General features: G+C 50.3%; 54 protein-coding genes (2 of these 54 running past the window's edge). 13 read left to right on the top strand and 41 right to left on the bottom strand.

Annotated features, from left to right (window positions below):
• Positions 1-215, bottom strand: the 5' portion of a protein-coding gene (locus B5D58_RS02240; protein WP_041356764.1) for a hypothetical protein. The gene continues 130 nt to the left of window position 1, outside the view; only the first 215 of its 345 coding nucleotides appear in the window; it begins with the start codon at positions 213-215; the stop codon falls past the left edge of the window.
• 531 nt (positions 216-746) lie between these two features.
• On the opposite strand from B5D58_RS02240, the gene B5D58_RS02235 reads away from it, so the two are divergent.
• Positions 747-1,571, top strand: a complete 825-nt coding sequence (locus tag B5D58_RS02235; RefSeq protein WP_011111979.1) for a methane monooxygenase/ammonia monooxygenase subunit C — start codon at positions 747-749, stop codon at positions 1,569-1,571.
• 538 nt (positions 1,572-2,109) lie between these two features.
• Here B5D58_RS02235 and ispD read toward each other — a convergent pair.
• Genes ispD through ftsY form a run of 4 tightly spaced genes read right to left on the bottom strand, consistent with a single transcriptional unit; the run spans position 2,110 to position 5,460 of the window.
• Positions 2,110-2,817, bottom strand: a complete 708-nt coding sequence (gene ispD, locus B5D58_RS02230; RefSeq protein ID WP_011111980.1) for a 2-C-methyl-D-erythritol 4-phosphate cytidylyltransferase — start codon at positions 2,815-2,817, stop codon at positions 2,110-2,112.
• Positions 2,818-2,853: 36 nt separating this feature from the next.
• Positions 2,854-3,774, bottom strand: a complete 921-nt coding sequence (ftsX, locus tag B5D58_RS02225; protein ID WP_011111981.1) for a permease-like cell division protein FtsX — start codon at positions 3,772-3,774, stop codon at positions 2,854-2,856.
• On the bottom strand, positions 3,771-4,424 hold the full coding sequence (locus B5D58_RS02220; RefSeq protein ID WP_041356765.1) for a cell division ATP-binding protein FtsE: 654 nt from the start codon (positions 4,422-4,424) through the stop codon (positions 3,771-3,773). The genes ftsX and B5D58_RS02220 overlap by 4 nt, the downstream gene beginning before the upstream one ends.
• A gap of 37 nt (positions 4,425-4,461) precedes the next feature.
• On the bottom strand, positions 4,462-5,460 hold the full coding sequence (gene ftsY / locus B5D58_RS02215) for a signal recognition particle-docking protein FtsY (protein WP_041357179.1): 999 nt from the start codon (positions 5,458-5,460) through the stop codon (positions 4,462-4,464).
• A 105-nt stretch (positions 5,461-5,565) separates the two neighbouring features.
• Between ftsY and B5D58_RS02210 the strand changes: the two genes are divergently transcribed.
• On the top strand, positions 5,566-6,954 hold the full coding sequence (locus B5D58_RS02210) for a M16 family metallopeptidase (protein ID WP_011111984.1): 1,389 nt from the start codon (positions 5,566-5,568) through the stop codon (positions 6,952-6,954).
• 122 nt (positions 6,955-7,076) lie between these two features.
• Positions 7,077-8,165 carry an alanine racemase gene (gene alr, locus B5D58_RS02205; protein ID WP_011111985.1) on the top strand — a complete coding sequence of 363 codons (1,089 nt, stop codon included), beginning with the start codon at positions 7,077-7,079 and terminating at the stop codon, positions 8,163-8,165.
• 18 nt (positions 8,166-8,183) lie between these two features.
• Here the strand turns inward: alr and B5D58_RS02200 are convergent, their stop codons facing one another.
• The 3 genes from B5D58_RS02200 to B5D58_RS02190 form a co-directional block, all read right to left on the bottom strand.
• Positions 8,184-8,978: a peptidyl-prolyl cis-trans isomerase gene (locus B5D58_RS02200; RefSeq protein ID WP_011111986.1), complete on the bottom strand. Its 795-nt coding sequence runs from the start codon at positions 8,976-8,978 to the stop codon at positions 8,184-8,186.
• 155 nt (positions 8,979-9,133) lie between these two features.
• On the bottom strand, positions 9,134-9,436 hold the full coding sequence (locus B5D58_RS02195; RefSeq protein WP_011111987.1) for a YciI family protein: 303 nt from the start codon (positions 9,434-9,436) through the stop codon (positions 9,134-9,136).
• Positions 9,437-9,549: 113 nt separating this feature from the next.
• Complete coding sequence (locus B5D58_RS02190; protein WP_011111988.1) at positions 9,550-10,704, bottom strand: NAD(P)/FAD-dependent oxidoreductase; 1,155 nt, start codon at positions 10,702-10,704, stop codon at positions 9,550-9,552.
• Positions 10,705-11,009: 305 nt separating this feature from the next.
• Here B5D58_RS02190 and htpX point away from each other — a divergent pair, with 305 nt between their 5' ends.
• On the top strand, positions 11,010-11,888 hold the full coding sequence (gene htpX, locus B5D58_RS02185; protein ID WP_041356766.1) for a protease HtpX: 879 nt from the start codon (positions 11,010-11,012) through the stop codon (positions 11,886-11,888).
• A 72-nt stretch (positions 11,889-11,960) separates the two neighbouring features.
• Here htpX and B5D58_RS02180 read toward each other — a convergent pair whose 3' ends face one another.
• From B5D58_RS02180 to thiD, 4 genes are all read right to left on the bottom strand, one after another.
• A complete protein-coding gene (locus B5D58_RS02180; RefSeq protein ID WP_234988961.1) occupies positions 11,961-12,698 on the bottom strand; it encodes an MlaA family lipoprotein in 738 nt (245 codons plus the stop codon).
• A 161-nt stretch (positions 12,699-12,859) separates the two neighbouring features.
• Positions 12,860-14,167 carry a glutamate-1-semialdehyde 2,1-aminomutase gene (gene hemL, locus B5D58_RS02175; protein ID WP_011111991.1) on the bottom strand — a complete coding sequence of 436 codons (1,308 nt, stop codon included), beginning with the start codon at positions 14,165-14,167 and terminating at the stop codon, positions 12,860-12,862.
• A gap of 36 nt (positions 14,168-14,203) precedes the next feature.
• A complete protein-coding gene (thiE, locus tag B5D58_RS02170; protein WP_041356767.1) occupies positions 14,204-14,827 on the bottom strand; it encodes a thiamine phosphate synthase in 624 nt (207 codons plus the stop codon).
• Between the two features lie 4 nt (positions 14,828-14,831).
• Complete coding sequence (gene thiD, locus B5D58_RS02165; protein WP_011111993.1) at positions 14,832-15,677, bottom strand: bifunctional hydroxymethylpyrimidine kinase/phosphomethylpyrimidine kinase; 846 nt, start codon at positions 15,675-15,677, stop codon at positions 14,832-14,834.
• Between the two features lie 52 nt (positions 15,678-15,729).
• On the opposite strand from thiD, the gene B5D58_RS02160 reads away from it, so the two are divergent.
• The 3 genes from B5D58_RS02160 to erpA all read left to right on the top strand — a co-directional run bounded on the left by B5D58_RS02160 (position 15,730) and on the right by erpA (position 16,939).
• Positions 15,730-15,918 (top strand): rubredoxin, encoded by a 189-nt coding sequence (locus tag B5D58_RS02160; RefSeq protein WP_011111994.1) that lies wholly within the window; start codon positions 15,730-15,732, stop codon positions 15,916-15,918.
• Positions 15,918-16,307: a lactoylglutathione lyase gene (gene gloA / locus B5D58_RS02155; protein ID WP_011111995.1), complete on the top strand. Its 390-nt coding sequence runs from the start codon at positions 15,918-15,920 to the stop codon at positions 16,305-16,307. The genes B5D58_RS02160 and gloA overlap by 1 nt, the downstream gene beginning before the upstream one ends.
• 266 nt (positions 16,308-16,573) lie before the next feature.
• Positions 16,574-16,939: an iron-sulfur cluster insertion protein ErpA gene (erpA, locus tag B5D58_RS02150; RefSeq protein WP_011111996.1), complete on the top strand. Its 366-nt coding sequence runs from the start codon at positions 16,574-16,576 to the stop codon at positions 16,937-16,939.
• Between the two features lie 4 nt (positions 16,940-16,943).
• Here erpA and B5D58_RS02145 read toward each other — a convergent pair whose 3' ends face one another.
• Complete coding sequence (locus B5D58_RS02145) at positions 16,944-18,035, bottom strand: anhydro-N-acetylmuramic acid kinase (RefSeq protein WP_011111997.1); 1,092 nt, start codon at positions 18,033-18,035, stop codon at positions 16,944-16,946.
• Between the two features lie 32 nt (positions 18,036-18,067).
• Positions 18,068-19,306, bottom strand: coding sequence for a peptidoglycan DD-metalloendopeptidase family protein (locus B5D58_RS02140; protein ID WP_234988959.1), 1,239 nt, complete (start codon positions 19,304-19,306; stop codon positions 18,068-18,070).
• A 186-nt stretch (positions 19,307-19,492) separates the two neighbouring features.
• Between B5D58_RS02140 and tyrS the strand changes: the two genes are divergently transcribed.
• On the top strand, positions 19,493-20,722 hold the full coding sequence (gene tyrS, locus B5D58_RS02135; RefSeq protein ID WP_011111999.1) for a tyrosine--tRNA ligase: 1,230 nt from the start codon (positions 19,493-19,495) through the stop codon (positions 20,720-20,722).
• A gap of 115 nt (positions 20,723-20,837) precedes the next feature.
• Here tyrS and nrdR read toward each other — a convergent pair whose 3' ends face one another.
• Both nrdR and glyA read right to left on the bottom strand, forming a co-directional pair.
• The gene (gene nrdR, locus B5D58_RS02130) at positions 20,838-21,317 is read right to left on the bottom strand and encodes a transcriptional regulator NrdR (RefSeq protein WP_011112000.1); all 480 of its coding nucleotides are present in this window, start codon (positions 21,315-21,317) and stop codon (positions 20,838-20,840) included.
• A 27-nt stretch (positions 21,318-21,344) separates the two neighbouring features.
• Positions 21,345-22,595 (bottom strand): serine hydroxymethyltransferase, encoded by a 1,251-nt coding sequence (gene glyA / locus B5D58_RS02125; protein ID WP_011112001.1) that lies wholly within the window; start codon positions 22,593-22,595, stop codon positions 21,345-21,347.
• Positions 22,596-22,801: 206 nt separating this feature from the next.
• Here glyA and B5D58_RS02120 point away from each other — a divergent pair, with 206 nt between their 5' ends.
• Positions 22,802-23,542, top strand: a complete 741-nt coding sequence (locus B5D58_RS02120; RefSeq protein WP_011112002.1) for a 4-aminobenzoate synthase — start codon at positions 22,802-22,804, stop codon at positions 23,540-23,542.
• A gap of 48 nt (positions 23,543-23,590) precedes the next feature.
• Here B5D58_RS02120 and B5D58_RS02115 read toward each other — a convergent pair whose 3' ends face one another.
• Entirely contained in the window at positions 23,591-24,565 is a 975-nt protein-coding gene (locus B5D58_RS02115; RefSeq protein WP_011112003.1) for a LysR family transcriptional regulator, read from the bottom strand.
• 100 nt (positions 24,566-24,665) lie between these two features.
• On the opposite strand from B5D58_RS02115, the gene metE reads away from it, so the two are divergent.
• On the top strand, positions 24,666-26,942 hold the full coding sequence (metE, locus tag B5D58_RS02110) for a 5-methyltetrahydropteroyltriglutamate--homocysteine S-methyltransferase (protein ID WP_011112004.1): 2,277 nt from the start codon (positions 24,666-24,668) through the stop codon (positions 26,940-26,942).
• A 308-nt stretch (positions 26,943-27,250) separates the two neighbouring features.
• On the opposite strand, the gene B5D58_RS02105 is transcribed toward metE, so the two are convergent.
• The 18 genes from B5D58_RS02105 to B5D58_RS02020 form a co-directional block, all read right to left on the bottom strand.
• On the bottom strand, positions 27,251-28,465 hold the full coding sequence (locus tag B5D58_RS02105; RefSeq protein WP_011112005.1) for an argininosuccinate synthase: 1,215 nt from the start codon (positions 28,463-28,465) through the stop codon (positions 27,251-27,253).
• 38 nt (positions 28,466-28,503) lie between these two features.
• Positions 28,504-29,427: an ornithine carbamoyltransferase gene (gene argF / locus B5D58_RS02100; protein WP_011112006.1), complete on the bottom strand. Its 924-nt coding sequence runs from the start codon at positions 29,425-29,427 to the stop codon at positions 28,504-28,506.
• Between the two features lie 164 nt (positions 29,428-29,591).
• Entirely contained in the window at positions 29,592-30,773 is a 1,182-nt protein-coding gene (locus B5D58_RS02095) for an aspartate aminotransferase family protein (RefSeq protein ID WP_011112007.1), read from the bottom strand.
• A 177-nt stretch (positions 30,774-30,950) separates the two neighbouring features.
• Positions 30,951-31,376, bottom strand: coding sequence for a YdbL family probable chaperone protein (locus B5D58_RS02090; protein WP_011112008.1), 426 nt, complete (start codon positions 31,374-31,376; stop codon positions 30,951-30,953).
• A 45-nt stretch (positions 31,377-31,421) separates the two neighbouring features.
• Complete coding sequence (locus tag B5D58_RS02085; RefSeq protein WP_011112009.1) at positions 31,422-31,664, bottom strand: hypothetical protein; 243 nt, start codon at positions 31,662-31,664, stop codon at positions 31,422-31,424.
• The gene (locus B5D58_RS02080) at positions 31,664-33,784 is read right to left on the bottom strand and encodes a hypothetical protein (protein WP_234988957.1); all 2,121 of its coding nucleotides are present in this window, start codon (positions 33,782-33,784) and stop codon (positions 31,664-31,666) included. Before B5D58_RS02080 ends, B5D58_RS02085 begins: the two co-directional genes overlap by 1 nt.
• A complete protein-coding gene (gene cysM, locus B5D58_RS02075; RefSeq protein WP_011112011.1) occupies positions 33,736-34,623 on the bottom strand; it encodes a cysteine synthase CysM in 888 nt (295 codons plus the stop codon). The genes B5D58_RS02080 and cysM overlap by 49 nt, the downstream gene beginning before the upstream one ends.
• Before the next feature lie 228 nt (positions 34,624-34,851).
• Positions 34,852-37,641, bottom strand: coding sequence for an XrtA/PEP-CTERM system TPR-repeat protein PrsT (prsT, locus tag B5D58_RS02070; protein ID WP_011112012.1), 2,790 nt, complete (start codon positions 37,639-37,641; stop codon positions 34,852-34,854).
• 532 nt (positions 37,642-38,173) lie between these two features.
• On the bottom strand, positions 38,174-38,734 hold the full coding sequence (locus tag B5D58_RS02065; protein WP_011112013.1) for a NifU family protein: 561 nt from the start codon (positions 38,732-38,734) through the stop codon (positions 38,174-38,176).
• 5 nt (positions 38,735-38,739) lie between these two features.
• Positions 38,740-39,219 carry a Fe-S cluster assembly sulfur transfer protein SufU gene (gene sufU / locus B5D58_RS02060; RefSeq protein WP_011112014.1) on the bottom strand — a complete coding sequence of 160 codons (480 nt, stop codon included), beginning with the start codon at positions 39,217-39,219 and terminating at the stop codon, positions 38,740-38,742.
• On the bottom strand, positions 39,216-40,484 hold the full coding sequence (locus tag B5D58_RS02055) for a cysteine desulfurase (protein ID WP_011112015.1): 1,269 nt from the start codon (positions 40,482-40,484) through the stop codon (positions 39,216-39,218). The genes sufU and B5D58_RS02055 overlap by 4 nt, the downstream gene beginning before the upstream one ends.
• Before the next feature lie 3 nt (positions 40,485-40,487).
• Positions 40,488-41,795, bottom strand: coding sequence for a Fe-S cluster assembly protein SufD (gene sufD, locus B5D58_RS02050; RefSeq protein WP_011112016.1), 1,308 nt, complete (start codon positions 41,793-41,795; stop codon positions 40,488-40,490).
• Complete coding sequence (gene sufC / locus B5D58_RS02045; protein ID WP_011112017.1) at positions 41,792-42,583, bottom strand: Fe-S cluster assembly ATPase SufC; 792 nt, start codon at positions 42,581-42,583, stop codon at positions 41,792-41,794. The genes sufD and sufC overlap by 4 nt, the downstream gene beginning before the upstream one ends.
• Entirely contained in the window at positions 42,580-44,016 is a 1,437-nt protein-coding gene (gene sufB / locus B5D58_RS02040) for a Fe-S cluster assembly protein SufB (RefSeq protein WP_011112018.1), read from the bottom strand. The genes sufC and sufB overlap by 4 nt, the downstream gene beginning before the upstream one ends.
• Before the next feature lie 21 nt (positions 44,017-44,037).
• A complete protein-coding gene (locus tag B5D58_RS02035) occupies positions 44,038-44,367 on the bottom strand; it encodes a HesB/IscA family protein (protein WP_011112019.1) in 330 nt (109 codons plus the stop codon).
• A 24-nt stretch (positions 44,368-44,391) separates the two neighbouring features.
• Positions 44,392-44,871 (bottom strand): Rrf2 family transcriptional regulator, encoded by a 480-nt coding sequence (locus tag B5D58_RS02030; RefSeq protein WP_011112020.1) that lies wholly within the window; start codon positions 44,869-44,871, stop codon positions 44,392-44,394.
• Between the two features lie 290 nt (positions 44,872-45,161).
• Positions 45,162-47,660, bottom strand: coding sequence for an ABC transporter permease (locus B5D58_RS02025; RefSeq protein ID WP_234988955.1), 2,499 nt, complete (start codon positions 47,658-47,660; stop codon positions 45,162-45,164).
• A gap of 65 nt (positions 47,661-47,725) precedes the next feature.
• Positions 47,726-48,436, bottom strand: a complete 711-nt coding sequence (locus B5D58_RS02020) for an ABC transporter ATP-binding protein (protein ID WP_041356769.1) — start codon at positions 48,434-48,436, stop codon at positions 47,726-47,728.
• Between B5D58_RS02020 and B5D58_RS02015 the strand changes: the two genes are divergently transcribed.
• A complete protein-coding gene (locus B5D58_RS02015; protein ID WP_011112023.1) occupies positions 48,435-49,121 on the top strand; it encodes an arylesterase in 687 nt (228 codons plus the stop codon). The two genes, B5D58_RS02020 and B5D58_RS02015, sit on opposite strands and share 2 nt — an antisense overlap.
• Positions 49,122-49,167: 46 nt before the next feature.
• Here B5D58_RS02015 and B5D58_RS02010 read toward each other — a convergent pair whose 3' ends face one another.
• Complete coding sequence (locus B5D58_RS02010) at positions 49,168-50,154, bottom strand: RluA family pseudouridine synthase (protein ID WP_050731305.1); 987 nt, start codon at positions 50,152-50,154, stop codon at positions 49,168-49,170.
• A 486-nt stretch (positions 50,155-50,640) separates the two neighbouring features.
• On the opposite strand from B5D58_RS02010, the gene B5D58_RS02000 reads away from it, so the two are divergent.
• The gene (locus B5D58_RS02000) at positions 50,641-53,202 is read left to right on the top strand and encodes an Rne/Rng family ribonuclease (protein ID WP_011112025.1); all 2,562 of its coding nucleotides are present in this window, start codon (positions 50,641-50,643) and stop codon (positions 53,200-53,202) included.
• A 136-nt stretch (positions 53,203-53,338) separates the two neighbouring features.
• Here the strand turns inward: B5D58_RS02000 and xerD are convergent, their stop codons facing one another.
• On the bottom strand, positions 53,339-54,256 hold the full coding sequence (gene xerD, locus B5D58_RS01995; RefSeq protein ID WP_041357182.1) for a site-specific tyrosine recombinase XerD: 918 nt from the start codon (positions 54,254-54,256) through the stop codon (positions 53,339-53,341).
• Between the two features lie 144 nt (positions 54,257-54,400).
• Positions 54,401-55,231: a cytochrome C assembly family protein gene (locus B5D58_RS01990; protein WP_011112027.1), complete on the bottom strand. Its 831-nt coding sequence runs from the start codon at positions 55,229-55,231 to the stop codon at positions 54,401-54,403.
• Positions 55,232-55,368: 137 nt separating this feature from the next.
• Here B5D58_RS01990 and ffh point away from each other — a divergent pair, with 137 nt between their 5' ends.
• On the top strand, positions 55,369-56,715 hold the full coding sequence (ffh, locus tag B5D58_RS01985) for a signal recognition particle protein (protein ID WP_011112028.1): 1,347 nt from the start codon (positions 55,369-55,371) through the stop codon (positions 56,713-56,715).
• Positions 56,716-56,753: 38 nt separating this feature from the next.
• On the opposite strand, the gene B5D58_RS01980 is transcribed toward ffh, so the two are convergent.
• The 3 genes in view from B5D58_RS01980 to coaBC are tightly spaced (each overlapping or abutting the next) and all read right to left on the bottom strand, a layout consistent with a single transcriptional unit that may run on beyond the window.
• Positions 56,754-57,197, bottom strand: a complete 444-nt coding sequence (locus B5D58_RS01980; protein WP_011112029.1) for a DUF192 domain-containing protein — start codon at positions 57,195-57,197, stop codon at positions 56,754-56,756.
• Positions 57,191-57,640: a dUTP diphosphatase gene (gene dut / locus B5D58_RS01975; protein WP_011112030.1), complete on the bottom strand. Its 450-nt coding sequence runs from the start codon at positions 57,638-57,640 to the stop codon at positions 57,191-57,193. The genes B5D58_RS01980 and dut overlap by 7 nt, the downstream gene beginning before the upstream one ends.
• Positions 57,627-57,671: the 3' end of a bifunctional phosphopantothenoylcysteine decarboxylase/phosphopantothenate--cysteine ligase CoaBC gene (coaBC, locus tag B5D58_RS01970; protein ID WP_011112031.1), read on the bottom strand. 1,185 nt of this gene lie beyond the right edge of the window; the window shows 45 of its 1,230 coding nt (coding positions 1,186-1,230); its start codon lies beyond the right edge, outside the window — the gene reads right to left on this strand; the stop codon is at positions 57,627-57,629. The genes dut and coaBC overlap by 14 nt, the downstream gene beginning before the upstream one ends.

Here is a 57,671-nt window from a genome sequence, read left to right as displayed (position 1 = left end):
TAATAGGCAGGTGCCTGGTTGTAGATATGCACATGCCCGCCGGAATGACGATGGTGGTCATGACGATCATGGTGATGGTGGCGGTGATGATCATGGTGACGATGATGGCGATGACCTCTGTCTGCATGCGCTATAGAGGACATGGTGAGGCTGGCTGTTAATAAGCCGGTTAATATCAGGCCGGTCAGATTTCTTGTTTTTGTTTGAGTGGTCATGTCATTTCTCCTCGGTGTTGTGCTCATCAGGCCCATTCCTGATGGCGTCAATTTACGCCACTCTGTCTGAACGAAAACTGAATGAGGAAAACCTGATACAGCCGGCCGGATTTCATGATCGCAACACCTTTGCTGTGGAAGCGATGACCCATTATTTTGTTACACACTTTTGCCAGTACGTACCGACACTACTACAGAAGCAGTTCTGAGCCAGGAATACGCCCTTGCTTTTCAGTGTAATTGACTTGGGATAGGCCATCCACTTCGACATTGAACTTTATCGGATTTAAGGACTCACATAAGTGCCTGTAAAAAAACAGGTTTTTTATTCATCCAAACAGAGGAGATATCCGCCATGAAAGCGTCTGAATCCGGCAGTTGCATGAGACTGATTCGATTAACCGCAATTTTCTCAGCAACCCGGAATTGTCCTAAATCGGATTTCACTTTGAAGCCCGACTGGTAACTTACTTTTTTCTAATTCAGGAATTTCTCCGGAAATTCCGATTGCTGCAAGAAGGAGCGTCATTTATGGCTACAAGCATATTGAAGGATAAGACTGCACAGCAAGTCACTGATAAACCGGCTTACGACAAATCAGAATGGTTTGACGCCAAGTACTACAAATACGGCCTGCTGCCCATTCTGGGCATAGCGGTATTCTGGGTATGGTATCAGCGTACGTTTGCCTATTCCCATGGCATGGATTCGATGGAGCCGGATTTTGACCGGATCTGGATGGGTCTGTGGCGTGTTCAGATGGTCGTTATTGCCTTGGCAGCATTCTCCATCTGGGGATGGCTGTTGAAAACCCGGAATACGGCAGAACAGCTTGCCAGCCTGACTCCCAAACAGGAAATAAAGCGGTATTTTTATTTCATGATGTGGCTTGGAGTCTATATATTTGCCGTTTACTGGGGATCAAGCTTCTTTACCGAGCAAGACGCCTCATGGCACCAGGTGATTATCCGGGATACCAGTTTTACACCCAGCCATATTCCTCTGTTCTATGGCTCATTCCCGGTATACATCATCATGGGTATAGCGATGATCATTTACGCCAAAACCCGGTTACCGCTGTATAACAAGGGGTGGTCGTTCCCGCTGATCATGGTAGTGGCCGGCCCGCTGATGAGTCTGCCCAACGTTGGTCTGAATGAGTGGGGGCATGCCTTCTGGTTCATGGAAGAACTCTTCAGCGCGCCACTGCACTGGGGCTTCGTTATCCTGGCCTGGGCTGCCCTGTTCCAGGGTGGTCTTGCCATACAGCTCATAACACGTTATTCCAATCTGGTTGACGTGGAATGGAACAAGCAGGACAGAGCCATTCTGGACGATGTCGTAACAACTCCGTAACCGGGCATATTTCCAACCCTCTGGTAAATTCAGGGGGTTGGAACAGTCTGAATACCATCCCTCCCTGATTATCGAAACCTGATACTGTTATTGTGTTTTCCGATTCAGGTTGTCAGGATCCGGAAATGACAGATATCGATACCGTACGGTATTGGCCGGGTAATCAGAATTTTCTGCGAAGCAGGCTGCGAACAGCGTGGAGCAACTCAACTGCTGTTCGCAGTCACCATCACTAGCACACCGTAAGCAGCGTCAGGATACCCTGGTATGGGACTGGCTACGGGAAATTTCAGAGTTGTTTAGCTTGCTTTTTGTCTAATCCAATGAATCACAGTAGCTCAGCAAAATCAACGAACAGCAGACGGTTGCACTACAAATGTTCTGCTTAGGAACCTCTGAAAAACTACCTGCGTTGCCATTTCTGCGTTAAAAGTTGGCATCAAAATGCTCATTTATTATGTATAAACTCCGCTTTTTCGCCGATTTTTGCCTTGAACTGACTGCCTCGCTGACGTTTTTCAGAGGTTCCCTTATGAGATCAGTTCTGCGTTGCGGTACGCTCTTGCAGGATCAGTTCAGCCAGTTTCAAATCCTGCGGATACGTCACTTTGAAGTTATAAGCATCGCCCGTTACCAGTTTGGGAGAGAATCCCAGCGCTTCCACGGCACTGGCATCATCGGTAATTCCTGTCGGGGCTTTTTCCAGTGCTTCAAGTAATAACTTCGTACGAAACATCTGTGGTGTTTGTGCCTGCCACAGACGTTCTCTCGGCTCAGTGCACATCACCCGGCCAGTATCATCTGCACGCTTTAATGTATCTGCCAGCGGCACTGCCAGCAGGCCACCGATTTCATCCTGCGCAAGCTGATCGAGCAATCGTTCAACCAGCGCCCGGCTCAACCCTGGACGAGCTGCATCGTGTACCAGTATCCAATCCTGATCCTGTACATGATTCTCAGCACGCAATGCTTTCAGCCCGTTGGTGACGCTTTCGGCACGGGTTGCCCCGCCGCAGCCAAACACCCGGATCTTGCCGGCAAATTCACTCCAGTCATGCCGTGCCCATTCTGTATCGTCAGGTGCCAGTACAACACAGACCATGCCAATACGCTCTGCGCTACACAAGGTGCGCAACGCATGATAAATCATCGGTTTACTGGCCAGTGGCCGGTACTGCTTGGGAATATCTTCTCCCATACGCGAGCCGGAACCGGCAGCCGGGATCAGTGCTATGAATTCAGCCATGCAACCACCCTGTGAGCAGATATGAATCCATAACCATCAGGAAATGGCACTTTCGTGGTCGATTTGTGCAAAATGCCGGGCGACTGACCAGCGCGCCCCAATCCACCCCAATGTGCCGGAGAATAAGATCAGAATCAGGCTGTCCTGCCAGGAAAGAGGATCGAGTGTGAACGTGGTGGCATATAACCGGGCCAGTTCGGACAAAGCTTCATTCAATTTGATGATTGTAAAATAAAGCAGCAGCCAGGCCAGCGCAGCACCTGCCAGCCCCTGTATCGCGCCAAAATAAAGAAATGGACGACGGATATAACTATCCGTAGCACCAATCAGCTTGGACAGCTCGATTTCATCGCGCCGCGTCAGTATCTGCAAGCGGATGGTGTTGAACATGACGATGACGAGTGTCGTGCCAAATACTGATGTCAGCATGATGACGACCAGCCTGCCAACATCGAGCATGGCATCCAGTTTTCTGGCCCAGTCGGTATCCACCAGTACATGAGCGATCTTGGGCCAGGCTTGCATCATGGCCTGCATTTTTTCAATTTCACCGGCGGACAGGCTGCCAAGGTTGACCACGAATGCATCCGGCAGCGGATTCTGTTCGAGATTACGCATTACCTCAGCCATCCCGCTTTCCCGTTGCAATTCCTGCAGGGCGACTTCCCGGGAAATGAACTGGAAACCTTCAATTACAGTCATTTCCTCCAGTCGGGTATTGATCAGTTCCACATCAGCCGAACCCGCCGCAGTATCCAGGATGAGGGTCATCTGCTGCGAATCCGTTGCGTGCCCGGATAGTGCGCGCAAATTTTCCAGCAGGATGAAGATACCGGCCGGCAGACTCAGGACGATGCTGAAAACGATGATGCTCAGCAAGCTGGTCATCGGCGTTCCGGCAAGCTGCCTGAGTGCACGTATCAGCGCATAGCCATGTTGGGATAACCAGTTGCTCATGCGACCAGCTTTCCCTGTTTCAATTCGATGATACGATGCCGGGTCGAATCAAGCAGCATTCTGTCGTGTGTCGAAATGAGAACGGTGACACCCACCTGGTTGAATGATTCGAATACCGCCATGATGTCCCGTGCATAATTGCTATCGAGATTGGCGGTAGGCTCATCGGCGATCAGGAGAGATGGACGATGGACAACTGCACGGGCAATACACAACCGCTGTTTTTCACCACCCGACAAGGTAATCGGATCCGCTCTTTCCTTATCCAGCAGACCAACTTTATCCAGCGCGGCACGCACTCGTGATGCACTGGTTCTGGTATCGAAGCCAGTCACCTGCAGCGGCAGCATAACGTTGGCAAAGACGTTGCGATCGTACAGAATTTTCTGTTCCTGAAAGATCATTCCGATATTCCGGCGCAAGTAAGGAATGGCACTGCGCCTGAGTGTACCGATATTCTGCTGCCCAACGATGATACTTCCGGAAGTCGGGCGTTCTATGGCTGCAATCAACTTCAGCAATGTGCTTTTACCGGCACCGGAATGCCCGGCAAATAAAATCAGCTCTCCCTGATCGATCGACAGGGTAACGCCTTTGAGTGCCTCAAATCCTCCCGGATAACACTTACTGACATCGTTGAAGCTGATCATTGCCGCCATACCGGACACTCAAACAAGGCAAAAGACGTCAGTCGAACAGTGCTTCAGCAAATTCACGGGCATTGAAGGGCCTTAAATCATCCAGCCCCTCCCCCACCCCGATGAAGCGCAGTGCTGGTGGTGTATCGGTAAATTGTGCAGCGATGGCAGCAATCACTCCGCCCCTGGCAGTTCCATCCAGTTTGGTCATGACCAGCCCGGTAACGCCCAGCGCATCATTGAAAGCCTTTAACTGGCTGACGGCGTTCTGACCAGTATTTGCATCCAACACCAGTAATACCTCGTGTGGCGCATCCGGGATAGCTTTAGCGATGACCCGCTTGATTTTCCTGATTTCTTCCATCAGATGAAGCTGGGTCGTCAGGCGACCGGCGGTATCAGCCAGGACGATATCGATTTTTCTGGCAATGGCAGCATTGATTGCATCGAAAATCACGGCTGCCGGATCACTTTTTTTACCCGGGTCACTTTCCTGTGAAATGACCGTGATCTGGTTACGTTCACCCCATACCTTGAGCTGTTCCTGTGCTGCCGCGCGAAAAGTGTCGCCCGCCGCCAGCAATACGGAGTGTCCCTGTGACTGGAAATAATGGGCCAGCTTGCCGATGGTCGTAGTTTTACCAACACCATTCACACCCGCGATCATGATCACGAAAGGTGTATGCCCGGTTGTGACCAGTGGCCGTTCCAGCGGCTGCAGCAGTTCGGTCAGCACATCCTGCAAGACTGTTTTGAGCTGTTCCGAATCATCCAGTGCATCACGCCTGACACGAGTGCGCAATGACTCCAGCAACCGGTTTGTCGCCTCGATTCCGGTATCTGCCGTCAATAAAGCAGTTTCGAGCTCTTCGTACAAATCCTCATCGATTTTCCTGCCACCGAACAATCCGGATAACTGCTTTCCAAGCTGCTGTCGTGTACGTGTCAGCCCTTGCCTGATCTTATCGGTAAAACTGACCGGCCTGGTTTCAACCTGAGCCGGATTTTTTTCATCAGGATTCTTTTTGGATTTAAAAATACTAAACATTCTGGTAGGCTGTTTCTGTTTCAGGAAGGTAAATATCATACCATCAACCGGTTACCGGGGTGGTGCCGGTCACCCGACCCAAGTCTGTTCAATTTCCAGTACGACATGAAAATCAGTTTCCATTTCAGCTACTTCGCCACTTTACTTTGCATTACATTGGCATGGCCGCTGCCGGCTACAGCCAATTCACATGAATATCTGCTCGACAACGGTCTCAAACTGGTCGTCAAAGAAGATCACCGTTCCCCCGTCGTTATTCAACAGGTCTGGTATAAAGCCGGCAGTATGGACGAAGTCAATGGCACAACCGGTGTTGCACACGCGCTGGAACACATGATGTTCAAGGGAACGGACAGTGTGCTTGCTGGCGAATTTTCCAGAAAGATTGCTGCCATCGGTGGCAAGGAGAATGCATTCACCAGCCGTGACTACACTGCTTATTATCAGCAGCTGCACCAGCGCCACTTACCGATGGCGATGGAGCTCGAATCCGATCGCATGCACAACTTGCAATTGACGGAGGAAGCATTCGCCAAGGAAATACAAGTTGTCATGGAAGAAAGAAGATTGCGTACCGATGACCAGGCACATTCACTATTGTATGAAAAGATGATGGCAACGGCTTTTCAGACACACCCTTACCGGCGTCCGGTCATCGGCTGGATGAACGATCTGGAGAATATGCAGGTAAATGACGCCAGGGACTGGTACCAGCGCTGGTATGCTCCCAATAATGCGGTGCTGGTGGTGGTGGGTGACGTTGATCCGGAAAATGTGTTCGTACTGGCAAAGAAATATTACGGCAGATTCAGTGCCGCCAGGGTCCCTGCTCTGTCTGAACGCAAGCCGCAAATCGAACCACCTCAAACAGGAATCAAGCGCCTGGTGGTGAAAGCCTCTGCACAACTTCCCTATCTGATCATGGGATACAAAGTCCCCGTTCTGAAAGATCCGAAAAATGAATGGGAGCCCTATGCACTGACCATTCTGGCAGAGGTGCTGGATGGCAATGCCTCTGCAAGACTCAACAAAACGCTGGTACGCGAAACACGTGTCGCGATCTCGGCCGACGCCAGCTATAATGCCATTGAACGCGGCCCGGGTACTTTTTTCATCGATGGAGCGCCCAGCGAGGACAAGACGGTGGATGATCTGGAGCAGTCGATCCGTACTGAAATCGGCAAAATCATCCAGTCCGGAGTCACACAGGAAGAGCTTGCGCGTGTCAAGGCACAGGTAGTGGCAAACCATATTTATCAGCTCGATTCCACATTTGCTCAGGCAATGCAGATTGGCAGACTGGAAAGCGTCGGGCTGTCCCACCGCGATGCAGATATCATTCTGGAGGGGTTGCAGGCGGTTACCGCGGAACAGATCAGGAAAGTAGCCGAGAAATATCTGATCGATGATTCACTGACGATTGCCGTGCTGGATCCGCAACCTCTACCAGAAACCACACACCCCCGGAACAGTAACATCGAGCTGAAACATTGACTCGGTTTGTTTCCTGGAGACGATCTGAAAATTGATCGTGACGCCAGTTATTTATTGTTTGCTTCGTGGCCATCCCAGCCGCGAGCTGCTGACTCTTTTTCAGCTCGGTTGATCCCCTATAAATGTCCCGGCCGATCCGCGCCTTCATAAATTGTGCTGCTTTACGGCACAACCTCGCCGTCGTTCGCAGACACGTTCACCAGGCTCGTATCATGGCCGTCGTCAAGGCTGATGCCTATGGTCACGGTTTACTTCGTGTCGCCCGGGCACTTGATGCTGTCGACGGATTTGCGGTACTTGAACTGGAAGCGGCGATTCAGTTGAGAGAAGCCGGATTCAGCCAGCTCATTCTGCTCCTGGAAGGTTTCTTTTCGATAGAGGAAATTGAAGCGATCAATCACTACAGGCTGAGCACGGTAATTCACTGTCATGAACAGCTATCGATGCTGCTGGCCCATAAAAAAACAGGAAAACCGGATATCTTCCTCAAAATCAATACCGGGATGAACCGTCTTGGTTTCAGGCCTGAAGAAGGAAATTCTGTCTTGAACAGGCTCAGACAATGGCATACAGATATCAGTATCACGCTGATGACACATTTTGCCTGCGCCGATGATTTACTGGAAGCAGATCATGTTGATCAGCAACTGGGCAGTTTTGCACGACTCGAGGAAAAACGGGAAGGCTGTATACCCCGAACATTGGCCAATTCTGCTGCAATCCTGCGTTATCCCGGAACACATGCAGACTGGGTACGTCCCGGCATAATACTCTATGGCGCCTCCCCTTTACCGGACAAAACAGGTATCGAACTCGGATTACAACCAGTCATGACTCTGACCAGCCGGATCATCGCTGTACAGCATCTTGATTTTTCGGATCGACTGGGATATGGAGGACAGTTCGTTGCCGATCAGCCGATGCGTGTCGGAGTCGTTGCAGCAGGTTACGCGGACGGGTACCCGCGCCATGCTCCTACCGGAACTCCGGTACTGGTCAACGGCCGACGCACACGCTTGATCGGACGTGTTTCAATGGATATGTTGACTGTTGATCTAAGCGGGATCAATGAAGCTGGTGCAGGGAGCCTGGTAACCCTTTGGGGTGAAGGGTTACCGGTAGAAGAAGTTGCCAGATCAGCACAAACTATCAGTTACGAGCTCCTGGCTGCACTTTCTCCGAGAGTGCAAACCGTGAGCTCTATCCCCTGACTACTGATTGAATTCTGATTATTCAACTTTGGCGTTTTTACGCAGTGATTCGACCACCGCTGCAAACTTGCGCTGCAATACCCGCTGCTGCATATTTTGTTTTACTTCCTCGAAGGAAGGCGGAACAGCGGTCCGGACATCATCCAGACGAATGACGTGCCAGCCAAAAGGGCTCTGTACCGGTTGACTGGTGGTTTCGCCTTTTTTCAGTCTGATCAGCGCATCAGCAAATGGTTTGACGTACACAGCCGCTGAACTCCAGCCCAGTTCGCCACCATTACTCTTGCTGCCAGTGTCAATGGAACGTTCGCCCGCCAGTTTATCGAACGCACTGCCTTTTTTGAGAGCCGCAACCAGATCCTTGGCTTCCTGCTCGGTTTCCACAAGAATATGACGTGCTTTGTATTCCTTGTCGCCCATCTGTGCTTTTACTGATTCATACTCCTTGCGCAATTCGCTGTCGCTGACCGGATTGTTCCGCATGAAATCAGCCTGATATGCTCTGATCAGTATGCCCTGGCGCGCGAGATCGATCTGTGTTACCACCTCCGGGCTACGGTCAAGCCCTTTCTTGATTGCTTCCTGCGCCAGTATCTCTTCCGTGATGAGATTTTCACGTAATGCGTTCCTTACTTCAGCCGAATCGGGCTGGCCCTGCGCTGTTGCGGCCTTGACTACCAGGTCGAGACGTGATTGCGGAATCGCTACGCCGTTGACCTTGGCGACTGTCCCCCCGCTCTGGGCATTCAGAGGAGCAACACAGACCAGCCCCAGAACAGTCAGTGGCACACAGAGAAACTTGGATAAGCGCATAAAATTTCCTTTATTGAATAGTATTAAGTGGTTGACAAATTTTATCTGAGAAGCATACATCTTAACAAAATACAGATGAATCCTTTTCAGAAACAGATAAATTTTTCACAAACTTCCTGAAGGATGTATCCGTAATCCCTGTCACTGCCGCCTGTCTATTCAGGCAGAACCTTCCTGAATGGCTTGACGGTTACTTTTGCATACACGCCAGACAGCAGATACGGGTCTGCGTCTGCCCATTCCCGGGCAGCATCCAGTGATGCAAACTCAGCCACTATCAGACTTCCGGTAAACCCGGCCGGCCCCGGGTCAATGCTATCTATCGCCGGACATGGGCCAGCCAGTAACAGCCTTCCCTGCTCCTGCAATTCACGAATTCTGGCCAGATGTGCAGGGCGGCTGGCAACCCGCTGTGCCAAGCTATCGGGAACATCCTCACCATATATCAAATAAAGCATGTCTGTTTTCTCTCAATCCATATGAATTTTCTGCGATTTCCGGAAAAATCATCTAAGCTCGATTTCATTTCTCCAGAAAAGGTAAAACCGGGTTTACCGTAAGCAACCATTGTTCATGCCAATACAGGCGGCAAACGGGAAGCCAGTGTATTACGCTCAACCGTTGCTGTCCCGAGCAAGGCAAAGCCGTGCAGATTACCGGCTTCATCGTGATAAAGCGCTTTCATGCCATTCTCGATCGCTACGACTTCCCATTCGCCTTGTACAGCAGGGTCAGGAGGTGAGACGACGGTCGGACATGCAGGCGTCTTGACCATTACCGGCATCGCCGGGTAGTGCAGCAGCGTTGGATTGCCAGCAATCGTCGCTGCCAGAGCCCTGCCCGCATGCGCAATCGGCAAAATGAAAGGTAAAACCTTTCCTTCCACTTCTGCACAATCTCCCAAAGCATAAATATTCTGAATACTGGTCTGCAAATAACGATTCACGGCAATGCCGCGATTCACCTGAATTCCAGCAACCGCAGCCAGGCGGGTACGTGGTCTCAGACCCACAGCGGACAGGATCATGTCTGCCTGAACGACTTTGCCACCCTCGTAGAACAACTGATAGTACCCGTTTTCCTTACTGACTCTTTCGACCGTTGTACCGAGTAAAAAATTGACCCCTGCTGCAGTCAGTTTATCGCGAAAGAACCTGCCAGCCTCGGGAGGAAGCAATCGCCCTAACGGTTGTGGGCTCAGGTCGAATACACTTACCTGATAACCTTTTGCTGCAAGATCATTGGCAAACTCGCAACCTATCAGTCCGGCACCCAATATGGCGATATGGCGCTTACTTTCCAGGGCTTCACGAAATTTGCGGTAATCATCCAGATTATTGACGGATAATATTTCATCCACACCTTCTCCCGGTATCGGCAGGCGAATCGGGTCAGCTCCCAGCGCCAGAACGAGTCGATCGTAAGTCAGTTGTCCGCCTTCTTCGAAAGAAACACTGCCTGCAGCAACATCGATAGCGTTGACACTGGTATAAGGCCGCACCGTAATATCCAGTTGCCCGGACATTTGCATGGTACCGGCACTCAAAATCGAATCAGGCGTTTTACCCGTTGCCAATGCATTGGATAACATCGGTTTTGAATAAAAACTGCCGTGATCGGCAGACAGGAGAGTAATCGGTACCGCGGCATCCAGTTTCCGCAATTCACGTACCACCGTATAACCAGCCAATCCGCTTCCCACCACTACCACAGACGGCTGATTCATCTTGATACACCCCACCTGACTCCAGTCAATTTACTTCTCCCTTTTTCTTAAATGGTGAAGCCGGTAATTTTTTGTACATCTCTGCCTGTAATTTCAGATTTTGTACAGCAACCAGCGTATTTTCCAGGTTTTTATTGTACCTCAAGCAAAGAGGATTCCAGTGACATACCAGGGGGAGTTACGTGAAATCACACATCCCTTGATATTGTGAAATATGTCACCATATAGGCGCTTGGCTTGAACGATTATTTTTTATTACTCTCAAAGTCAGATAGGCGTACCAATCAACTTGAAGGAAGAGGATGATGAAACGGATTTTTCTTTTTATAGTAACGAACCTGGCCATACTGTTAATGCTGAGCATCACCCTGCGTCTGCTTGGCGTTGACCGCATACTGGATGCCGAAGGCAGTGAATTAAATTTTAATGCGCTGCTGGTTTTCTCGGCCGTACTGGGATTTGGCGGCTCGCTCATTTCTCTTGCCATGTCCAAGTGGAGTGCAAAACACATGACCGGCGCCATGGTCATTGATGTGCCTTCCAACTCAACCGAGGGCTGGCTGGTGGAAACGGTACGTCGTCAGGCAAAAGCGGCAGGAATAGGCATGCCTGAAGTAGCGATCTACGATTCACCCGATATCAACGCATTTGCTACCGGAATGAACCGGAACAATGCGCTGGTGGCAGTCAGTACGGGATTGTTGCAAAAAATGAACCGGGACGAGGCTGAGGCCGTGCTGGCTCACGAAGTCAGCCATGTTGCCAATGGTGACATGGTAACGCTTGCATTGATCCAGGGGGTCGTGAATACCTTCGTGATTTTTCTCTCCCGGATCATCGGCCATATCGTCGATCGCGCCGTTTTCAAATCGGAAGAAGGGCACGGGCCAGCTTATTTTGTGACCAGCCTGATCGCTCAAATGGTGCTGGGTATCCTTGCCACGATTATCGTGATGTGGTTCAGCCGTCAGCGTGAATTCCGCGCGGATGCCGGCAGTGCGCAGATTTCCGGAAGGAACAAGATGGTTGCTGCGCTGCGGCGGTTGCAGCAGGAGTATGAACCTTCTCATTTGCCAGACAAGATTGCTGCTTTTGGCATCTCCGGACAAAAAAGCCAGATCGGGCGTCTGTTCATGTCGCACCCGCCTCTGGAAGAGCGAATCCAGGCACTGCAATCTGCCTGATGAAACAAAACCGGGGCTGGTAATTTACCCAGCCCCGGCAGAAATACCGTCAATATAACTGCCCTAACCGAATCAATCATCGATTATTATCTCTTCTTCATCAAAATTCACGGGCTCCTCTTCGGAAGCAGCACCGTCATTTTTTATCAGACTCTCTCGTCTTTGCAAATAGGCATCACGGACAAACTCATATTTATCCAGAGAAGCTTCCTCCAGCGTTTTGTCCAGATCCAGTAATTGTTCACGCCGATCGATAAATTCGACAGTCGTAACGGGCAGACGTACGGTCAGCAGATCGAAGCTAGTGTAAATAGCTCTTGCCGGGTGGAAAATGGTACTGTCCACACCAATCCCTACCGTATCTCTTACCGTGCTGGGCCCCAGTATCGGTAACACGAGGTAGGGGCCGCTACCAATTCCATAGAAACCCAAAGTCTGGCCGAAATCTTCATTACGTTTACTGATATCGATATCACTCACCTGACTGATATCGCTGGCCAGATCGATAGCGCCCAACATTCCAAAAGTTGTATTGATCACGATACGTGTTGTGCTTGCCATTGCATCCATGAACTTCAATTGCAGCAACGAATTGGCAGCAACAACGACATCATCGAGATTGGAAAAAAAATTGCCAACGATCATTCTAACCGGAGACGGTATAAACCGCTGATATCCCCTGGCAACAGGCTCCAGCACGACTTCATCCAGTTTCTCATTGAACGAGAATACCGCACGGTTCATCGATTCCAGAGGATCATGCCGATTATCCACAGTGGCACAAGCCGACAGTACACTACCCAATGCCAAGAGTATCAATAGTTTCCGAAAACAAAGAGAGCAAGTAAACATAACCCGTTAATTATTCTTTATATGAATTGGACATATTGCCACAATCAGAGAAATCGCAGTAAACCAACTGGCAAAATATAAACGGCAATCAACTGCATGGATTGAACCTTTCGCTTATTCTACAGAGTTGCTTTCTCCGTTCTTCGCATACCCTGACCAAATATCCGATCAGCCACTGCCAATGTTTTATCGATTTCCTCATTACTGTGCGCAGCAGAAACGAAACCTGCCTCGAATGCGGAAGGAGCGAAATATACGCCCTCTTTCAGCATGGCATGAAAAAAGTGGTTGAATGCCTCACGATCGCTCTCCATCACTTCAGCAAAACTTTCCGGTGGAGATTTTCTGAAATAAAGACCAAACATTCCACCCACCGCCTGTGCACAGAACGCCACACTATGTTTTGCAGCCACCGCAGTCAACCCCTCGGTCAGTTTACGAGTCATGGTCGACAATTTGTCGAAGAAGCCAGGTACCTGGATCTGATGCAATGTTTCCAATCCGGCAGCAACGGCAACCGGATTACCGGAAAGTGTACCTGCCTGGTATACCGATCCCAGCGGCGCAAGACATTCCATCACATCGCGCCGACCACCAAAGGCCGCCATAGGTAGTCCCCCTCCGATCACCTTACCCAGAATGGTCAGATCCGGTTTGATACCATATAATCCTTGCGCACATTCCAAGCCCACACGGAAACCGGTCATCACCTCATCCAGAATCAGTAAACTGCCATGTTTCGTACATAATGTGCGCAATGTCTCTAGAAACTGAGAGGTCGCTTTAATCAGATTCATGTTGCCAGCCACCGGCTCGACAATCACGGCTGCAATTTCAGTACCCATCTTGCTGAAAGTTTCTTCTACCCCTGCCACATCGTTATAGTTCAATACCAGGGTATGGCCTGCCGTCTCAGCAGGAACTCCCGCTGAACTGGGGTGACCAAAAGTCAACGCACCGGAACCGGCTTTGACCAGCAGCGCATCATCATGCCCGTGATAGCAGCCTTCAAACTTAATGATCCGATTTCTGCCGGTATAGCCACGCGCCAGCCGAATGGCACTCATTCCCGCTTCAGTACCGGAACTCACCAGCCGTACCATTTCCAGAGAAGGCAGCAAACGGCACAGTAACTCGGCTATTTCCAGTTCCGCAGCCGTTGGCGCACCAAAAGAGGTACCATGTCCTGCTGCAATCTGGACTGCCCTGACGACATCCGGATGTGCATGCCCAAGAATGAGTGGCCCCCATGATCCGACATAATCGATATAGGATTTTCCTTCCACATCCCAGAAATAGGCGCCCTGCCCCCGTTGAAAAAAAACAGGTGTGCCTCCTACGGATTTAAAAGCCCGTACGGGTGAATTGACTCCTCCCGGAATATATTGCCTGGAACGTTCGAATAGTTGCTGGTTAGTGATCGTCATTGGAATGTTTATAAAGATTATTGAGAAACTTTTGATTCAATCAAATAATTCTGAGAAATACCGCGCGGCAGACTGGATATCTTGTGCACCGAACAAAGCCTGACTGACAGCCACAGCATCACATCCGCTAGCAATCAACATTCCGGCATTATCCAAATCGATACCGCCAATTGCCACGACAGGAATACCCAGTTTCTTTTTTGCAGCAGTCAGCAACTCAATCGGCGCCTGATACGTTCCCGTTTTGGTCATGGATGGATAAAAAGCGCCAAACGCAACATAATCTGCTCCTGCTTCTTCCGCTTCGATCGCGCGGTCGAGCTGATTGTAACAGGAGACCCCGATAATTTTATCCTGGCCCAAATGACATCTGGCTACCGCCGGAGAAATGTCATCCCCACCCACATGTAAGCCCTCTGCATCGATCTCCATGGCCAGATCCAGGTGATCGTTGACGATCAGGGGAACCTGAAACTGCCTGCAGAGCAGATGAATCTCCGCAGCTTGCACAAGTCGCAATCGGCTGTCGGCCGTTTTGTTCCGGTATTGGAGCCAGCTCACTCCACCAGCTAACGCCTGACGAACTGCATCACACAACCGACCGGTATCTGCCATATCGGGGGTAATTGCATAAAGACCACTTACTCCACCCTGTTTCATAGGTTCAGCTGCTGGTACCACCGCCAGTCTCTTCCTCCGGATTTTCGCTCTCTGTCCAGAAAAACCTGTCCGGAATATACTGCCCCATTCCAGGACGGAAACCTGCCTTGAGTGTATGCCAGGTAAAATCCTGCGCCTCATACACACTATCCATAATCGACATACCATGAGCGAGTGAGGCCGCTATTGCAGAAGACAAGGTACACCCCGAACCATGAAACGATCCGGGTAAACGCTGCCACGCATCGGAGCGGACCACGCCATTGGCATCGTAAAGTATGTTGACTACCTCTGGCGTGTTTTCGTGAGCGCCTTTGATGAGCACATAACCACATCCCCATTGCAGCAGCCGGTCTGCACTCTGTTTCAGATCCAGTATTTCCGGATCATCCTCGTCATCGAGCGCAATACGCCTGGCTTCCATACTATTGGGTGTAACAATGGTTGCCTGAGGAAACAGCATTTCACGCATGGCCGCAATGACTTCTTCATTGGCAAACGTGTCACCGCGGCCGGAAGCCAGGACGGGATCCAGCACCAACGGGATATCCGGATAATCCGATATGATTTCAGCAATGGCCGAGATGATTTCAACACTGCCCAGCATGCCGATCTTGAATGCCTGTACCGGCATATCCTGCAGAACGGTCCGTGCCTGATCAGTAACCCATTCGGCATCCATCACGAATATATCCTCAACACCGGTCGTATCCTGCACAGTCACGGCAGTAAGCACAGTAAGCGGATGGCAGCCCATTCCGGCAAGTGTCAGTATGTCCGCCTGGATACCAGCCCCCCCGCTCGGGTCGCTGGCAGCAAAGGATAATACGATTGGTGGTGGTAGAGACATGCACTAATACCGTAAAATGTCATTTTAACTTAAGCAAATCTACTTATCTATTATGACTACAGAGGACAACCAGGTTTACAATCGTTATATGTGCATGATTTGTGGTTTCATCTATGACGAAGCAGAAGGGTGGCCACAGGATGGTATTCCTGCCGGAACCCGCTGGGAAGACGTTCCCATGAACTGGACATGTCCTGAATGTGGTGCACGGAAAGAAGATTTTGAAATGGTCAAGGTGTAATGCGTATTCTTCATACCATGTTGCGGGTAGGCAATCTGGAACGTTCGATCCGGTTTTATACCGATGTTCTGGGAATGCAGATCCTGCGCCGCAAGGACTACCCGGAGGGAAAATTCACCCTCGCTTTTGTCGGTTATCAAAGTGAAACAGAAGGTACGGTACTGGAACTGACTCATAACTGGGAAACCGATCACTACGATCTCGGAACAGGTTTTGGACATATTGCCATTGAAGTCGACAATGCCTATGAAGCCTGTGAGAAAGTCCGGAATCTTGGTGGTCGCGTTACGCGCGAAGCAGGTCCGATGAAGCATGGGGCTACCGTTATCGCCTTCATAGAGGATCCGGATGGTTACAAAATAGAGTTCATTCAGAAGAAAACAGCATAGCCGTTTATATGCCTGAATATTCTGTATACAATACGGTTTGGCAGTTCCTCAAACCATATTTATGATGGTATGTTACTTTACTGCAGGTTACCGGTACCGGCAAAACCATCATGTCACGGATTCCTGAAAAGTGCTTGCGTTTACAGGCATGTCAGGCATTCATGAGATATTCAGAAAAATTTCTACTGCACATCTCGTGTTAATGGCATAAACAATCCTGACTGTTCAACTATTGGAATAACCAATCACATAGACAGGTGAACAAAATGGGTACAACGATCCATGAAGAAACAAGTGCAGCTCAACCTCCATTGAATTTTACCGATGGTGCTGCCAGCAAAGTAAAAGAACTGATTGAAGAAGAGGATAATCAGGCGCTCAAATTAAGGGTTTTCGTCAGTGGTGGCGGCTGCTCCGGGTTCCAATACGGCTTTACCTTCGATGAGATCGTCAACGAAGATGATTTCGTGATGGAAAAGCAGGGAGTGAAACTATTGGTCGATTCGATGAGCTTTCAGTACCTGGTAGGCGCAGAAATCGACTATCAGGAAAGTGCCCAAGGCGCACAGTTCGTTATCAAAAATCCATCCGCAGCCAGCACATGCGGATGCGGCTCTTCCTTCTCGGTCTGAAGTCTCAGGCCGGGTAAATCGCACCCAGCGTCCGGCTGCCAGTTGCGCCGGTTACAGCAGGAAGATTGCCAGGAGCGCGTTCAATCGATTGTCGCGCCAGCCAGGCGAATGCGCACGCCTCCACCCAGTCAGCCTCGATACCCAGTGCATCAGTTAGGTTGATTCTCCGACCCGGTAATTGCTGCTGCAACCGGGTAACCAGGGTGCCGTTATGCGCCCCTCCCCCGCATAAATAGAGCTCACGGACAGCAGGATAGTAAGTCTCGACTGAATCGGTGATCGTTCGCACAGTCAACTGCAGCAACGTGGACTGAACATCCTGTGTAGCTTCATCACCCCTCAAACAAGGTTGCAACCAGTCAAGACTGAACATTTCTCTGCCGGTACTTTTTGGTGGTGGCAAAGAAAAATAGGGAAAATTCAGCAGATTTTCCAGTAGTGGATTGATCACCCTTCCTGATTCCGCCCATGATCCATTGTGGTCATAAGTCATACCTGTATGCTTCAGACACCAGGCATCCATCAACATATTCCCTGGTCCACAGTCAAAGCCATTCACACCGCCACTGACGGGTAAACTGGTTATATTGGTGATCCCACCGATATTGATGATCAGGCGGTGAATATCCCGGTGTGCAAACATTTCATGATGAAATGCAGGAACCAGTGGTGCTCCCTGCCCTCCGGCAGCAATATCACGACTCCTGAAATCAGTCACGACAGTCATACCTGTCAATTCCGCCAGCAGGGCACCATTTACCAGTTGGATACTGTAGCCGTTTTCCGGTTGCGGGCAATGCCTGATCGTCTGGCCATGGCAGCCAACTGCTATGATCTCCCCGGGATCAATCCCGGATTTCTCAAGCAACCGTCCCACTGCTTGCGCATACCACCCTGACAACTGGTTACTCAGTATAGCTGCACGGTGCAGTTCATTTTCACCGGCCTGATTCAGGCCCAACAGCGCAGCTCGGAGAGACTGATCATAGGGAATATAACAAGTATGCAGCAGCGAAAACGACGGCCCGGAGAAATCTACCAGTACTGCATCGATACCATCCAGACTGGTACCCGACATGATGCCGACGTAATACATTTCATCCGATATGTGTACTGCCCGGAACTGAATCAGTTCAACGCAGCAAAGCTGGAATTACGCAGCAGATCAAGCTGGGAAAGCAACTCGCTGGTTTGTCTACGGAAAGTTGAATAATGTTTCTTACTAATGGGCTGAGCAGCCGGCATGACGATTCTGGAAGGATCACGCTGAACACCGTTTACCCGTAACTCATAGTGGAGATGCGGACCGGTTGCCATTCCGGTTGACCCAACAAAACCGATAACATCCCCCTGCCTGACACGCTTTCCTTTCTGCAATCTCTTGTCGAAACCCGAAAGATGACCATACGCAGAGCTGTACTGTGCATTATGTTTGAGTACCACCAAATTTCCGTAGCCATTCTGCCAGCCCTTGTATTCAACGATACCATCCGCCGTCGCCATCACAGGCACTCCTCTCGGAGCAGCATAGTCGACTCCCCTGTGGGCGCGCCATCGCTTCAATATGGGATGATAGCGCGCATTGGAGAATCCGGAGCTGATCCGGGAAAATTTCAGAGGTGCCATCAGGAAAGGTCGACGCAGGCTTTCTCCTTCAGGTGTGTAGTATTCACCCTTACCGTCTGATGGTTGAAAATAAACGGCTCTCCGGGATTTACCCTTATTGAAAAACTCTACTGCAAGCACTCGGCCCACCTGAATTTTTCCACCTTCATCCTGCCTGGATTCATAAACGACTGTAAAATAGTCACCTTTCTGGATATCCCGATGGAAGTCGATACTGCTGGAGAAAATATCGATCATCTGAGAAGCAATTGTACTCGGCAAATCGGCCTTATCAACGGCTGCAAACAATGAAGTGCTGATTACCCCTGAACCGATCTGGATATGAGTATCACTTTTACCGGATTGCTCACTCAGTTCAAACGCACCGTCCACTTTTTCAACCTGGAACTGCTCACCATTTCCATAGAAATAACGTAATGTCAGCAATTCTCCATCTGGACGAGTTTCCGCATGAACGACTTCGCCCGGCTTAAGCTGGCTCATTGCCTTGCTGCCACGAGTCGCATCCAGAAAATTGTTTTTATCTTCCTGGCTGATTTCAAGGCGAGCAAGAATCGCTACAATGGTATCCCCCCGGCGTATACTTTCCTGGTGCCAGAATGTCATCTCGGGGTCAGAAGATGCAAATTTTTCCGGAAGCTGTAAAGGACGAACGATTTTTTTACCAGGTATTTCATGCGGGGGAGCATCAGGAACGATCCCGAAGGCAGTAACCATTCCGAATAACGGCAAACTGGACAAAATGGTTATCCAGCGTACTTTTTTTTGTGCGAGAACAGCGAGCTTTTGCGCTAGAATGCTTCTTCTTTTGCGAGGTGACTGGTAGTAAATCAAATGCCATCACTCCTATTTCGTCTGTTGGAAACTTTTTAAGTCTAACATGGAAATGCATAAATATGATGACGACTGATTTTTTGTTGAGTAGCCGTGTCTGAATCAATTTCTCATCAACTGCAGCTAATCAGGCGCGGCTGTCAGGAGCTGCTGATCGAAGAGGAATTCGCACAGAAGCTCGCCCAGGGCAGGCCTCTCAGAGTTAAAGCCGGCTTTGACCCAACCGCACCGGATCTGCATCTGGGACATACCGTCCTGCTGAACAAGCTGCGCCAGCTTCAGGATCTCGGCCATCATATTCTGTTTCTGATTGGTGATTTTACCGGAATGATTGGTGATCCCAGCGGCAAAAGCGCCACACGTCCGCCCCTGACACGCGAGCAGATTACGCAAAATGCAGACACTTATGCATCTCAGGTATTCAAAATACTTAAACCTGAGCAGACAGAGGTGGTTTTCAATTCATCGTGGATGGATAAATTCAGCGCGGCGGATGTCATCAGGCTAGCGGCCACTTATACTGTCGCACGCATGCTGGAGCGGGACGATTTCAGCAAACGCTATCACGAGAACCGGCCAATCGCCATTCATGAGTTTCTTTATCCGCTCGTTCAGGGCTACGATTCAGTGGCATTGAAGGCTGATCTCGAACTGGGCGGCACCGATCAGAAATTCAATTTACTGGTAGGACGTGAATTACAGAAGCATTATGGTCAGCCACCCCAATGCATCCTGACCATGCCTCTTCTGGAAGGACTCGATGGTATCCAGAAAATGTCCAAGTCACTCAACAACTATGTCGGCATCAATGAATCACCTGCTGAGATATTCGGCAAACTGATGTCGGTAAGCGATACTCTGATGTGGCGTTATATCGAATTACTGTCTTTTGAATCACTGGAAACCGTACGCCAGTGGCAAAATGAAGTGGAATCAGGCTGTAATCCGCGTGAAATCAAAATGCGATTCGCTCGGGAAATCGTGGCACGTTTCCATAGTCAGACTGATGCCGTTCGAGCGGCAGAAGAATTCGAAGCCCGTTTCAGCAAAGGTGTCATCCCTGACGATATTCCGGAGAAGAAGCTGTATATTCAGGATGCCGGACTGGCTCTTCCACAACTGCTCAAGCTGGCCGGGTTGACTGCCAGTACCAGTGAAGCTCTGCGCATGATCGAGCAGGGCGGGGTAAAACTGAATGGAGATAAGGTAAGCGACAAAACCCGGATCATCCCATCCAATGTCACCGTCATTGCCCAGATTGGCAAGAGAAAGTTTGCGAAAGTTACCCTCGTAACCGAACAAAGCGGCAAACAGGCAAACTGACGGAATTGCCCGGCAATCTCTTTTTGTACGACCACAATCTCCTCGATTCAGGCTGATTGCTTGATTCAATGCGGTGAAAATGATACTGAAAAGCAAGTAGCCGTTTTAATTCTTGTCAGGAGGATGGGCCATCACCGTTCTGCGGAGACGACTGAACTTCCCTGATGACTTCCTGAAAATCTCCTACATCCTCAAAACTTCTGTATACCGAAGCAAAGCGTATGTAAGCCACTTTATCCAGGCTGTAAAGCTCCTGCATGACCCATTCACCGATCGTGCGTGATGAAATTTCCTGCACCCCGCTTCCCAGCAGTTTTTGCAGTATGCGCTCGATTGCAGCATCCACCTGCCCGGTTGGAACCGGGCGTTTGTGCAACGCCCGGGCAAAGCTGGTGTAGAGTTTTTCCCGGTTGAATTCCACACGATTACCATCTTGCTTGATGACCTGCGGGAAACGCAATTCAACCGTCTCATAGGTTGTAAAGCGCTTCTCGCATTCCACGCAACGCCGTCTGCGCCTGATCCGTGCACCTTCCTCACTGATTCGCGAATCAACTACACTGGTATCCTCAGCACCGCAGAACGGACATCTCACCGCCACACCTCCAAATTGAAACGAACATCAGTTTCCATACACCGGAAACTTCGTACACAATGCCTGCGCTTTCCGGGCGACCTGATCCAGCACTGCTGTGTTGGCCGGAGCATCCAGCACATCAGCCACCAGATTGGCAAGTTCCTCGGACTCAGGCTCCTTGAATCCGCGCGTAGTAATGGCCGGAGTACCGATCCGTATTCCACTGGTAACGAAAGGTTTTTGCGGATCATTCGGAATCGCATTCTTGTTGACGGTAATATGCGCCGCCTCCAGCGCGGATTCTGCCTCCCTTCCTGTCAGATTTTTGGCACGCAGATCGACCAGGAACATATGGCAATCCGTACGGCCAGATACGATACGCAGGCCGCGCTGTTGCAGCACCCTTGCCATGACACGTGCATTCTCGATGACCTGCTTCTGGTAATCCTTGAACGCCTGGCTGGAGGCTTCCTTGAAAGCCACTGCTTTGGCCGCGATGACATGCATCAGCGGGCCGCCTTGTGTCTGCGGAAATACTGCCGAATTGAGTGCCTTTTCATGTTCCGGCTTGGCCATGATTACTCCGCCACGCGGACCACGCAGTGTTTTATGTGTGGTACTGGTGACAAAATCAGCGATTCCCACAGGATTGGGATAGTAACCGGCAGCAATCAATCCGGCATAGTGCGCCATATCAACAAACAGATAGGCACCCACGTTGTCAGCAATCTGACGAAAAGCTTTCCAGTCTATGACTCGTGCATAGGAGGATGCTCCAGCCACGATCATGCGCGGTTTATGCTCATGTGCAAGCCGCTCCAGTTCTGCGTAATCGATCTCTTCGGTTTCCGGATTCAGACCGTAAGAGATTGAATTGAATATCTTGCCACTCATATTGACTGCTGATCCGTGAGTCAAATGTCCACCATGAGCCAGCGACATACCCAGGAGCGTATCTCCGGGCTTCAGAGCCGACAGATAGACCGCGGCATTTGCCTGAGAACCGGAGTGTGGCTGCACGTTGACATATTCCGCATTGAACAGATTCCGGAGACGGTCGATAGCAAGCTGCTCGACGATATCCACATACCTGCACCCCCCGTAATACCGCTTGCCCGGATACCCTTCAGCATACTTGTTTGTCAGTACGGTACCCTGTGCCTGTAAAACGGCCGGACTGGCATAATTTTCCGAGGCAATCAGCTCGATATGATCTTCCTGCCGCTGTACTTCACCTTTGATAGCCTGCCATAAATCCGGATCGACCTGCTCAATCGTCAAGCTCTGTGAAAACATAATATTTCTCTCTGATTTTTATTGAAAAACGGCCATTCTATCATCGCGCCATATTGCAAGCTGTAATTGTAACATGACTTTCCGCCCATGAAACAGATACGGTTCCCGGGCATGAAATCCTTGTATCAATTTGACTTCATTTACCGAATTGGCGATGATAAAAAAAGCATCATATTATTTCATTTCACTCTGAACAGGAGCTTTTCATGGCTACAAACACATTCAAGCAACAGGTCGATTCCATCATTCAAAGCAGACACCTGCTGCAGCATCCGTTCTACATTGCCTGGACCGAAGGCAAACTGACTCGTGAACAGTTACGCCACTATGCTGAGCAGTATTTCTACAATGTGCTGGCAGAGCCTACCTATCTCAGCGCAGTTCACTTCAATACCCCGCATTTCCATAATGTGGAAAATAGTGGTGATATCAGCATTCGTCAGGAAGTTCTGAAAAACCTGATCGATGAAGAACACGGAGAGAAAAATCATCCTGCTCTGTGGAAAGCATTTGCATTTGCGCTGGGAGCCGACGATGCCAGCCTGACACAAGCCGATGCGCTGCCGGAAACAGAAAACCTGGTGGCAACTTTCCGTGATATCTGCATCAACGAACCATTCTATGCAGGATTGGCCGCATTACATGCGTTCGAATCTCAGGTGCCTGATATTGCTGCCGTCAAAATCGATGGTCTGGCCAAGTTTTACGGTATGAAAGATCCGGACAGCTACGAATTCTTCTCGGTTCATCAGACAGCCGATATCTTCCATTCACAAGCCGAATGGGCAATCATCGAGAAATTTGCCGATACACCGGAAAAACAGGCTGAAGTACTGGCCGCTACACGCCGGGCTTGCGATGCACTGTGGAAATTCCTGGATGGTATCCACGAAAATTACTGTGCCAATCTCATTTGCGAGGAAAAAACCGCAGCCACCCTGCACTGATCCTGCAAGTCTGATAAGCAAACGACCCATACCGGGCAGTCGCCTTCCTTAAACCGGAGATGACTGCCCGATCGTCTTTCTGGCCTCTCGTTTTTTCTCTTTCCTTTTCCCGCTCAGTGGCCTGATTCCATCCAGCCTGGCAAAGCAGATCTGACCAATAGTCTCCAGAAAATCCTGCAGATAACGCAATGAGGCATCCTCTTCCCGCACCGAAAGGTACAGATCGCTCCACAATCCACGGGTGCCGATACGTTTGGCAATCACATACTCGTAATCCAGATAGTTTTTGATGCCCCAACCGGGCAACGCGGCAATTCCCCGCCGGCTCGCCACCAGTTGCAGAATGGCCACGGTCAGCTCGGTCGTTCGCCGCTGCCAGCTGACGCCAGCGGGAATCAACACCTGCCGGATCAGATCGATCCGTTCCTCGGGGACCGAATAGGTAATCAATACATCCTGTGCAAAATCAACCGCCTCCAGTACCCGTTTGTTACCGAGTACATGATCTGGCGCCAGCACTGCCAGAATCTCAAAGCGGAACAGCGGAAAATGAACGATCCCCTGTTGCGGCCTGTTTTCGGAGCCGATCACCACATCGGCAATATCCTGTCTGAGCAGCGCTACCGGATCACTGTGAAAACCGGAAACCAGATCGAGTTCCACTTCCGGCCAGTGCTGCCGGAAATCATCCATGATGGGCATCAGCCAGTCGAAACAGGTATGACATTCCAGCACGATCCGCAAACTTCCTGCCGCCTGCCGGGCTATTTTTGCCAGATCCCGCTCTGCTGACTGAACTTCTCCCAGTATTTTCTCCGCCAGTTTTACCAGACGTTTACCTGCCTCCGTCAACTGCACGGCATGACCGCTGCGTTGAATGAGGGGCAACTGATAATACTCCTGCAATGCCTTGATCTGATGAGATAGCGCGGACTGAGTCAAATGCACACGCTGCGCTGCCAGCGAAATGCTGCCGGTCTCGTGTAATGCATTCAACGTACGGAGATGCCGCAATTCGATCATATATGAAAATTATTCATATTTTATTACAAAAAGTTTCATTTGATTCATTATAGAGCATTCTACAGAATGGTGATTTTTCCGATCATGTAGAGAGAATTGAATGAGAACACTGACACATAACCTCGGATTTCCGAGAATCGGCGCACAACGCGAATTAAAAAAAGCACTCGAAACTTACTGGAAAGGACAAAACGATGTCGATCAACTGCTGGCCACAGCGCGTGCAATCCGTACCGGTAACTGGCTGTTACAGCAAAAGGCAGGAATCGATCTGATCCCGGTAGGCGATTTTTCACTGTACGACCACATACTCGACATGACCACGTTACTCGGAGCGATTCCTCACCGTTTCGGGAATACCGGTGACAAAATTTCGCCCGATCTGTACTTTGCCATGGCGCGTGGCACCGCCGACCAGCCGGCAATGGAAATGACCAAGTGGTTCAACACCAATTACCACTACATCGTTCCGGAATTTGATGACACCACCCAATTCCGCCTGGCATCCGACCGATTGTTCCAGGAAATCGAAGACGCTAAAGCACTGGGAATAACTGCAAAAGCTGTCCTGATCGGTCCGCTGACCTATCTGTACCTTGGCAAGGAAGTCACACCCGGTTTTCAGCGACTGGATCTGCTCCCCCGCCTGCTGCCGGTTTACCGGGAAATCCTGCAAAAAATCGCTTCGCTGGGTGTGGAATGGGTACAAATCGATGAGCCCATCCTTTCTCTCGATCTCGAACAACCCTGGCGGGATAGTTTTGCAGAAGCCTATCACACACTGCATGACGGCAGCTGTCGCCTGCTGCTCACCACTTACTTCGGTACGGTTGATCACCATCTTACCCTGCTCAAGAATCTGCCGGTGGATGGGCTGCATATCGACGTAAGCAGCGCCCCGGAACAGCTCGAATCATTTCTCACCGAAGATTTCTCCGGTAAAACACTGTCGCTGGGTTGCATCGATGGACGCAATATATGGCGCGCCGATCTGTCGCAAAAACTGGAAACACTGTCGCAGGCTGCATCCCGATTTGCGGGTGAACTCTGGATTGCTCCGAGCTGCTCCCTGCTGCATTGCCCGGTGGATCTGGCACTGGAAACGAAACTGGAGCCGGAAATCAAAAATTGGCTGGCATTTTCCGCTCAAAAGCTGGAAGAAATGACTACACTCGGGCGTGGATTGAATCAAGGTAGAGAATCAGTCGAAGCGATTCTGACTGCCTCGGATGAAGCCAGGCGATCGAGAACGGAATCCAGCCGCATCCATAATCCGATCGTTCACCAGAGAGTCGATAATCTGACCGAGCGTGACAGTCAGCGTAACCACCCCTTTGCAACCCGAAAACATCTGCAACAGCAGCGCTTCAATCTGCCCCTGCTGCCTACCACTACGATAGGCTCCTTTCCACAAACTGCCACTATCCGTCAGGCACGTGCTGCATTCAGAAAAAATGAGCTCAGTCATCTCGAATATCTGTCAGCCATGCGTGCCGAAATTCGGGAAATGATTCGCAAACAGGAAGAAATCGGGCTGGATGTGCTGGTTCATGGCGAACCTGAGCGCAATGACATGGTGGAATATTTCGGCGAACAATTATGGGGCTATGCCTTCACGGAAAATGGCTGGGTACAAAGCTACGGTTCCCGCTGTGTCAAGCCTCCCATTTTGTATGGTGATGTCTACCGTCCTGAAGCCATGACTGTCGAATGGATAAAATATGCTCAGAGCCAGACCGGTAAACCGGTCAAAGGTATGCTGACCGGGCCGGTCACCATGCTGATGTGGTCATTCGTACGCGATGATCAGCCGAGATCGACCACTGCACTGCAACTGGCGCTGGCAATTCGTGATGAAGTCGCAGATCTGGAAAATGCCGGCATCGGCATGATTCAGATCGATGAACCGGCATTTCGTGAAGGGCTCCCGCTCAGAAAACAGGACTGGAAATCTTATCTGGACTGGGCGGTAAAAGCATTCCGTGTCGCTAGTTCCGGCGTGAAAGACGAAACTCAGATTCACACTCATATGTGCTATTCCGAGTTTCACGATATCCTGCCGGCCATCGCCGAACTGGATGCCGATGTAATCACGATCGAAACTTCACGCTCCCGCATGGAACTGCTGGATGCCTTCGTGAAATTTTCCTACCCGAATGAAATCGGCCCCGGTGTGTATGACATTCATTCCCCCCGGGTACCTGATGCATCGGAAATGTTTGAACTGCTGAAAAAGGCTTCCCGGTATATCGATCCCACGCTGTTGTGGGTCAACCCGGATTGCGGCCTGAAAACACGCAACTGGCCGGAAACGCAGACAGCCTTGCAAAAAATGGTGGATTGCGCAAAAACCCTGCGCAGCGCGCTGCAAGCCTGACCACCAGCCTCTTCCCTGTGGTTACCGGGTACGATTCCAAGCCAACCTTTCCCTGGCTGCCTGCCCGTGTAACCGTCATCACCCCAAATACCAGCCTCACTCACTATTTGGATTTCGAGTGACATAACTTCGGATCAAAGAAAAATGGAGACAGTCAGAAAAACGATTAACTCAGCACCTTTTGCAAATCTGACAGCAAGGCAAAGTTGTTGGTGTTACCTCCGCCAGCAGAGATATCGACCATATAGCCTCATGGCCAACACCCCACACTGACGGCGATGGTGAAACGGGCAGGTTTTTCTGCGAATTCAGCACCTGCGGAGAGCTTTTGCAATCCGCATTCTCAGCGCATTGAGCTTGATGAAACCTGCTGCATCAGCCTGATGATAAGCCCCACCATCTTCTTCAAATGTCGCAATGTCGGGGTCAAATAACGAGTCGGTCCGGGAATCACGCCCGACAACCATCACATTACCCTTATACAATTTGACTCTGACCCGGCCATTCACATTCACCTGGGATTCATCGATGAGCACCTGCAACAGTTTTCTTTCCGGACTCCACCAGTAACCGTTATAAATCAGCGCTGCATAACGCGGCATCAGATCATCTTTCAAATGCGCAACTTCGCGGTCAAGCGTAATGGATTCGATTGCACGATGGGCACGCAACATGATCGTGCCACCAGGCGTTTCATAACAGCCGCGTGATTTCATCCCGACATAACGGTTTTCCACCAGATCGAGACGGCCGATACCATGTTTTCCACCCAACTGGTTAAGCCTGGTCAGAATGGCTGCGGGAGACAACCTTTCACCGTTCAATGCAACAATATCACCGCGTTCATATTCCAGATCCAGATATTCAGGCTCACTCGGAGCAGTTTCAGGCGAGACTGTCCAGCGCCACATACTCTCCTCCGGCTCCGCAGCCGGATCTTCCAGCGCACGCCCCTCATAAGAAATATGGAGCAGATTGGCGTCCATGCTGTAGGGCGATCCTGCCTTCTGCTTCATTTCGATCGGGATACCCTGCTTCTCGGCATAAGTCAGCAGTTTTTCACGCGAAGTCAGATCCCACTCGCGCCAGGGAGCAATTACCCGAATATCCGGCTGCAACGCATAGTAACCAAGCTCAAAACGTACCTGGTCATTTCCCTTCCCGGTAGCACCGTGAGAAACCGCATCCGCGCCGGTCTGCTGCGCAATTTCAACCTGACGTTTGGCAATCAGCGGCCGGGCAATACTGGTCCCGAGCAGATATTCCCCTTCATAAATCGTATTGGCACGGAACATGGGAAAAACATAGTCACGCACGAACTCTTCGCGCAGATCCTCGATGAAGATTTCCCTGATGCCAAACTGTACGGCTTTGGCACGTGCCGGCTCAATCTCCTCGCCCTGGCCGATATCCGCCGTAAAAGTAACCACCTCACACTGATAGGTATCCTGCAGCCATTTCAAAATGACTGAGGTATCCAGCCCCCCTGAAAATGCCAGTACTGCTTTCTTGACTTTATCCATGTCTCTTCACAATTAAAAAATTCCCGAATAACCGAAAACTACCTGACACCAATCCTGCCCAGCAGTAAATATTCCATCAGTGCTTTTTGTGTATGCAGCCGATTCTCGGCTTCATCCCATACTACTGACTGAGGGCCATCAATGACCTCCGCATCCACTTCTTCACCGCGGTGTGCCGGCAGACAATGCATGAACAGGGCTTCTTCTTTGGCACAGGCCATCATCTCAGCATCCACCCGGAAATCTGCAAAATCATTTTTGCGTGTATCCGCCTCATCCTCGAAACCCATGCTGGTCCACACATCAGTCGTGACCAGATCGGCGTCTTTTACTGCATCATGCGGAGAGACAAACTGTTCGTAGTGATCCGTGCCATACAGACCCGCCCGTTCCGGCTCCACTTCATAACCCGGTGGCGTGGAAACATGCACGTTGAAGTCAAACACCTCAGCAGCCTGCAGCCAGGTATTGCATACATTATTGGAATCACCGATCCAGGCTACGGTCTTACCTGCAATACTTCCACGATGTTCCATGAAAGTGAAAATATCTGCCAGAATCTGGCAGGGATGGTATTCATCTGTCAAACCATTGATCACCGGTACCCGTGAATTTTCAGCAAAGCGTTCAATGACCCCATGCTCGTGAGTACGTAAGGTGATGATATCGACCATTCTTGAGATAACCCTGGCAGCGTCCTCCACCGGCTCACCACGACCCAGCTGAGTATCGCGTGTCGAAAGGTAAATAGCACTACCACCCAATTGGTGCATCCCTGCCTCGAATGAAAGACGTGTACGGGTCGAATGTTTCTCGAAAATCATGGCGAGCGTACGATCGGTCAGTGGCCAGTAGCGACGGTATTGCTTGAATTCATTTTTGATCCAGCGTGTCCGGTCGAACAGGTATTCATATTCCTGGCGGTCAAAATCCTTGAATTGTAAAAAATGCCTGATCTGCATAAGTGATTTTTACTAATGAAAAATTTTCGAGAACACTCGTGTCCTGCCTCGATCATCAGATCAACGGGACTGAAATCCGGTCGCATCTGGAAAAATACAGCAAGCAGGGAATCTGCCGGGGGATAGATCTCTCTGGCAGTCGTCGTATAACGGCTGCCTGATGGCTATTTCACCCGGCTCTCAAGAAACCAGGTAATGAGTGCAGAAACCTCGGTCACCACCTGTTCTGCTTCTGCTTTCTGCATATTTAATGCCGGCAGCAACCGCACCACTTTCTCGGAGGTGACATTGACCAATACACGACGTTTCAGTGCTTCAGGCACAAGCTCGCTGCAGGGTACCGGCAACTCGATCCCGATCATCATCCCCTGCCCGCGAATTTTCAGCACATCCTGCCAAGCCTGTAAACGACGCCCGAATTCCTCCCACATGAAATTACCGATGGTTACCGCATTATCCATCAGCCCTTCCTGTTCGATGATATCGAGGGTAGTCAATGCTGCCCTGCATGCCAGCGGATTGCCACCAAAGGTGGAGGCATGGTTACCGGGTTTGAATACTTCCGCTGCTTTCCCACCCGCCAGACACGCACCAATCGGCACGCCAGAACCCAAACCTTTTGCCAGTGTCATGGCATCCGGCATGACCTCACTGTGCTGAAAAGCAAACCACTTGCCCGTACGCCCCAGACCGCACTGTACTTCATCGAGCATCAACAGCCAGCCATTCTGATCACAAATCCTGCGCAGCCCCTGCAGATAATTGGCCTGTGGAAAATTGACTCCCCCTTCACCCTGATAGGTTTCCAGCAGGATAGCCACGATTTCTCTGTTGTTGGCTGCTACTTTGTTGACTGCTTCCAGATCATCGTAAGGCACCCGCACGAACCCGGTCAGCAACGGTTCAAAACCTGCCTGGGTTTTGCGGTTACCCGTGGCAGTCAGTGTTGCCATCGTCCGGCCATGAAATGAACGTTCCATCACAATGATCGTCGGCAGGTTGATTCCCTGGTTATGGCCATAAAGTCGCGCCAGCTTGATGGCAGCCTCGTTTGCTTCCGCTCCGGAATTACAGAAGAAGGCTTTCTCCAGGCCCGACAGGCTGGTCAATCTGTCAGCCAGTCGTTCCTGATGCTGGATATGGTAGACATTGGAAGTATGGATCAACGTCGATACCTGCTCGCACAGTGCCTTTACCAGCACTGGATGGCAATGCCCGACTCCGCAAACCGCGATACCCGATAACGCATCGAGGTAACGGTTACCCTGATCATCCCACAGCCAGACTCCCTCGCCCTTGACAAAGGTAACAGGAAGCCGTGCATAAGTATTCATTACATGAGACACGAAAGTACACCTGATATTTTTCTGATCCTGAAACAATATGGCGGCTTGCGCCGCCACTCCAGTGGGTTAATCCCCCCCACATCCAAATTTAATAATGTTCACTTATTTATCATTCTATTTCAAGCAGTTTTTCTGATAGTGCCTGGAATGACAGCTCATCAGCACTGCCATTCCAGGCTATTTTCTCTGCCAGGAACCATTTTCCTGCTGATACCACCAGCCTGATCTGGCCGATGCAATCCATCGCTGGGCGAATGTCGAACGGATATTGCCTTCCCACTCGGGATGATTATTGGCCAATGCAATTTCACGATAGAGTGCGTTACGATCCTGATTCTCGGCAGCCACAAGGGAATTGACTGATTGCCGTCCGGATAATGGTACGGCATTAGCGTCACGCAGAACGATCAGACCATCACGAGTCAGACCTACCGCACCGCTGTCATAAAATGGCACCAGTTGACCATGACGCTGTCGCATGTTTTGCTTCAACCGGGTAACCGCCGGGGTATTGGCTTCAAAATCCACTGCAGTCGCAGTACCGGCATACAAAAGGCAGCCCAGTGATACCAGCATCATGAATCGGACTAACTGTTTATACATGGATATTTCCTCTCAAGAACAGGGTTCCCACGGCCATGCAAAATCTTATGGTTTGGTTTTGCCGGTTTCACTGTCAGTTTTATCGCTGACATCATTACCCGGTTTATTCCCTGACCGATCATTTTTGCCGCTGTTCCCATCGGTCTGCCATACTTCTTCGATGATTTTATCAGCCACTTTTTCGGCCGCTGCCGCCGGAAAGTAGATGTTGATGGTTACACAGCCAGTCAGTACAAAACCGGCAGCTACCAGCAGAATCGGGGTGTAATAACTTTTTGTCATCGTCATCAGTGAATAATCGGGTTGCCGCTCTCAATGGCATGTCTCAGGCGCTCGAGCAGCTCAGGCCAGTCCACTTTCCGATTATAGCCGGTAATGGTAATTGCCGGTATGCCACTGCCCTTGATCAGCATATAGCCTCCATCATGAGTTGCCGGTCCTATTCCTCCCATATTGCAGACACTGCCGCGTAACTTGCAGCTCCAGCCGATTTCCGCATAGCCAAATTGCTCGAACAAACCAAGAAAACTTTTCTGAATAGCTGTCACCGCCAATCCACCTCCCAGTGCAATAAGATTTTTGATTGCCGCCTGACTGATCCTGCGTTTGTAATCTCCCGCGCTGCTGGCCAGTTTTGCGTCAAACTTCACCGGCTCCCAGTTAATCAACTCAAGGTCATCGATTTCCACATCGACTCGCCCCTGCATATTTCCAAACGAGTAGGCACGCGTCAACAGATCAAGGTCGATATGATACATGGCCATATCCATGGTCAAGTGCGGTGTCAGGCTGAGGGGGCCGGACAATGCCAGATTTCTGGCTACCGCAACCCCGTCGAATATTCCAAAAACGAGTTCGCCGTCCATCGTCATAATTGAATTGGCGTAGCTCATTCTCGGTATGGTGCCGGACAATGTCCCGAACATCGGTTGAATATGCAGGGATTCGGTCAGTTTCTCCATGGAGATCGGGGCAAGTAATCCATCGAATTGCCATTGCCAGCCGGACGCCTGCATGGACGCCACGAAATTTTCTATCAGCATTTTTCCGTCCAGTACCGGTATTTCTGCACGAGGGATACTGAACCGCATCCCGTCAGTCCCGATCGGGATATATGTCTCCCCTAGAGGGATTCCCACCATCTGGGCGTTGCTGAACCGGATCGACCCATCCCGTTTTTCGTTGCTATTCCATGGTATATGGGCATTCAGCCTTTCAACCGCAAACCGTCCGTGCGCGTCGGTCAACGATACATCCTGCAAACCGACGATTAATTCCTGGTTATCGTTACCCTGATAGCGCCAGTCAATGTTCATCTGCCCGGCAGCCTCTGTCTCAGCCAGCGCAGTATCCACAGCCAGCGGCCGGATGATGCTGCCAAACAAAGCAGATAATTCCAGATCTCTGGCCGATAACCACGCCTGCTGCAATGACTGGTCCGCAATACCGGCCACTGCAGAAAAATCAGCCTTACCTGTACCCGCCAGATTGAATTCACCCTGCGTTATATTGATACGCTCATCTTTTACCGTTCCTCTGGCAGTTAACTGATGCCCTTCTCCGGAGAAATAAAACGGTTGCCAGAAAATTTCACCCTCTGGCCAAGTGATTTTGCCCCGCCACTGCCAGTCATTCCGTTTTTGTTGTGCATCTGCGTCAAGCTGCAGATCGATCCCTTCGCCCGCGTGTAAACCACTCGCATCGCTGAAGGATAATTTACTGATACCCAGCCGTGCTGACAGTGCTGAAACTGAAGCGTTGTTCCCGCTCAGACGGATGTTTCCATTGAGTATTGCCTGATGCACCTGTATCCGGTCATCTCCCTGAGGCAGCAGATCAGCCAGAAATTTTCCCTCCCCGTTTACTACTTGCAGGACACCTTGCCACTTGCTTGCCTGCCAGTTGACCTCCAATCGCCATTTCTCCTTTGATTTATTTGAGGCTGGCCGGATTTCAAGCACAAACTGTTTATGTTGCAAGGAAAGCCGGAAAATCATTGTCATAAATCGCTCACCGATCTGCAACGTTCCCGTATTGCAATTCATCGATTCGCGATCGATATGAACCGGATTACATCTCAAGCGTAAGCCATGCCATGTTTGCTTTCCGATCGCCACTTCACCCAAATTGATTTCGAGGGTGGGTGACGGAGCACCGATCAGTTTGATACCGGCAGAACGAATACTGAAAACAGGGTGCCGGATGTTTTCCAGCGTAAAATCAAAGCGGGGAGTGGCGGCAATGGCCGGGAAACATAAGACAAGAATCAGAAAAAACAACCAGAACCGTGTAAACAGTCGGTACACACAATCCAGAAAATCGCCACGATGAAACCAGAGTCGATCCGGTTTCATGCCTTTCAGGAAGGAAAAACCCCGGTCGATAAGTAGCGATCCCCGCGATCGCATACGATAAAAACAATCACTGCGTTCTGCACCTGCGCGGAAACCTTCAGAGCGGCTGCCAGAGCCCCTCCAGAAGAAATACCGGTAAACAATCCTTCCTCACGCGCCAGACGGCGAGCCATTTCCTCGGCTTCCTGCTGGGATACCAGCAAAATACGGTCAACCAGCTCCGGCTGATATATTTTGGGCAGATAAGCTTCCGGCCATTTACGGATTCCGGGAATCTGTGCATTCTCCTGTGGTTGCACACCGATAATTTCCACCTTCTGCTCCTGTTCGCGGAAATAGCGGGCACAGCCCATGATCGTGCCGGTCGTTCCCATACTGCTTACGAAATGTGTGACCGTTCCCGCCGTATCCTGCCAGATCTCGGGGGCTGTAGTTTCATAATGCGCCAGCGGATTATCGGGATTGGAAAATTGATCGAGAATGATGCCCTTGCCGGCATTGCACAGTTGCTCAGCAGTATCTCTGGCCAGCTCCATGCTTCCCTCTTTGGGAGTCAGAACAATCTCGGCACCATATGCAGACATTACCTGACGGCGCTCCAGGCTCAGATTCTCCGGCATGACCAGAATCATGCGATAACCCAGAATCGCCGCTGCCATGGCCAGTGCAATACCGGTATTGCCACTGGTTGCTTCGATCAGCGTATCTCCCGGCCGGATGTCGCCGCGTTGCTGTGCACGCATGATCATGGAATAGGCTGGCCGATCCTTGACTGAACCAGCCGGGTTATTGCCTTCCAGCTTTGCCAGAATGGTATTACTGGTTTCACTCGGAATACGCTTGAGCCGAACCAGGGGAGTATGGCCGATGAAATTTTCGATGGTGTTATGCATGCCAGGATATGCGCTGTCACAAACAAAATCAGATTATCTCATACATACAAAAACCCCCTTGTGAATTCCTGCCACACAAGGGGGTTGCTTAGGGCTCGATCGAGATTCGGCCTGAAGAGCCGACAATGAAAAAACTATCCGGATATGTCATCCATGTTGCCCGGATTCACCGGTTTACTGCATCCTCAGTATCGATCACTTCGAAAATAATTTACCGGTGCTGTTTTGTCACAGGCTTTCAAGCAGCTTTTTCGCATCATCTCTCTGAGGGAACGGTTTATCGCCACCCAGTAGTTTCTCAAGCTCCTGACGTGCTTCAGCCTTGTTGCCGGATTTGAATAATCCGACCGCGTAGTGATAACGGATTTCTGCAGCTTCCGGAACGGCCGTGACTGCTTTCTGCAGGAGTGAAGTTCCTCGTTCAGCATCTCCCTTCTCGATCAAAATCCAGCCGAGTGTGTCCAGGATAGCTGGACTGTCGGGCGCCTGTTTGTATGCCTTCTCCGCATATTCAAGAGCAACAGGATCCTTCTTCTGCTGATATACCCACGCCAGGTTGTTCAATGTGGCAGCATGATCGGGATGCTGCTTCAAGATAGTCTGATACTCTTTGATAGCAGGATCATATTTCTTGCTGGCCAGATAAACACCTGCGAGATAGGTACGTGTAACCGCATCGGTCGGATTTTCTTTCAGCCATTGATTGAGTCGCTGATCAGCCTGCTTTTCTTTTCCACTCTGACTCAGGGCCGTATGCAGTTTGATCAGCAACTGGCTGTTCTTTTGCCTGCTTAGTGCCTTTTCATAGGCTGTAGCAGCGGCAGCGGCATTTTTCTGCCTCATCTGCAAATCACCCTCCAGCTCGAATCCAACCGGCAGTTTCTCGTGCTGCTTCTGTAAATCATGCGAAATATTGAACGCATCTTCCACACGATCGGCTGCGACTGCCAGCTGGGCCTGCATCAGTTTGGCTTCCCAGAGATCCGGTTTGATGGTCAGCGCCTTTTTTAGTGAACCAGCAGCGGCCTTGTTGTTCTGCATGGAGCTGTAGATTTGCGCCAATTGTAACTGGGCAGGAGCAGAATCCGGTAATCTGGCAGCCAGTTTCTGGAAATTTTCCAGTGCAGCATCTTTATCACCAGTGGCCAAGTAAGAACGTGCGAGCAGTTCCACGATACTCAGATTATCGGGATGAATACCTTGCAGCTTCTTAGCCAGCGCAAGTGATTTCCCGGGATCATTCACTGCCAGATAATGCGCTCCCAACTGTAAAGCAGGTTGCAGTTCATCCGGATTTTCCCGACTGGCTTTTTCCAGCCATCCGGTGGCCTCTTCTTTATTTCCGCGTGCAAGTGCAATGCCCGCCAGTGCATTCATTGCCTGTACATTTTTTTTATCCCGCTTCAGAACGTCTTCAAAACGCTGCTGAGCTGCTTCAGGATGGTTTTCCTGCATATCGATTCTGGCCAGATTGGAAATGGCCGGGAAATAATCAGACTGGATGGAAAGTGCCTGATTGAAGCTTGAACGTGCTTTGGCTAAATCTTTTTTACCCAGATAAATGCCACCTTTCAGGTTATGCAGCAACGGATTATCCGGTTGTTCCGCAAGCTGTGATTCAACTGCTTTCAATGCTTTGTCAAACTCGCGCAGCTGCAAATGAGTCAGAACAAGCATAACGCCCGCCCGGCCGGATTGATCATCCAGCTGGGCAGCCTGTTCCAGATCAGCAATTGCACTTTTGCTATCCCCCTGCCCCATCTTGCTCATGGCCAGCGCGGTATATAATGATGCATTGTCTGGCGCCAGTTCGCCAGCTTTCTCAAAATATTCGGAAGCTTTCGTAAAATCTTTCGATCGCATGTAGGCTTCTCCAGCAAGCGCAAATAATTGCGGATCCTGCTGCACTGACTTCAATGCCGGAGTAAGGGTGGTAATTGCCTGTTTGACCTGATTATTTTTCAGCTGAATCGATGCCATCAGCTTAATGGCATAAAGATTGTTAGGAATTGCTTTCAGATATTGTTCCACATATTGCCCCGCCTGAGGAAACGAACCCAGAGCAAATTGGGTAGCACCTGCAAGCAGTACACTCGGTAAATGACCCGGGGCCGAACTCAATATCCGTTGCAAAGTCTCAAGGGCCACCGCATGTTTACCCTGACTGAAGTCAAGTAACGCCTGAGTGTAAGCGGCAAGCAGACTGCCTGGAGCAATTTTGCGAACAGCATCCAGATCTGCCTGAGCAGCTTCGAATTTCTTGGTACTGATCGATATGGTTGCCCGGTTGATATACGCAGCTTCTGATTCAGGGTTCAATTTTATGGCTTTATCATAATCGGCCAGTGCTTCGTCGATTTTGTTCTGCGCCCGCAGCAAATCGCCTCTGAACAATACCGCATCACTGTTTTCCGGGTTGAGCTTCACCGCTTCTTCAGAAAAATTCATAGCCGATTCAATATCGTTACGAGCAAGTGAATATCTGGCCAGCCCTGTCAACGCATCTGAAAATCCCGGTTTGTCTTGCAACGCCTGTTCAAACAATACCTTGGCTTCTTCAAATTTGCCGAGCGCCAGCGAAGCATTACCACGCAGAGCAAGCAGTTCGGCAAAATTTCCTTTGTCGGATAATTTTCCGGTTTCATCCAGCACCTGCTGAAATTTTCCCATTCCCAGCCAGGCTCGACTCAGGCCGGGCAACACTTTGACCGGATCCATACCGAGATCGAGCGCTTTATTCAATTCCTTTTCTGCCGACTGAATATCTCCTTCCCTGTTATAGAGCGTTCCAAGCAAGTAGCGGATTTCAGGATCATTCGGGCTTTGCTGCAGCGCATTCTTCAACTGGATAATGGCCGCCTTGTCATTACCCTGCTGCTGATACTGCTTTGCCTCGGCCACCAGCGCTTGTGCATCCATGGGTTTACCGCAGGCTGAAAGTATCAGGATAACGGCTATCACAGGAGCAAGAATTGCCGTCGATTTCATTTGGGTGATCGTTTTACCTGAACCGCTCATATCTACCTCTTTTGGTAATTAAGTACATAAATTTGCAAGATGCCCCTCGAAACAAACCTGAAGTTACGGTTTTTATCCGAATATCATTCAATCGAGTAGTTATAGCACAACCAGCAGGTTGGCAAATTTATGAAATCAACAGGGATTATATGTTTTAACACCGAAACAACCTGATATCTAAACGGAATACCGGATAAAACCATTTCCGTCGCGATCAGCATACATTAAAAAGCTATTTACCCATATATAAAAGGATAAATACCACACCTGAAGAACAGCAGACAGACGATGAAGGCAGTAGCGTTGAAAGGGGATTACGTGCAGCGATCACAAAAGCATGATACAGCTCTGAACGGAGTTTATCTCTCTGATCAGGAAAGGCAGTGAGCCAATCAGAATCCAGGCTCCACGAAGAATATGCGTAGCACCAGTTATGCCATGTTCATGGCATAAACTGTATTGGCAACTGATCTCCACTTCTCGTAAAAACCAGTCATTTTGAAGAATTTTTGTACAGATCGTAAGTATGGTGTCAGGCAGATACTACCCGGATATCCGGCTCAATCGTCCTCAGAAGCTGTTCAATTCCTCTCAACGTTCCGGAAATCGAGCTGGGACAGGTACCACATGCCCCCTGATAGTGAATACGCAGAATATTACCTTCCAGTGCCAGTACATGAAGATCACCACCATCATGCTGCAAAAAGGGACGAACTTCTTCATCCAGCAGGATATTGATTCGCTCCAGCCGCTGCTGATCCTCTTCACTGAGATCAGCCAGTGTTCTACTGGCTGCAGCAACGACGGCAGCCGACTGATCCGTTGCAGCCGGCGCTGCACGAATCGGATCTGCCACCTCACGTGCCAGATCCTGCCAGTCTGCTCCTCCATCCTGTGTAATCGTGATCCAGCGATCTACATAAAAGACATTGGTAACGTGATCAATATCGAACAAAGCAGCAGCAAGCGGATCATCAACTGCCTGCTCGGCATGATCATAAGATTTAGCAACTCCCCAAGTCAGTGGCTCCTTCAGGACAAATTTCAATGCATTGGGATTGGGGGTTCCTTCGATTTCGGCAATCTTCGGCATAGCTGTCAGTGATTGTTTGCTACCAGTTTGCTTGCATGATCATCTGCTTCTGTCGTGGCACTATCCGTTGAATTCATGGCAGCATGCAAGGTATGCCACGGCAGAATCGCGCACTTGACCCGAGTCGGTAAATCACGCACCCCCGCAAGTACCTTCAGCCTGCCGAGGTGATCGAAGCTCTTGTCCTCTCCACTTACCAGCATTTCTCTGAATTCCTGAATCAGAGCCTCAGCTTCCTGATGTGATTTCCCTTTGACAGCATTCGTCATCATCGAAGAAGATGCCTTACAGATCGCACAGGATTCACCCTGGAATGCGATTTCCTCGATATGCCCGTCGAGCATATTGATATCCAGCTCTATGCGATCACCACACAAAGGATTATGTCCCGTCGCATGATGAGTAGGCGAACGAAGTGCACCATAGTTACGCGGCTTACGATTATGATCAAGAATGACTTCCTGATAGATCGATTTCAGACTCATTGTGCGAAAACCTTTTGTACGGATCGAATACCCGCCACCAGGACCTCGATCTCTTCTTTAGTGTTATAAAACGAAAATGAAGCACGTGATGTCGCCGCTACATTGAAACGCTGCATGATCGGCTGCGCACAATGGTGGCCCGTGCGTACGGCGATTCCATCCTGATTCAGTAACGTGCCGACATCATGCGGATGAATACCATCCACGACAAACGATATTACTGCCACTTTATCCGGACAATCACCCACGATTCTCACACCTGGAATCATCCTGATCTGTTCTGATGCATAAACCAGCAACTCATGTTCATAAGCGGCAATGGCATCCAGGCCGATCTGTTCCAGATAATCAATGGCAGCACCAAAGCCTATTACTGCAGCAATGGGAGGAGTACCCGCCTCAAACTTGTACGGAATATCGTTGTAGGTCGTTTTTTCAAAGGAGACTGAGGCAATCATATCCCCCCCCCCTTTGAATGGCTGCATGGATTCAAGCAGATGTGCTTTACCGTATAGAATACCGACCCCGGTAGGGCCACACATTTTATGTGCTGAAAATGCATAAAAATCACAGTCGAGATCCTGCACATCGATTTTCATGTGGGGTGCTGCCTGGGCACCATCGATCAGAACAGGCACACCGTGCTGATGCGCCGTGGCAATCATGCGTTTGATCGGGTTGATACTGCCCAGTGCATTGGAAACATGTGACAAACCCACAAACCGGGTTCTGGAATTGAAAAGTTTTTCATATTCATCCACCAGAAGCTCGCCCGCATCGTTGATCGGAACTACCCGGATACGCGCACCTTTTTCTTCAGCCAGCATTTGCCATGGCACGATATTGGAATGGTGCTCAAGCGCTGTCAGGATGATTTCATCTCCATTCTGAATAAATTTACGTCCATATCCATGCATAACCAGATTGATACTGTCAGTCGTACCACTGGTGAAAATCACCTCTCTCTCTTCACGGGCACCGATGAAATGCTGCAGCTTGCGCCGAGCGGCCTCATACTCCTGGGTGGCGAGATCGGATAAATGATGTACCGCGCGATGAATATTGGCATGCTGGGTTTTCTGGTAATGCACCAGGCGATCGATTACGGCTTGCGGCATCTGACTGGAAGCAGCGTTGTCGAGATAAACCAGTGGTTTGTCACCCACCTTGATATCAAGAATCGGGAAATCTGCACGCAACCGCTCCATTCCGGATGCTATCGTCTGTCGTACAGAAGGTGTCAATAATGCATCGACCATTTTCATGATTTAACCAATTCGTGTTCTTGCGAGAATATATTCTTCAAGCCGCTGTTTGAGCGAGGGCACGATGACACGATTGATGACTTCCCCACCAAATGCATAAGTCAGCAAATTGCGTGCCGCCACTTCAGTAAGCCCTCTGCTCCGCAAATAAAAAAGCGACTCGTTGTCCAATTGCCCCACCGTAGCCCCATGGGCACATTTAACGTCATCGGCAAAAATCTCGAGCTGGGGTTTGGTATCCATACGAGCTTTGTCCGACAACAACAGGTTACGGTTCAACTGTCTGGCATCCGTCTGTTGCGCATGCGGGCGCACCATGATTTTTCCACTGAAAACACCGTGAGCACTTTCATCCACGATACATTTGTGGAGCTGCCTGCTTCGGCAATGCGGATTGGCATGATCAATAAAAGTATGTGTATCCGCGAGCTGACGACCGGCTATCAGTGCCAGTCCATCCACCTCGCACTCAGCATTCCCGCCTGCCAGTATGATCTTCTGGTCAAAACGCGAAATGCGTGCACCCAGTGCAAGACTGACTGAATCATAATGAGCCGACTGTGCAACAAGCACAGAACCATTGGCGATATGGAAAGCCTGCGAACTCTCACGTTGCACACGGATATGATTCACACAAGCTGAATCTCTGATATACATTTCCGTTACTGCGTTTGTCAGAGATGCTCCCTCATACAACGTCACATATTCTTCGACAACGGTCACGTTAGCCCCCGGTTCCGCAATCAAGAGGCAACGTGGATAGACAGCCACATCCTTCCGAGAGGTGACATACAGAATATGAACTGGTACTTTCACGGAAACACCGGCCGGTATGACGATACAAACACCGTCATGCATCAACGCAGTATTCAGTGCTACGAATACGTTTTCCTGGAAATCAGCAAGCTGGCCAAAATATCGTTCGGCAATGGAAGCACGTGTACCGATCAACTCGGACAAACTGCAAACAGTGATAGAACCGTCATCTGCCAGACTGGACAAGCCAGACATGTACTGACCATCAACAAACACCAGTCTGCAAGCGGTCTCATCGAGAAAAGTACCTGCCTGTTTATCCAGCCCCGGTAAAGGCGCGGCAGAAGCCCTCGGAAACGGCATGCTCCTGAGTGAGGAAATATCCGTGAAACGCCACTCCTCATCACGGATCGTGGGTAGTCTGAGTGATTCGATACGATCCAGCGCATCCTCCCGGAGCTGATCCAGATACGATACGGAATGAACAGGAGAGGCTTCCTTTTTCCAGGATTCGATCAGCTTCTCAAGGTAATCATCCCGGATGGCCGTACTCATGGCTGTGCTCCGGTTGCCTGATCATTTGCATGAATCCAGTCATAGCCGTGTGTTTCCAATGCCAACGCCAGCTCTTTGCCGCTTGTCCTGATGATGCGCCCTGCCTCCATCACGTGAACGTAGTCAGGGACGATATAATCCAGCAATCGTTGATAGTGCGTCACCAGAATCATGGCATTATCCTTGCTGGATAACTGATTGACCCCGTTTGCTACTATCCTGAGTGCATCGATATCCAGTCCTGAGTCCGTTTCATCCAGCAGAGCGAGGCGAGGCTCAAGCAACGCCATCTGCAATATCTCGTTACGTTTCTTCTCCCCTCCTGAAAATCCTTCATTGACGCTGCGATCGAGAAAATCCGGATTCATCTTGAGCAATTTCATTTTTTCCCGCACGAAATCATCGAATTCGAGAGGATCCAACTCTTCCTTGCCACGGTGTCCCTGGACGGTGTTATACGCCAGCCTCAGGAACTGGTCATTGGCAACACCCGGTATTTCCACCGGATATTGGAACGCGAGAAATAGACCGGCTTGCGCACGTTCCTCTGGTGCCAGTACTGACAAATCCTGGCCATCGAAAAGTACCGTACCTTGGGTTACTTCATAACTCGGATGACCAGCCAGCACCTTGGCGAAGGTACTCTTGCCTGAACCATTCAACCCCATGATGGCATGAATCTCACCACTCCTGACAGTGAGATTCACCCCCTTGAGAATCTCGGCTCCACCCACCGTCGCGTGCAAATCACGCACTTCGAGCAGAACCTTGCTATTTGCATTTATCATCCGACACTTCCTTCCAGCTTGAAGCTGAGCAATTTGGTGGCTTCCACCGCGAATTCCAAAGGCAGCTGCTGAAAAACCTCCTTGCAAAAACCATTGATAATCATCGACACTGCCTCTTCTGCACCAATACCGCGCTGGGCAAAATAGAACAACTGATCTTCCCCAATTTTAGATGTTGAAGCCTCATGCTCAACTTGTGCACTATCATTTTGCACCTGGATATACGGGAAAGTGTGCGCTCCGCATTGGCTGCCAATCAACATCGAATCACACTGTGAATAATTGCGGGCATTCCGGGCAGTCGGAGCAATCCTTACCAGGCCACGATAACTGCTGTTGGACTGGCCTGCTGAAATCCCCTTGCTCACGATGGTACTGCGTGTATTCGCACCAATGTGAATCATCTTGGTGCCGGTATCAGCTTGTTGATGATGATTGGTCACCGCAACGGAATAAAACTCACCCACCGAATTCTCTCCACGCAAAATGCACGAAGGGTATTTCCAGGTAATGGCTGAACCTGTTTCCACCTGTGTCCAGGAAATACGGGAATTTCTACCCTTGGCTAATCCACGCTTGGTAACGAAATTGTAAATACCCCCCACCCCGTTCTCATCTCCGGCATACCAGTTCTGTACAGTTGAATACTTGATATCCGCATCATCCAGCGCAACCAGTTCGACTACAGCCGCATGAAGCTGGTTGGTGTCAAACCGGGGAGCGGTACATCCCTCCAGATAGGAAACAGACGCACCTTCCTCCGCAATGATCAATGTACGCTCAAACTGCCCGGATTCTTCTGTGTTGATACGGAAATAAGTAGATAGATCCATTGGGCATTTGACGCCCTTAGGGATAAAGCAAAAAGAACCATCAGTAAATACGGCAGAATTCAGTGCCGCATAGTAATTATCCCCTGGTGGCACGACCGTACCCAGGTACTGCCTGATCAACTCGGGATATTTCTGCACAGCCTCTGAAATCGAGCAAAAAATGATACCGACTTCAGCCAGTTTCTCCTTATAGGTAGTTGCAACCGATACACTATCAAAAATGACATCGACGGCAACTCCCGCCAAAGCTGCCCGCTCATGCATGGGGACACCCAGCTTTTCAAAGGTGCGCAACAATTCGGGATCGACTTCATCCATACTGGCAAGCTTTTTCTTCGGTTTGGGTGCCGAGTAATAACTGATGTCCTGAAAGTCGATTTTGGGATATTTGACGTTCTGCCAGGCAGGCTCGACCATATCGAGCCACTTCCGGTAAGCCTCCAGCCTGAATGCAAGTAACCATTCAGGTTCATTCTTTTTAGAAGAAATCAGCCGGATAATATCTTCATTGAGCCCTTTAGGCGCAATATCAGCTTCTATATCTGTGACGAAACCGTGCTTATATGGCTGATTCACCAAATGTTGTAATACAGCACTCATTTTTTATAATTCCTGGATTTACTAGGTTTTAAGGCTGAAACTCTCTCCGCAGCCACAAGTATTATCTATGTTCGGATTACGAAATTTAAACGAGCTGTTCAGACCCTCCTGGATGAAATCGATCTCGGAACCATCAATGAAAGACAGCTGGTCACGTTGAACAACGACTTGGGCATCATGTGACTCAAACAGCTGATCGTCTTCCTGCACTTCGTCAGCATAGTCAAAACTGTACGCAAACCCCGAACAGCCTGATTTTTTGACACCCAGTCGCAATGCAACCCCTTTCCCCCGCCTCTCCAGTTGTTGCCGGATCTGCCTGGCTGCACGCTCAGTTAATGTAATTGCCATGAAAAATCTCTCACAGACAAATAATCAGAACGCAGCTTCCCGCATGTCATACAACTTGACGACTGCCTGCTCACGTTGCAATTCTCGTTGCAGCTCACGCTGACTCTGCTCCTCCACCAGCCGCTTCAAGGTAACGTGACCAAGATAATCAAATATGATCTCGTTCAGTTTCGCCCATAAGTCATGCGTCATACATTTGCTGTCACCAAGACAGTTTTCTTTGCCACCACATTGCGTGCTGTCAATGGGTTCATCCACAGCCAGAATGATGTCGGCCACCGATACTTCGTCAAGCCCCTTGGCCAGACAATAGCCTCCACCCGGACCGCGCACACTATCAACCAGTTTGCGCTGGCGCAATTTGGCGAACAGTTGTTCCAGGTAAGACAGTGAAATCCTTTGCCGCTCACTGATATCGGCCAGCGCAACCGGCCCGTTACCATGCCGTATCGCGATATCCAGAAGAGCCGTTACCGCAAACCGTCCCTTTGTCGTCAATCTCATTGCTACCCCCTAGCGTATTGTTTAAAGCGATTTAGAAACGTTTACCATGAATATTTGCCCGGCCATAACTGTATAATACCCGACAATATTAGTCAACTATAGCGTATAAGGATCGAGTACAAAAACAGTGCAAATCAATCGTGGGCAGTATCTACCCGGATGAAAAGATTTAAGCGCGAAACAAGCCGGGACAGGGTATGAGAAGCAGCGAAATGATTGAAATCAGCTCAACGAAAACTAGAGCCTGTTTATTGCCATTGCATCATTCAAAGAGCGGGTATTGAATTATTTTATTTTCTGAGTACCTGTAAAGGTGGCTGAGACAGTGTCGTACGTGTCCCGATCAGGCCAATTACTGTCACACCGATCACGCTTACCAGCACACCCACCGCACCAATCCACAGGCTGGGCGAATAAGTGATATGCAGCACATATTTACCGATCAGGTAACCGAGAGCACTTGCCCCTGCTGCCGCAAAAAAACCTGCCAATGTCCCGAGCACTGCAAACTCCACTGCCCATGCACGCGCAAGCTGCTGCTTTCTGGCCCCGAGTGTCCGAAAAATTGCAGCTTCGTAAATTCTTTCATCTTGAGTCGAAGCAATCGCGGCGTACATTACGGCAAATCCCGCCAGCAGTGTAAACAGGAATACAAATTCGATCGCATGCGTTACTTGCTCGATCATATTTTGTACACGTTCAATCACACTCGCCACATCGATTACCAGAAAATTCGGAAACATACGGATCAGCTCCTGCAGGATAGGTGTCTTGTCGGGTGGCAGGTAAAAACTGGTGATATAACTTACAGGATAATTATCGAGCAACCCGGGACGAACCACGGCAAAAAAATTTACGTGGAATGTATCCCAATCCACCTTGCGCAAACTCGTAATCGTCGCTGAGAAATCTCCTCCTCCTGTATAAAAAGTCAGACGATCACCCATTTTGAGACCCAGTGTTTCGGCAAACTCCACCTCCATCGACAGCTCATGTTCGGATGATATGATCTCCTCGCGCCACCAGCGTCCTGCCACGATTTCATTATCCGATTGCAGGGTATCCGTCCAGGACAGGTTGAATTCACGATTAACCAACTGCTTGGCTCGCGGATCAGGGTAATCATTAAGATTTACCGGCCGATCGTTGATTTTCATCAGCCGGCCACGCACCATCGGAAAAATTTCCGGTCGTGGAATAGCATGCTCATCGAAAAACCCCATCAACTTCTTCTGTTGATCCGATTGAACATTTACCAGAAACCGGTTAGGTGCATTCTCCGGCAGGCGGGCATGCCAATCCTCGAGCAAATCATTACGAACCAAAGTCAGCGTCAGCAGCGCCATCAATCCCAATCCCAATGCAGTAGCCTGCACCAAACTGGGAATAGTTCGTCTTCGTATATTGGCCAGTCCATAACTCCACGGACCCGAACCTTGCGGACGAGTCAGCAGAAACAACCGGATCAGCAACAAGCCGAACAGGCCAAACAGGATGACTGCCAGCAGAAAACCAAACATGATCATGATACCCAGCTTGAATGATTCAGCCTTCCAGATAAACAGCACAGACAGTATGGCAAATCCGAATCCGTAACCCGCCAGACTGTGCAAATTTGCCAGTTCAAGATCACGCCGGATGACACGCAACGCAGGCACCTGCCGCAGATTCAGCAAGGGGGGAAGAGCAAAACCCAGCAACAACACCATACCGGTCAATATCCCTTGTATAAAGGGCAATACGCTTGGCAACGGCAACGCAATCCCGAGCAGTTCTGATAGCCAGTATGACAAAAACTCCTGTGTCAGCACGGCCAGCACACACCCCAGTAGACTTGCAGCCGAGCCCAGCATTACAAAATAGTATGAATACAGGCGCAGCAGGTCGGATTCAGTTGCACCCAGGCAGCGCATGACAGCACAACCATCCAGATGGCGCTGGATGAAGCGCCGTATGGCCAGTGCCACTGCTGCTGCTGCCACGACAACACTGGCCAGAGCAGCCAGACTCAGAAATTTACCAGCTCGATCGAGTGCTGACCGGATCTCCGGTCGTGCATCCTGAATACCCTCGACACGCTCGCCCGGAGACAGCCGCTCACTGATCCAGCGTCTGAACCCGGCTACACGCCCTTCATCTCCTGCCACCAGAAGTTGATAGCTGATTCGACTGCCTGGCTGGATCAACCGGGTAGCAGCCAAATCCTCCTCATTCATCAGCAATCTGGGATTCATACTGACGAACCCGACGGAATGATCCGGCTCACTCTCCACCATCGACATGACTGTCAATTCTGCAGCACCCACCTCGATCTTGTCGCCCAGCGTCACTTCTAATGCCACCATTACCTTTTCATCCACCCAGACGGTTTCACGTTCAGGTATTCCTTGAGCAACCCGGATATGTTGGGCAGCAACCCCTTCCGCTGGCGGGTCAGCCAGTTTCAACTCCCCTCGCAACGGATAGCCAGGTGCTACCGCCTTGACGCTCGTCAGAAGGCTGTTGTCACCAAAACTGATCATGCTGGGAAATCTGGTCAGGTGGGTAGTCTTTAATCCGAGCTGCCGGGCATATTCAGCATAACCGGGTGGCAACGGCGTGTCGGAAATTACCAGTAAATCTCCCCCCAGTAACCGGTTACTTTCCAGCACCAGTGCTCTCTGTACCCGATCTGAAAAAAAGCTGACGGTAGCCACACTGCTCACAGCGATGATGAGTGCCAGTGTAAGAATATGCAGTTCTCCTGCTCGCCAGTCTCGCAGCAGCATACGCAAAGAAAGCCTGATCATGTTCATTTCAGGATACCCTCGGACAATTGGCTGGAAATACGAAAAAGCGGAAAATCAAACCCAAATCAGTCAACCGCCCGGCCGGCAACCAGCTTGATGACACGGGAACAACGGGCAGAAAGGTTTTCATCGTGTGTTACCAGAATGAGTGTCGTTCCCTGCTCCCGATTGATAGCAAACATCAGGTCAATGATCTGAGCTCCGGTTGCTGCATCCAGGTTACCGGTCGGCTCATCGGCGAACAACATTTTCGGACGGGTGACAAAAGCCCGCGCGATAGCCACACGCTGTTGCTCTCCCCCGGAAAGCTGCCTGGGATAATGCCTGATCCTTTTCTCCAACCCTACCCGTTCAAGCCAGGAATGTGCAACTTCACGGGCATTACCAGCACCTGACAGCTCCAGCGGCAACATGACATTTTCAAGCGCGGTCAGTGAAGGCAGCAACTGGAACGACTGAAACATGAACCCCAGCAATCTGCCACGCAAACCGGCACGTTCGTCTTCATCCAGCTTGAAAATATCTTCCCCATCAAGAAAAACCGTTCCACGGGTCGGTACATCCAGCCCTGCCAGCAAGCCGAGCAGGGTTGATTTCCCAGAACCGGAAGCGCCGACAACGGCAATCGATTCTCCAGCACAGATCTCCAGATTGATATCCTGCAGAATGGTCAGTCGGGTTCCACCCGTGTCAACCTCTCTGGTTAAACCGCTGGCCTGTATGATAGGCTGATTGTTCACAGAAACCGATTGTTCAGCTGGGAGTTGATTTACCATGAAAAAACTGCTGTTCGTCATATTATGTTTGTTTAGTATCTTCTCACTCAGTTCAGCCTGGTCTGGAACAGGCACCAGTATCATAGTGCTGGGCGACAGCCTGTCCGCAGGATATGGCCTGCCACCGGGAACCGGATGGGTGAATCTGCTTGAGCGGCGATTACAAAACCAGTCTCCCGATTACAGAGTAATAAACGTCAGCATCAGCGGGGAAATTACCTTGGGCGGGCGCAACCGGATTGAACAGGCACTCAACGACCATGTGCCGGATATCGTTATCGTTGCACTGGGGGCAAATGACGGTCTGCAAGGTCGATCGATCACCTCCATTTATGAAAATCTGGAAGCAATCATTCTGGCCTGCAAACGGTACAATGCCACTCCATTACTGGTCGGCATGCAACTGCCGCCCAATTATGGCATAAGTTATACGCAAAAGTTTCGTGATATCTATCCACGCTTGGCACGGGATCAACAATTACAGCTGGCTCCATTCCTGATGGAAGGTTTTGGCGATCAGCCCGAATCCTTCCAGGCCGATGGAATCCATCCCACTATCCAGGCTCAGGAAAAAATGCTGGATAATGTCTGGCCGGCATTGACTGCTGTGCTGAAATCAGTCCGAGCACCCGTCGCCAGCGAAGAATCAGCCGATAAAACCAGTACAGAAGCAATCCTGCCATGATAAAAATTTTCTGAACACACAGAGTTTCGGCTTCACAGAAGGCGTATCAGGGCAAATGGATATTCAAATCCAGATTTCTCAAAAATACGCGTAGCTCATCCGGCAATGGTGCTTCCAGACGTAAAAGATCGCCTGTCACCGGGTGTGTACAGGTGAATGCCGAAGCATGCAGAAACATGCGCCTCAACACTTGCCCCTTCCCATCATCCTTCTGTAACTGTTTATTCAATCCAAAATCACCATATTTATCATCCCCTGCTATGGGGAAGCCAAGATGGGCCAGATGCACACGAATCTGGTGAGTACGGCCGGTTTTGAGTTCGGCATCAAGCAAGCTGAAATCTTCCCATGCCTTTTGCAAAGTAAACAACGTATGCGCTTGCTGTGCCTTATCCTGATCATTTCTGCCAGCAGCAACGGCAACACGTCTTTCTCCCGCTGCAGTCAAATATTTATTCAATGGTAAACGGACATTCTGTACCGAATTTTTCCATTTTCCGCGAACCAGTGTCAGATAATGCTTCTCCACCGTTCCTTCACGAATCTGCCGGTGCAACTCCAACAGAGATTGACGTTTGCGGGCCAGCAGCAAAATACCCGAGGTTTCACGGTCAAGGCGATGCACCAGCTCCAGAAATTTCCAGTCCGGATGTTGTCCGCGCAACTGCTCGATCACACCATGGCTGATGCCACTGCCTCCATGAACCGCGATCCCGGCCGGTTTATCGATCACCAGCAGATGGTCGTCCTGATACAGGATATTGAAGCGATCTGTCCGATACACTCCCTGACTGGATACCGGCTTCACCGATCTGATAACGGGTGGAATACGGACTTTGTCACCAAGCTGCAGACGATAGCTAGCATCGATACGTTTACTGTTGACACGCACCTGCCCACTGCGAAGTAGTTGATAAATATGACGTCTGGGTATTCCCTTCAGCGATCTGATGAGAAAATTGTCGATACGCTGGCTTTCAGCAGTTTCATCAATCTGTCTAACAACCGTATGTTCCGATATAATACCCGGCATAATTTTCTCTTTACCGGGCACCCTGCTTTTACCTATACTTTTCACACCCGAATTCCTGTAAATCTGTTTTTTCACCATGAAGCGATTGCGTGGTCAGTCAAGTAGTCATGTACCCGGATTCTCGTTTTCATACGCTGGATAAAGCCAGTTTCCGGCTGGTTAATGTCGCTCACCATATAACAAGCAGCGATGATATTTAATTTGCGCGCTCGACGTACACATATTCAAGTTCCTGATTCCATACCCGGATACACAGGGTATGTTCTCTGCAGGCTCTGTATCTCACCCGTTTCTGATCCGGTCGGTTGTGGAATCGAAACACCGGCTGTCAATTATTGACTGGTCAACTTCAAAGGATACCAAAATCATCATCCGCATCATGATCCAACCAACCGGGTTACAGACACACCCAAGCAAAAAACCATCAGATGCCACATTGGCAGTGAACGAGAAATTCGCCCGTAAATTGAGCGCGGGAGACACTAAATGAAACGTATGTTATTCAATGCGACCCAGCCTGAAGAGCTGCGCGTCGCCATCGTAGATGGGCAGAAACTCATCGATATCGATATCGAAACCCTGGGCAAGGAACAACGCAAAAGTAATATTTATAAAGCAGCTGTCACCCGCCTCGAACCCAGTCTTGAAGCCGCCTTCGTCGATTACGGCGCCGGCCGTCATGGTTTCTTGCCTTATAAGGAAATTGCTCCAACCTGCTTCGACAGGAATACCGACTGGTCCGGTCATCGTGTGGCCGACCTGTTACGTGAAGGTCAGGAGCTGATTGTACAGGTTGACAAGGATGAGCGTGGCAACAAAGGTGCTGCCCTCACCACTTACATCTCTCTGGCCGGGCGTTATCTCGTCCTGATGCCCAACAACCCGCAGGGTGGCGGTATTTCACGCCGAGTGAGCGCGGAAGAGCGGGCAGAATTACGTGAGGTCATCAACAACCTTCAGGTACCTGAAGGCATGAGCATCATTGCACGCACCGCAGGTATCGGACGCAATGAAGAAGAACTGCAATGGGATTTGAACTATCTGGTACAGCTCTGGCGTGCCATTGAAGAGGCCGCCAGTAACGAGAAAGGTGTCTTCCTGATTTATCAGGAAAGCAGCCTTGTGATCCGTGCCATTCGTGATTATTTCCACGCAGAAATCGGTGAAATCCTGATCGATAACCCTGAAATATATGAGCAGGCATATCAGTTCATGGCAAATGTCATGCCGGCGAACGTGGATCGGTTAAAACTCTATCAGGATGATATTCCACTGTTTTCCCGTTTCCAGATCGAACACCAGATCGAGACGGCCTACTCCCGTCAGGTTACTCTGCCTTCAGGTGGCTCGATTGTCATTGACCATACCGAGGCACTGGTTTCCATCGACGTCAATTCAGCACGTGCCATACGTGGTTCAGACATCGAAACCACTGCGCTCAACACCAATCTCGAGGCAGCCGATGAAATCGCCCGGCAATTGCGCCTGCGTGATCTGGGCGGACTGGTAGTGGTCGATTTTATCGATATGGAAGTCACCCGCAATCAACGGGAAGTGGAATCCAGTCTGCTCAAGGCATTGCGCCTGGATCGTGCACGCGTCCAGATCGGTAAAATCTCCCGCTTTGGATTACTCGAATTATCGCGGCAACGACTGCGACCCTCTCTCGGGGAAGGAAACTATATCCCTTGTCCTCGCTGCCATGGTACCGGCCATATTCGGGGAACGGATTCATCCGCTCTGCATATTCTCAGAATCATCCAGGAAGAAGCGATGAAAGAGCAGACCAGTATGCTGCAGGTACAGCTGCCAGTGGATGTTGCCACATTTCTGCTGAACGAGAAACGATCGGAGATATATCGGCTCGAAGCACGTCTGAAAGTCGGGATTATCCTGATCCCCAACATCTATATGGAGACGCCCAACTACACGATTACCCGGTTGCGCCATGAAGACATCAAATCAACCGAATTACCGCCAAGTTACGAAATGGTGGAAAAGACCTCCGAAGAAGTCACACTCCCCTCTATTTCCCAGGAGACCCGGGCAACCCGGCCCAAAGCAGCGGTAACCGGTATCAAGCCCGAGCAACCCGCCCCCGTTCCTGAAGAAAAACCTCGAGAACAGCTTTCATTCCTGGACAAATTCTTCAGTCTGTTCAGGCCGGCAGGCAGCAACCGGACAGAAACCGATCAAGCTGCGGAAGAATCTCAGACAAAACCTTCTCGCGGTGAACGTAGTCGCAACCGGCGCGATCGCGGCCGCAGCAAACGTACGAAAACCAGTACCCAGGTAACGGCAAACGGATCATTGCAGGAAGCAGGCCATTCGTCACTGCTCGATCACCCTGTAGTAGTAGAGCATCCTGTTACCGATCGTGCTACCGACAATGATCGGCAACATCGCAAAAATGGCCGCCAGAATCCGCCGCAGAAGCTCGAAGTGGCAAGTGATCAGCTCGATGTATCGACAACACCGGCAGATACAGCTGCTACAGCAGACTCTACCAGTGAAAGAAAAACAGAAAAACGAGGCCGTTCACGCCGCCGTCGTGGAAGTTTGCATCGTGACCGGGAAGATCAGATAAATCTGAACACGGCCACCGGGCAGGATGAAGTGATACCAATCGGAGAAAATGAAACGGTCGAACCCGTTGTATCTTCTGATGATGACAGCAAAGATACCGAGAATATACTCCTGCTCCCGGTGGAACCAGTCGGGGACACCAGCTCGACTCCGACAAACGATATCATTGAGAATCAGGTAACAGCGTCCGCCGAGATCATTGAAACTGAAACAATCCATACCCGCGGCGAACCGGATAGCGAGTATCAGGTAACGGTTGAACCGCATCCTCATCAAACGATCGAGTTACCGGATCTCGCCCAGAGCGGATTGATCATGATAGAAACAGCTCCGGATAAGATATCCGAGACAGAAGAAGTTCCTCCAGCGCCTTCCAGAAGGCCGCGCAGCCGGCCCCGTCGTTCGGTAGAACCTGCTGCTGACAATGCAGAACCTCTGGTGCAAGTGGAAACCAGAGACTGATACAATCGTCAGGCGAAAATCTCTATGGCGTGCCTGTTGGGCAAACTCACTGCGCGATCAGGTATGCCATAGAAACTCTCCACAAATCGATTCAAATCTGATCGCCGTGTAAAGCTCATCATCGAAGGCTCACAAGTTACAGCGTCCCCCTTGGATGATGCCGGGCATGCAACTGCTTCAGCCGCTCGCGTGCAACATGAGTATAAATTTGCGTAGTTGAAATATCACTATGGCCAAGCAACAGTTGCACCACTCGCAAATCAGCACCATGATTGAGTAAATGAGTAGCAAAGGCATGGCGAAGTGTATGGGGAGACAACAGCTTTACGATTCCTGCCTGTCGTGCATGGCGCTTGATCAGATACCAGAATGCCTGGCGGGTCATGGCATCACCACGTGTGGTCACGAATGACATATTGCTATGTTTGCCCGCCAGCAGTACCGGGCGCGCTTCCTGAAGATACAAGCTCAGCCAGTGCAATGCTTCCTCACCCAGAGGAATCAGACGCTCCTTGCTGCCCTTACCTAAGATACGCACCACTCCCATATCCTGGCGAATTTGGGAAATGCTTAATCCAACCAGCTCTGAAACACGCAACCCTGCAGCATAAAGTATTTCCAGCATGGCACGGTCACGTAAACCAAGTGGCTGCCGGGTGTCCGGTGCTGCCAGCAGTGCTTCCACCTCCGTCTCAGTCAGGCTTACAGGTAAATGGCGGGAGATTTTCGGACTATCTATATTCGTGGCAGGATCCGCCAGGATTTTCCCCTGGCGTAACAGATACCGGTAAAACCGTTTGATACAGGTGAGCGCCCTGCAAGTAGTACTTGCTTTCACCCCCTGTCCGATCCTGTCGGACAGAAAAGCCAGCAAATCAGCTTGTGTTACGTCACTCAATGATCCGTTTGTCCTTGGCTGCCGGCCGAGCCATTCAACCAGTTGCATCAGATCTGCCCGATAGCTGGCCAATGTATTACGGGACAGACCATCCTCCAACCATAAGGCATCCGTAAACTCATCCAGCATCCGGATATTGGTGTCGGTTATGTTCATGCGGAGCATATCTCTGAAAAAATCAGGGCTCTGGCGCACATCACCCTGTCAATCTGTGATTCCGGTCAATAGTGGCAAAAGAAACTTTCAGCTATTCTCAAGAAGAACTGCTGCTGATCAGCACAATGACTTCCGGAATCCTGATTACCGGTTGAGAATGATTTCCAGCACGAATTTGCTGCCGATGTAGGACAGAACAAGTGCAACAAATCCAGCCAGCATCCAGCGAATGGCAGTGCGGCCGCGCCACCCGTACAGATGCCTTCCTGCCAGTAAAGCGGCAAATATTCCCCAGGAAATGAAACCGAATAATGATTTATGTGTGAATGGGACAGACTGGCCGAATAATTCCTCCGAGAAAACAATGCCACTGAGCAGAGTGAGGCTGAGCAGGATAAATCCAACCCATACAAGACGGAATAGCATTTTTTCCATCACCAGGAGCGGTGGCAGTTGTGAGAATATCGGGGAGACCTCTGAATGATGCAAGCGACGTTCGAGCAGCGTCATCAACACTGCGTGCAAGGCCGCAATCGTGAAAAGACTGTAAGCGAGCATGGCTGCCAGCAAATGGGCCTTGAAGGCTGTCATCCCGGCATGAGCAAGCGGATGGATGGAAGGCAGCAGTAATGGTATCAGAACGGCGACCGCCGCTATGGCTGAAAGTGGAGCGATGAGATTCTGTAATCCCCGCAATGATGAAAAGAATCCAGATACCCAGTAAATCACCGCAGTCAGCCAAACAATGGCCGAAATGGCATTCCCGACACCGAAGCTCAGCACATTATCCATAAACACGGCGTGATAAAGCACCAGACCGTGTACTAGCAGTGGAAGCAGCATTACATACTGCTGCAGCCTCACATTCGGCACTGCTCCTGCAGCAGATGTGTCGGTACGCATGGCTCGCCAGAAATACCATCCGGCAATCCCGTAAAGCAATGAAGCACTGAGATAAGTTAGAATGCTGGGCATTGGCAATCGGTCTGAACAATTGGCGAAGAAGCAGCCAGTCTACTCTTCGTCTGAATAAAGCAGAAGTACTGTCTGGCAGCAAAGTTTAACACAGGGCGTCACTCTCGCCAGCGAATACCGTTTCTACAGGAGCTTACATGTTTGACAATTTAACCGAACGACTTTCCGATGTCATCAAAACGTTGCGTGGTGAGGCACGCCTGACTGAAAGCAATATTCAGGATGCGCTGCGCGAGGTACGCATGGCCCTGATCGAGGCAGATGTAGCCTTGCCGGTCATCAAAATATTCATCGAGCAAGTCAAGCAACGTGCAATCGGTCACGAAGTACTGGACAAACTCTCTCCTGGCCAGGCACTCATCGGTGTTGTTCATGAGGAGCTGGTCGCCATCATGGGCGGCGACAAGGCGGAACTCAATCTGAATGTTGCTCCGCCTGCTGTCATTCTCATGGCAGGGTTGCAAGGTGCCGGTAAAACCACCAGCAGCGGCAAACTGGCGAAATGGTTGATGGATCAGAAGAAAAAGGTCCTGCTGGTGTCCTGCGACGTTTATCGCCCCGCGGCAATCGATCAACTGGCGCTGCTGGCTGAACAAACCGGAGCCGATTTCTTCCCGGTACAAACCGGCCGGCAACCTGCTGAAATCTGTACTGCAGCCCTGGATTTCGCACGTAAGCATCATCATGACGTGGTAATCGTCGATACTGCCGGACGACTGGGTATCGACGAAGCCATGATGCGGGAAATCAGTCAGCTGGAACAATTGCTGAAGCCGGCTGAAACATTGTTTGTCGTCGATGCCATGCAGGGACAGGATGCGGTCAATACCGCCAAAGCCTTTGCAGAAGTACTGCCACTGACTGGTGTAATTCTCACCAAGCTCGATGGTGATGCACGTGGAGGAGCGGCACTTTCTGTCCGGCACATTACCGGCAAACCGATCAAATTTGCCGGTGTCGCTGAAAAGCTGAACGGGCTGGAACCGTTTTATCCCGACCGCATGGCTTCGCGCATCCTGGGTATGGGGGACGTGCTCGGACTGATCGAGGAAGCACAGCGAACATCAGATCAGAAAGAAGCAGAACGCCTGATGAAGAAAATGAAATCAGGCAAGAGTTTCGATCTCAACGATTTCCAGCAACAGTTTCAGCAGATGAAAAAAATGGGCGGCATGAGCGCCATGCTGGAAAAACTGCCTCACCAGTTGAGTCAGGCCGCACAAAACATGAATGTCGATGAAAAAATCATCAACCGTACCGAAGGCATCATCAACTCCATGACACCTCAGGAACGGATCAAGCCGGAGATTATCAAAGCTTCCCGCAAACGTCGAATTGCTGCAGGCTCCGGTGTTTCCGTACAGGAAGTCAATCGCCTACTCTCACAATTCGAGCAAGCACGCAAGATGATGAAAATGATGAATAAAGGTGGTATGGCAAAAATGATGAGAGCAGTCAAGGGAATGCTCCCACACATGCGGTAGATAAACGCCGGTGTAACAGTCCGACGGACATTGATATGCTACCTCCCGGTATCCGGGAGTTGCATAACCCGGTCACCTGCTTTGATCTTGCGCGCTTCAAACCAGGCGGCATCCATCTCGAGCGCATACCGTGCTGCACTGGCAGAACAGTGTGGTGTAAGCGTTTCAGGTATCATCCCGGCCAGATTGAGGATTTTTCCCGTTTCATCCAGAAAAGCGACGCTCAAAGGGATAACGGTGTCCTTCATCCACATGCAGTGAATGCCGGCAACCGGAAAAACAAAGAGCATACCGCTGTCTTCAGGAAGATACGTACGATACATGAGCCCTGTCGTACGAGCAGCAGTCGTATCCGCCAACTCGACGGTGATCACATGATCCAGAATACTGAGTTTCACGACTGGCAGCGATTGATCCTCAGCTTCAGCCGTATTCGACAAACTGCTGACCATCAGCAATACAGCAAGGCAAGATCTCAACATTTACCGGTACTTCCAAACCCCTGTTCTCCGCGCTGACTTGGCTGAAAATTTTCCACGACATTAAAACCGGCCTGTACCACGGGTACGATAACCAGTTGTGCGATCCGCTCCATCGGATCGAGCGTGAATCCTGCCTGACCTCGATTCCAGCAGGAAACCAGGATTTGCCCCTGATAATCTGAATCGATCAGCCCCACGAGATTGCCCAGCACGATTCCATGCTTATGTCCCAGGCCGGAACGAGGCAGAACCATTGCGGCAAAACCGGGATCAGCCAGATGAATGGCAATACCGGACGGGATCAACAGTGTTTCCCCCGGATGGATTTCCATTCTTTCATCGATGCAGGCACGCAAATCGAGGCCGGCCGAGCCCGGTGTGGCATAGCCGGGAAAAACATCTTGCAGACGCGGATCAAGCAGCTTGATATCAACTTGTTTCATTATGATGGGTATATCCCTTACGTTTATCATA

Source organism: Nitrosomonas europaea (assembly GCF_900167395.1).
GTDB lineage: Bacteria > Pseudomonadota > Gammaproteobacteria > Burkholderiales > Nitrosomonadaceae > Nitrosomonas > Nitrosomonas europaea.
Note: the sequence above shows the minus strand (reverse complement) of the source record. Positions and strands in the feature narration are given on the sequence as shown.

Coding starts and splice junctions, on each gene's coding strand:
- B5D58_RS02210 (WP_011111984.1), top strand. CDS start 5,566: ATGAAAATCAGTTTCCATTTCAGCTACTTCGCCACTTTACTTTGCATT.
- ftsX (WP_011111981.1), bottom strand. CDS start 3,774: ATGAGCAACTGGTTATCCCAACATGGCTATGCGCTGATACGTGCACTC.
- xerD (WP_041357182.1), bottom strand. CDS start 54,256: ATGAACATAACCGACACCAATATCCGGATGCTGGATGAGTTTACGGAT.
- ffh (WP_011112028.1), top strand. CDS start 55,369: ATGTTTGACAATTTAACCGAACGACTTTCCGATGTCATCAAAACGTTG.
- B5D58_RS02235 (WP_011111979.1), top strand. CDS start 747: ATGGCTACAAGCATATTGAAGGATAAGACTGCACAGCAAGTCACTGAT.
- sufD (WP_011112016.1), bottom strand. CDS start 41,795: ATGAGTACGGCCATCCGGGATGATTACCTTGAGAAGCTGATCGAATCC.
- B5D58_RS02055 (WP_011112015.1), bottom strand. CDS start 40,484: ATGAAAATGGTCGATGCATTATTGACACCTTCTGTACGACAGACGATA.
- B5D58_RS02145 (WP_011111997.1), bottom strand. CDS start 18,035: ATGTATTACGTCGGCATCATGTCGGGTACCAGTCTGGATGGTATCGAT.
- hemL (WP_011111991.1), bottom strand. CDS start 14,167: ATGACGATCACTAACCAGCAACTATTCGAACGTTCCAGGCAATATATT.
- B5D58_RS02065 (WP_011112013.1), bottom strand. CDS start 38,734: ATGCCGAAGATTGCCGAAATCGAAGGAACCCCCAATCCCAATGCATTG.
- cysM (WP_011112011.1), bottom strand. CDS start 34,623: ATGCATAACACCATCGAAAATTTCATCGGCCATACTCCCCTGGTTCGG.
- B5D58_RS02120 (WP_011112002.1), top strand. CDS start 22,802: ATGGCTACAAACACATTCAAGCAACAGGTCGATTCCATCATTCAAAGC.
- B5D58_RS02085 (WP_011112009.1), bottom strand. CDS start 31,664: ATGACGATGACAAAAAGTTATTACACCCCGATTCTGCTGGTAGCTGCC.
- B5D58_RS02000 (WP_011112025.1), top strand. CDS start 50,641: ATGAAACGTATGTTATTCAATGCGACCCAGCCTGAAGAGCTGCGCGTC.
- dut (WP_011112030.1), bottom strand. CDS start 57,640: ATGAAACAAGTTGATATCAAGCTGCTTGATCCGCGTCTGCAAGATGTT.
- B5D58_RS02195 (WP_011111987.1), bottom strand. CDS start 9,436: ATGCTTTATTTGATATATGGTGAGGATGTTCCCGATAGCTTGGCACAG.
- B5D58_RS02025 (WP_234988955.1), bottom strand. CDS start 47,660: ATGATCAGGCTTTCTTTGCGTATGCTGCTGCGAGACTGGCGAGCAGGA.
- B5D58_RS02160 (WP_011111994.1), top strand. CDS start 15,730: ATGACTACAGAGGACAACCAGGTTTACAATCGTTATATGTGCATGATT.
- ispD (WP_011111980.1), bottom strand. CDS start 2,817: ATGGCTGAATTCATAGCACTGATCCCGGCTGCCGGTTCCGGCTCGCGT.
- metE (WP_011112004.1), top strand. CDS start 24,666: ATGAGAACACTGACACATAACCTCGGATTTCCGAGAATCGGCGCACAA.
- B5D58_RS01980 (WP_011112029.1), bottom strand. CDS start 57,197: ATGTTGAGATCTTGCCTTGCTGTATTGCTGATGGTCAGCAGTTTGTCG.
- ftsY (WP_041357179.1), bottom strand. CDS start 5,460: ATGTTTAGTATTTTTAAATCCAAAAAGAATCCTGATGAAAAAAATCCG.
- B5D58_RS02200 (WP_011111986.1), bottom strand. CDS start 8,978: ATGCGCTTATCCAAGTTTCTCTGTGTGCCACTGACTGTTCTGGGGCTG.
- prsT (WP_011112012.1), bottom strand. CDS start 37,641: ATGAGCGGTTCAGGTAAAACGATCACCCAAATGAAATCGACGGCAATT.
- argF (WP_011112006.1), bottom strand. CDS start 29,427: ATGCAGATCAGGCATTTTTTACAATTCAAGGATTTTGACCGCCAGGAA.
- B5D58_RS02035 (WP_011112019.1), bottom strand. CDS start 44,367: ATGGCAATTACATTAACTGAGCGTGCAGCCAGGCAGATCCGGCAACAA.
- B5D58_RS02190 (WP_011111988.1), bottom strand. CDS start 10,704: ATGAATCAGCCGTCTGTGGTAGTGGTGGGAAGCGGATTGGCTGGTTAT.
- htpX (WP_041356766.1), top strand. CDS start 11,010: ATGAAACGGATTTTTCTTTTTATAGTAACGAACCTGGCCATACTGTTA.
- B5D58_RS02020 (WP_041356769.1), bottom strand. CDS start 48,436: ATGGTAAATCAACTCCCAGCTGAACAATCGGTTTCTGTGAACAATCAG.
- glyA (WP_011112001.1), bottom strand. CDS start 22,595: ATGTTTTCACAGAGCTTGACGATTGAGCAGGTCGATCCGGATTTATGG.
- B5D58_RS02115 (WP_011112003.1), bottom strand. CDS start 24,565: ATGATCGAATTGCGGCATCTCCGTACGTTGAATGCATTACACGAGACC.
- B5D58_RS02105 (WP_011112005.1), bottom strand. CDS start 28,465: ATGGATAAAGTCAAGAAAGCAGTACTGGCATTTTCAGGGGGGCTGGAT.
- B5D58_RS02090 (WP_011112008.1), bottom strand. CDS start 31,376: ATGTATAAACAGTTAGTCCGATTCATGATGCTGGTATCACTGGGCTGC.
- B5D58_RS02010 (WP_050731305.1), bottom strand. CDS start 50,154: ATGCCGGGTATTATATCGGAACATACGGTTGTTAGACAGATTGATGAA.
- B5D58_RS01990 (WP_011112027.1), bottom strand. CDS start 55,231: ATGCCCAGCATTCTAACTTATCTCAGTGCTTCATTGCTTTACGGGATT.
- sufC (WP_011112017.1), bottom strand. CDS start 42,583: ATGATAAATGCAAATAGCAAGGTTCTGCTCGAAGTGCGTGATTTGCAC.
- sufB (WP_011112018.1), bottom strand. CDS start 44,016: ATGAGTGCTGTATTACAACATTTGGTGAATCAGCCATATAAGCACGGT.
- thiE (WP_041356767.1), bottom strand. CDS start 14,827: ATGAAACAGGGTGGAGTAAGTGGTCTTTATGCAATTACCCCCGATATG.
- B5D58_RS02080 (WP_234988957.1), bottom strand. CDS start 33,784: ATGCGATCGCGGGGATCGCTACTTATCGACCGGGGTTTTTCCTTCCTG.
- erpA (WP_011111996.1), top strand. CDS start 16,574: ATGGGTACAACGATCCATGAAGAAACAAGTGCAGCTCAACCTCCATTG.
- B5D58_RS02030 (WP_011112020.1), bottom strand. CDS start 44,871: ATGAGATTGACGACAAAGGGACGGTTTGCGGTAACGGCTCTTCTGGAT.
- B5D58_RS02220 (WP_041356765.1), bottom strand. CDS start 4,424: ATGATCAGCTTCAACGATGTCAGTAAGTGTTATCCGGGAGGATTTGAG.
- thiD (WP_011111993.1), bottom strand. CDS start 15,677: ATGTCTCTACCACCACCAATCGTATTATCCTTTGCTGCCAGCGACCCG.
- gloA (WP_011111995.1), top strand. CDS start 15,918: ATGCGTATTCTTCATACCATGTTGCGGGTAGGCAATCTGGAACGTTCG.
- alr (WP_011111985.1), top strand. CDS start 7,077: ATGTCCCGGCCGATCCGCGCCTTCATAAATTGTGCTGCTTTACGGCAC.
- B5D58_RS02015 (WP_011112023.1), top strand. CDS start 48,435: ATGAAAAAACTGCTGTTCGTCATATTATGTTTGTTTAGTATCTTCTCA.
- sufU (WP_011112014.1), bottom strand. CDS start 39,219: ATGAGTCTGAAATCGATCTATCAGGAAGTCATTCTTGATCATAATCGT.